This window comes from Leptolyngbya sp. AN10 (assembly GCF_050565645.1).
GTDB lineage: Bacteria > Cyanobacteriota > Cyanobacteriia > Leptolyngbyales > Leptolyngbyaceae > Leptolyngbya.
This window is the reverse complement of sequence record NZ_JBNXVP010000002.1, coordinates 342,642-399,581: the sequence shown is the minus strand read 5'-3', so window position 1 is coordinate 399,581 and position 56,940 is coordinate 342,642. Positions and strand designations below refer to the sequence as shown.

Sequence of the window (56,940 nt, the reverse complement as noted above, 5' to 3'; positions counted from 1 at the left end):
AAGTGATTCAATTCGCTGCCTGTATTGGAAATCGCTTTGATCTCAGAACACTATCGATCGTATTGCAATCTTCAACGCTTGAGACAACCGCGCAAGCCCTATCGATCGCAGTTCAACAAGGCTTAATTGTCCCACTTTCTGCTCTAGAAATTGTTCAAAGCGATACGACAGATCCTATTTTAGTCAGCGATCGCTATAAGTTTCTGCACGATCGAGTACAACAAGCCGCTTATGCACTGATTGACGATCGCGACAAACAAGCCGTACATCTCCAAATTGGAAAGCTTCTTTACGCCAATGCAGCCTACAACGAATCGAGTGAGCAACTCTTTGAACTGGTAGGACATCTAAATCTGGGACAAGCACTGATTACCCAAGCTGATGAAAAGACTCAGTTAGCGCATTTGAATGTGCAAGCAGCGATCAAAGCAAAACAAGCAGCAGCCTACTCCGTCGCTCAAGAATGCTTGATCAATGCTCAGAACAATCTTGCAGAAGCAGCTTGGTCAGAGCACTATGAATTGATGTTTGCCCTACATCGAGAGCAGGCAGAAATTGAGTATTTACTGAGTAATTTCGAGCAGTCTGAACGCTTGATCGAAACTACCTTGAAACAAGCAAAATCTGCCCTTGAGAAAGCAGAAATTTACCAACTGCTGATCGTTCTCTACACAATGCAAGGAAAATATCAACCTGCGATCGAGACTGGACGAACGGCGCTTTCATTTTTCGACATTGATATCCCTCGAACAGATTTACACAAAGCCTTTGAAAACGAACTAGCGATCGCGAAAACACAACTCGCCCAGCAAAAGATTCCAGCATTATTGGATCAACCAGAAATGGTGATTCCAGAGAAAAGAGCCGCTGCGAAATTGCTCACAACATTAGGATCGCCGACTTACTTTTCTAATCAGGATCTCTGGCTAATTTGTGTGATGAAGTTAGTCAATCTTTCTTTGAAACATGGGGTGCTTTCAGAATCTACCTATGGTTACTCTGAGTATGGATTGATTCTAGGATCAATGCTGGGTGACTATCAGGCAGGCTATGAGTTCGGACAACTCAGCCTAAAAATCAGTGAAAGATTTAACAATCAAGCGGAAAAATGCAAAGGCTGCTTGGTCGTGGGTGGTTCAGTGAATCACTGGATTAGACCCCTCAAAGAAGATGCTGAAATTTTCATGGAAGGGTATCAGGCTGGCTTAGAGTCCGGTGAGCTTCAGTTTGCGGGCTACAATATTGCCCATCAAGTGATTAATTTATTCTACCAAGGAGCCGACTTAGATTCCCTGCAAGACAAGCTTCTCGACTATCTAGAGTTTACGGAACAAACACAAAATCAGCTTGCAAAAGATATGCTGCTTGCCTGTCAGCTAATCTTTCACAGTTTACAAGACTGTGATGTTAGACAATGCAAGTTTGAAACGAAAAACCTAAGCGAGACTGAATATTTGACAGCGTGTGAGAAACGATCGAGTTTTGCTGCGATCGGCTTCTTCAAGATTTTCAAAGCTCAAATTTTGTATCTGTATGGTTGTTTTGAGGATGCTCATCAGTCTATCGAGGAAGTAAGGCAACTTCTTAACTATCTTCCAGGCTGTATCTCGCTTGCTGAATTTAATTTCTACGACTCGTTGATTTTAGCTTCACTGTACCCAACTGCCAGTGAGTCTCAAAAAATCGAATACTGGCAGCAGATCACAACGAACCAACAGCAGATGAAGATTTGGGCAGAGACCTGTCCAGAGAACTTTCGGCATCAATATCTATTAGTCGAAGCAGAAATGGCTCGATTGCAAAATGATTCAATGACCGCGATCGACCTTTATGATGAAGCGATCGCACTTGCAAAAACAAACGGATTCGTGCAAGATGCGGCATTAGCAAATGAGCTATCTGCGAAGTTTTGGATTGCTAGAGGAAAAGAGAAGCTTGCCCAAATTTACTGGAGTGATGCTTATCATCTCTATCAATCTTGGGCAGCCTCTACTAAACTTGCAGATCTAGAACAGCGCTACCCTCATCTTCTAAGGTTAGGGCAGCCGATCGTTGAACCATCCCAAATCGCGGACGAAACTTTATCCATCACTCATATTTCTTCAACCAGCACTGGCAGCACCCAGATTCTCGACCTCAGTACCATTCTGAAAGCATCTCAAGCAATCTCCCAGGAAATTCAACTCGATCGACTGCTTGAAAGCTTGCTAAAAGTGATACTGGAAAGCGCTGGAGCAGAGCAAGGAGCTATCCTTTTGCCAGAAGATGACTATTGGAACATCGCAGTTCAAGGAAATAGCGATCGCACAGATATTACACTCCAGCCGCTTACCGACGCAATGCTATCCCTATCGATTGTTCAGTATGCGGCTCGCACCCAACAGAGGCTAGTGATTCATGATGCCACCAAAGAGCCAATCTGTGCGGCTGATCCCTACGTATTGGCACATCAACCGAGATCAATTCTCTGTTTTCCGATTTCTCACAAGAGCAAACTATCGGGGATTATTTACCTAGAAAATCGGCAAACAACGGAAGCGTTTAACCGCGATCGCTTAAAAGTTTTGTCTCTTCTTTCCACGCAGATTGCGATTTCTCTCGAAAATGCTACGCTCTACCAAACCTTACAAGCTTCCGAAGCTCGTGAACGCGATCGTGCTGAACAATTAGAACAATCTCTCCAGGATCTTCAAAATACCCAAGCGCAACTGATTCAAACTGAGAAAATTTCGAGCTTAGGTCAACTTGTAGCAGGTGTAGCCCATGAAGTTAACAATCCTGTCGGCTTTATCGCAGGAAATCTCAATCATACAAAGCAGGGAGTTGAAGATTTAATTGGGTTAATTCAGTTATATCGTCAATTTCATCCTCAACCTGGAAAAGAGATTGAGAATGAAATTGACGCGATCGATTTGGATTTTTTAATCACAGATCTGCCTCAAATGATTAGCTCGATGAAGTTGGGAACAGATCGAATTAAGGAGATCATGCAATCATTGAGAACTTACTCCCGTGTGGATGGCAGCGAGAAACAACTTGCAAATCTGCACAAAGGGATTGATTCGACCCTCATGATTCTCTCGCATCGCTTGAAAGCAACTCCCGAACATCCAGCAATTCAAGTGATCAAAGAATATGGTGATCTACCCGAAGTTCCTTGCTTTGCAGGTCAACTGAATCAGGTGTTTATGAATTTAATTGCGAATGCGATCGATGCTTTAGAAGAAGCAAATCGAGGCAAGAGTTACGCAGCATTGGAAGCGAAACCCAATTGCATTACTATCCGAACCAGCGTTGAAAACAATTCTGCGGTTGTTCGGATCAAAGACAATGGCGCGGGTATGCCACCTGAAGTTCAACAGCGAATCTTTGAAGCCTTTTTTACCACAAAACCGGAGGGCAAAGGCACAGGGCTAGGTCTTCCCATTTGCTACCAGATTGTTGAAAAACATGGAGGACAATTAAGCTTGATATCAGCGATCGGTGAAGGTACAGAATTTATTATTAAAATTCCAGCAGATTGTTGATGCTTGCCATCTTTCCTCAGTTCAAACTCCTGCACCCAGATCAAAGCATAGCCCGCGCCAAACTTGCCTTGTCTTTCCTTTGCGTGTCAACTTCGGTTTGAGAACTTCGACCCCCTTCTCGAAGGTTTCACGTCTCACTCCGCACTTGCGTTTGAACGATTTTGGTCGCAGGTGTTGAATCGCAAGCTTCGCTGCACGTAGTGTTCGTACATTTAACTCGCCTCCTGAGCAGGATCTATCCCTTCTTTCGGGGTTTGGGACACCGCTCAGGATTCATACAGGAGGTCTAGTGGACTTCGTTCTATTAGCCCCGAATTGATTCCGGGACGGGTGAGTGCAAGAAACGATACGTTTCAAATGCTGTCTAAGGCTCTCGCATCACATAACCGACTCCGCGAATCGTATGAACTAAACGATTTGGATTGATTGCCTCTAATTTCAGCCGTAGCGCCCGTACATAGACTTCAATAATGTTCGACTCACCCATAAAGTCATAACCCCAAACCTTTTCAAGAATTTGGTCGCGAGTGAACACTTGACGAGGATGGCTCAACAGTAGCTCTAGCAAATCGAATTCTTTTGCGGTTAATCCAATCAAGTGCGTGCCTCGATGCACTTCATGTGTGAGACGATTTAAGCTCAAGTCTTCAAACTCTAAAATATCTGGTTCTTCAGGATGAATGCGGCGCAGACGTGCTTTGACTCTTGCTAATAGTTCTTCGATGCTGAAGGGTTTCGTCACATAGTCATCTGCTCCTGCATTTAGACCTGTCACGCGATCGGGTACTTCATCTCTTGCAGTCAACATAATAATTGGTGCTTGAACACCTGTTTTCCGCAACCGCAAACACAAATCTAAGCCAGAGATCCCCGGAAGCATCCAGTCTAGGATCAATAAATCCGGTTGAGCATCACGGGCGATCGATAGACCCTCTATGCCGTTAGAACTAACAGTAACCTGATATCCTTCTAAGCTGAGTTCTGTTTTGACAAACTCAGCCAATCTGGGGTCATCTTCAACTAAAAGAATGCGGTCAGTCATAGTGCTGGTTTCCAGAGCGGCAAAGTTATTGTAAACGTACTGCCCTCTCCGGGTTTAGAGCGGAGTGTAATTCGTCCATTCATACCTTCGATCAAGCTTTTGGCGATCGCTAATCCCAATCCAGTGCCGTCTCTAGAACGAGTCATCGCTTCATCTACTCGGTAAAATCGTTCAAAAATGCGATGTTGATGCGATAAGGGAATGCCAATCCCGCGATCGCACACATGAATCATGGCACACTGTCCTGTTTTCTCTAGCACTAACTCAATAGGTTGATCTGAGCTAGAGTACTTGATCGCATTATCGACTAGATTAATCAGAACTTGCTGGAGACGGTCTTGATCGGCGCAGGTGATAACATCCTCATCGGTGGATAGTACTGTGATGGGGCGATTGCTCACCTTTTGGCTCATTGCTGTTACTTCTATCACCAAGGTGTTTAGCATAACCGGATTTAGCCGAAAGTGTAAGTTACCACTATCTGCCCGCGCTAGATCTAGCAAATCTTGCAGCATTCGGATGGTGCGATCGGTTTCTGCGGTAGCAGTTTCTAGGGCTTGTCGCTGATAGTCGCTAAGGTTTGTACTTCGTCGCAGTAGGCTTTGAAGATAGCCCAGAACAACGGTTAAAGGGGTACGTAATTCGTGGGAAACATTGCCGACAAACTGGCGCTGTTGTTCCCAAGCACCAGAAAGCCGAAACAACATCTCATTAAAGGCTTGTGCGAGTCCTAACACTTCATCTGGTGCGCGATGGAGTTGCAGTTTGGCTCCAGTCAAATTATCTGCCAAGTCATCCGCAGAAATAGCACTTGCAAGCTGGCTCATCTGTTCAAGAGGCTGCATTGCTTTGTGAATTCGTTTAGAAATTGCTGCAATCAATCCCCCGATCGCTAATAAACTCACAATCAATAACTGCCAGAGTCCAGCGTTTAACTTTTGCTGATCTTCCGTAATATCTTGCGCCAGATAGAGCTTGCCATAGGCTTTACCGTTGATCGCGAGTGGACTGCCACAGAGAACGATATCTCGATCGCCAAAGCGAACAACTTGCGGCTTTTCGGGCACTTGAGCGAGGGTTTCTACACTTTGGATCTCAGGAGAGGTCTGACTGATTCCAGCAGATTGTGCAAGCAGTTTGCCGTCTGGATTTTTCACCCATACTGCTAATCCAGGTTTTGACACTTTGAGGATGGTGCGATCGAGTCCAGTTTCGATCGCACCCATTTCACTGTAAAGCTGAATCTGGTCAGGAAAGCGCGTTGCAATATACTCTAGTGTTTGCTTGTGAGCCGCTACTAAATTTTGCTCCATCTGCCAAGCTGACCAAACTGCGACACTACCAAGCCCCAAAATTGAGAGGGCGACTAATTCCGAGGTCAAGCGAAACTGAAGCGAGGAGGTGGAAATTCGCTTGCCTGTGAACGAGGTGATCGCTCGAATGAGTCGGCTCAGTTTCATAGTGGCATCAAGAGTGGGGAGAGCATTAGAAGTTTTTGGCAGTGCCTTGAATGGGGTCAAATTCAAACCGTCGATCGTAGTTCGTTTCACCATAGAGATTAAAGCTAATCGTGGGTTCATTGTCGATCGCTTCAATGTGATGAATGGTTTCTGGCATCAAGCAGAGAATGTCCCCCGGCACGAGTATTTGTTCTTCTACAGGTTTAATGCGATCGAGCAGTTCTGGAGTGGGAGAACGCTGCCAGAATGTGTTTTTTTCTTGTCCGCTCAGTAACGCGACCAATCCCCAACTCGCATGATTATGCACAGGTGAAGTGATACCAGGTGACCAAGCAACTAACTGAACAGTCAGCGGAAAAAATGGCTCATCATATAACATCGATACCGCCCAACCTGTCTCAGGATCAGGCTCAAGTAAGGGTAATTGCAACCAGGAAGAACTCATCAATAACTGGCGCACTAACGGACAGATCGCTTGCAGGCGTAGCTGATCATCAGTGATACGATTTAACACATCTTCCAACTCAGTGAGAAAGCGGTAGAGTCGGTAAGGCTGAATTAATTCTTCAGCTTGATCAACCTGCCAAGCTTGGCACTGTCCTTCATCGGTTACAAACCAGTTTTGTCCTGTCATCGTTGATTTTCGCTATCAGGTCAGAGAATCGATCGTTATGCTCCTTACTTTACAAGAAAGATACAGGATAAATGTGATGCTTAGATAATACTAAGATGAGTTTTTGCTGAAAAACCGGAAACGCTCTTTGGTGACTGCTTTTCATCAAAAAATCCTGGAATTTTATCTAGTCTCCATCTCGCTTTCATCTGAGACTCATTTTTCTAAAGTTTAATCCAAATGTCAGCAGCGGGAAAATCTGAATTCCTGTCCTGCTGAAAAGGTTGGAGCGTTAAGCTCTACCTTTCTGCTTTTGCCCATATTTTTGCTCACAGTCTGGTCTAGAATCTTGAGGTTGAATAATATGCGTAAACAGTTGGCATCTTGGGTTATTTTGAGCGTCAGTAGTTTAGCGATCGCAGGTTCACTTATCACTGCAAACTCCGCTAGAACATCTGCTGCTCCGGTTCAGATCGCCCAAGCGAATCAGGGTAGAACAGTTGGGGGACCTTTGGCAAAGCAACTGCAAGGCAAGCCCGTTGTCGTTGATATCTATGCCAGTTGGTGTCCTGCTTGCAAGAATGTTGCACCCACATTGTCTCAACTGAAACAGGAGTATGGCGGAAGAGTTCACTTTGTGGTGCTAGATGTAAGCGATCGAGCCAAAGCCACCCAAGCAGAAAACCGAGCGAGAGAACTAGGGCTGGGGCAGTTTTTCTCAGCGAATAAATCGCAGACGGGCATGGTTGCCATCATCGATCCAGCAACGGGGAGCATTCTGACGCAGCAACGTAATAATGCAAACAAGTCTGCTTACACGTCTGTGTTAAATGCCGCGCTGTCCCGTCGATAAGGAAGTCTCGGCGTTGAACTCCCTGAAGAGGGAATCGCGCCAAAATCTACAGTTTTTTGAGGAGAAATTGCCATGAAGATTCAATACTTTTCTACACTTGCAGTTGTTTCGCTACTAAGTTTAGGGGCAGTAGTCGGTTGTTCAAGTCCTGATGCAGCAAAGACATCTGCTAACACTAGCACGAGTACTGAAGTGAAAACGAACCCATGTGCAAGCAAGGCGAACCCCTGTGCAAGCAAAGCGAATCCATGTGCAAGCAAAGCGAATCCATGTGCAAGCAAGGCGAATCCATGTGCTTCTAAAGCAAACCCTTGTGCAAGCAAGACGAAATCAGTCGGCGCACCTCTCACACAAGAGCTACAGGGAAAACCCGTTATCGTTGATATTTATGCTAGTTGGTGCCCTGCTTGCAAAAACATTGCACCTACGGTGTCCCAACTGAAAAAGAACTATGAAGGGAAAGTCAACTTTGTGGTGCTGGATGTGAGTGATCAGACGACATCTGCTGAAGCCGAAGCAAAAGCAAAACAGCTTGGACTCGGTGAATTTCTAGCAGCAAACAAAGCTCAAACTGGCATGATTACCATCATTGATCCTGCTACGGGCAAAATCCTCGCACAACATCGTAACAATGCAAATCTAGCAGATTACACGGCTGTTCTTGATCCGGCTCTCACTCAGTAAATTTGGTATGAGGAAATGCTTAATTTGCCACTCCTAAATGCAAGGAAATATTTATGACTCGAATTCCTCGATCGACAACAGAGCCGAGTCCGCCGCGACGCTCTAAAGCACAAAAGAAATGGCTCATTTACAGCAGTTTGGGATTGCTTGCTCTGATTCTAGTGCTGACATTCGGATCAACCATCAGTCATCCGATCGAACAGATTATCTCGATCGTCGAAAATCGTTATCAACAGTGGTTTGATCAACAAGATACTGCGAATCCCGTCGTATTGTTGCCTTTAGCCTTCGTTGGAGGAGTTCTTGCAAGCGTCTCACCGTGTATTTTGGCACTATTGCCAGTTAACCTCAGCTACATCGGCACTCTCAACATTAAATCCCGTTGGGATGCGGTTGTAAAAGCAGGCTCGTTTGTTCTAGGAGCCATCACGATTCTCAGTTTATTTGGTTTAGTCTCCTCCTTTGCTGGAGCCGTCATGGTGGAGTATCGAGGCTATATCAATGTCATTGTCGGGCTAATTATGGCAATAATGGGGCTATGGTTAGTCGGAGTGATCAAACTGCCTTTGCCACAGACGGAGATGAAAATCCCGATCGCAGGTCCGTATGGAGTTGGGCTGACATTTGCCTTGGTCAGTTCTCCCTGTGCCAGTCCGGTGCTATTTGCAGTACTGGCGGCAGCAGCAGCTACAGGTTCTCAAGTTCTAGGCACATTAACAATGGTGAGTTATGCACTAGGGTATACTATTCTGATTTTTCTAGCGAGCTTGTTTACTGGATTTGCAAAGCAAAGTAAGCAATTGCTAAAACATTCTGAAGGAATTATCCGCTTCGGCAGCGTAGCGCTGATGATAACTGGAGCCTATTATCTGTTCATGGGCGCTCGATGGTTTTTAGGAGGCTAGGGAGAAACGATCGACAATCTAAGCTCTTGTTGTCTGCTGCATCAGGAAACGCGCTGTCATTGCTGTAGCGGTCGTTGTCATGATTTTTGACGAAGGGCTTAACGAAGCCTGTCAATGGTCGCTCCGTTACTTAAACTGGAACTAAAACCGAGAGAAACTCGATCAATTCAAGTCAATTTTTACTAAGTAGATGGGTGAGATCAATGCGTAAGATGCGTTTCGACTCCGCTCAACGCGCAACACCCGATTCTTCGAGGGTTGAGCGGAGTCGAAACCCAAACCCAACGAGTGGTTTAATTTGGCTCTCCTACTTACCCGCCCGATTCGACTCCGCCACAAGCCCTTTCAGTAGACCTCCTGTACGAATGCCTGGGCGAATAGAATTCGCGGCTAAACAAACGAAGTCCGCCCCATGCGGACTAAGAAAAAAGGCTGTGAGTGCGCGGGGCGGCACACTTTGTCTGTATCGCTCCGAATTCCATTCGGTGAGCATTTTCGATTCGTGCAGAAGGTCTAGTGACTACAGAACTGCCGAAGCCGTCTTTTTAGCGATCTGCTGAGAATGAAAGCGATCGCTAAAAAGACGGTCTCGGATGATGTCTAGAACTCTCCTGCTCAAGCTGCCATTCTTTAAAGGGGCGTTTTAAAGGTATTGAGAAACATGTCGCTGCGGTTGCATCCGCCCGTGATTGCAAATCACAGTCTATCAGTGCGAAACTCGTTGAAACGGGGTGAAAGCCGCTTCATGACGATGCTTTAGTCCGTTTCTAACGGACTTTGTTTTGTTAGACCGTGGTTTCTAATCACGGGCGGGTGAATGCCATAAACGATACTTTTCAAACACCCTCTAAAAGTAAATTCTCAAGGCGATTTAGCTCCGTCCGCTTTGCCACAGTATTGCTCGAACTGCTCAACTACTTCAGCGATTTGGTACGGCAGCGATTGTAGAGCCGTGTAATTGCTATCAGCTGCTTCACTCGGCTCTGTTGTACTGACGTAATTGGCTAAATTGTCATGACCCGATTTGATGTCTTCTAGTAGTTGTTGCTGAAGCGCTTGAAGTTTGACATCCTGATACTGCTCACTATTCAACCGCTGCATCTCATTCCTAAGAATTTTCAGCGTATTGAGCATAATTTTTCGTCGAGTTGTTTCATCAGGCTCGAATGTGGAGAAATTTTGGTTGAATTGAATGAGTCCCGCTTCAAATCGTTGGCATTGAGTTTGTTTTGTCTCGATCGATTGAGCATTGATTGCCCTGATATTGCTAACAGAAGTTATTGCAGCAACCAAAGCAAGAAAGTGATAAAGGATCTTCATGGTGGAATAGAATGTGTCTTACTGAAACTTTAGCAGTTGACTTCAGAGCTTTAGTTTACTAGAAGCCGAATTCTGAACTGGTACGTTTGAGAAAAAACGATTTCGTAAAATTGCAACTGTTCGCGATCGCAAAACTCTATACCCAGTTGAAAAATTCTGAAATTCCCTCGAATTAGCTTAAACACTAGGTTTCAACGGTTTATGATCGGGCTTCTCTCTTCGATTCCATTCATCGCAGTTCCCGCAATGACTCAAACTGCTTGTCAAATTTTCTATCCTCCAGGACTCTCCGATCGGTTGACTCGTTTGCCGATTTCATCAGAGTTTGAATAGCAGATTCGAGCAATCTGGCAAGCTGAAATCGCGATCGAGTTTCTTCGCGCCAATCGTCCGGATCGTCTTGACCAAATTAACTCCACGAGAGCGGCAGATTGCAGAATTAGTGGCTCAAGGGTTGACCAATGCTGAGATCGGCGCTCAACTCTGGATCACTCAAAATACTGTGAAGCAAACCCTGAAACGGATGTTTTGCAAGTTGAATGTTTCTGCTCGTGCGGAATTGGTGGCAAAGCTTTTTCGCGCTTGAGGCTCGATCGACAGTAGATTTTTCAGTGATTCAATCTGGAAAAGTTGAGGTATCGTGTGAAACACACGATTGCATAAATAAGGATACCTGCAATGTCTCAAGAGGTTGTTGGTTGGCTGAATGAAGTTAAAGACTTACAGCAGCAAGTCAAGGCGGCGAAAGCTGCGGAACAATCGGCACACGCCAGTATAGATAATTGGCGGAAACGCTATGAAATTGAAGCTCAACAGCGTCGGACAGAAACTTTGGCGTTGCAGAAAACGATCGCTGAATTGCAAGCAGAAGTCGATCGATTAAAAAATCCGCCAACCGTGACTGAAATCGATAGCGAAATTGCTCAGTTTCAAACGGTAGCGGAATTGCGATCGAAATTAGCTGAAGTCTGGAGCGATCGTAATCAACTTGCTGAAGATTTCAAGGCGGAACAATTCAGTCATGCTCAAACTCGCAAGAATCTCACAACGGCTTTGGGTGACACCGTGGATATGCTCTCAAAGTTGAAGCAGACTTAATTCAACTGTCGTCCGCGCCATGTCCAGCCCCAACCCGTTACGGTTTTGACGATCGAGGTTAATACGATCGCACAAACTAACAATCCGCCAACTCCGATCGCCCACCAATATTGAGTTGAAATTAGCGTATAAGGTTCGCTTCTGAGGCGGATGACATAGTGTTGGAAAAGTGCGATCGCGCTCAATCCAAAAGTTAATCCAGTCGCGATCGTGAAACCAGAGAGCGCCAATTGTGAAAGTGCGATCGCCATTCCAATAAAGGGCATGGAAAAAATGAGGAACGTCACAAACACACAATAGAACGCAGCTTGATAGTTTCGATTCGAGCCTTCAAACCAATTCTTTGTCCAACCTTCCCAGAGTGCAGAAAACGATCGATACATCTGCACTTCAGCCAATCCGCGACCTAACCCATACCAGAGTCGAAAGCTTTGCTGTTTGATTCGGCGACCTAATTCAACATCTTCGACTACGTAATCATGAACAGCGGCATGACCTCCGATCGCATCATACGCACTGCGGCGGAATAGCATAAATGGACCCGCTGCAAATGCGGTTTCTGACATCGGATCATTTACAGGCGCGAAATCGAATCCAACTGCTAATAGAAATACGACGATCGGTTGCACGAGCCATTCCGACCAATGCCGACAGAGAATGACGACTGCCAATGAGAGTAGATCAATCTTTTCTTGTTGAGCAAATGCGATCGTTCTTTCAATGCTCTGGGGTTTCAGTCGCACATCCGCATCGATAAACAGCAAAAACTCGCTCTCAACCTGTTTCGCAGCTTGGGTACACGCCCAATTCTTTCCCACCCAAACTTCTCCTGCGGGACGTTCTCCAGCCGACATCAATTTCAATCGGGCATCCTGGCGCGAATCTTGGAGAAGTTCTACGATTTGCTTTGTTGCATCGGTAGATTGATCATCGACGACCCAAACTTGGAGTTGATCAACTCCGATCGCTGTACTTTCTAAAACCGATGTGACACAGGCTTCAATATTTGCGGCTTCGTTGTATGCCGGAATAATCACAGCAACTTTGGGAAAATCAGCGATCGGCGATTCAGAAATCACAGGTGCAGCTTTCAGAGCACGATCGAGTTTTCCAGAGAAAATCGTGATTGCCACGATCGAAACAATCACTATCAACGAAACGAAAATCATGCCGAACCTACAACGCTTTTATCCCAGCGTATAAGATCCGTTGTATTTTTGAGAGAGAAGAATACCACGATCCGCATTGTCAACGACCCAGCACTAAAGTGACTGGGCTTCCAGCCTAGAGACTTTAGTTTCAGTTGACCAGACTCAGCCTTTGGGCTACGTTTTCTCAGTCACGATACCGATAAATGCGTCGCTAGTTTGTCGCTCTATCGCTTGTGGTTAAACATCTTTATTTGGGTTAAGGACGTGCTGCAAGCCGAACAAGCTGAGAAAACCTTGTCGAAGCGAACATTACCCCGTAAGGGCGTTTCGTCGCGATGCGTACAGGGCGAACGATTTGAAACGGTAATTGTCCCGTTGAAAGTGCAATACAAAAGCACCCCGAATCAAGTCACTCCAAGGCGATCGCGACACACCAAAAACACTGACGGATGTAGGCGGTTTTAACCGCCTACTGTTTGTTCCTCTCAGCACTGAAGTGACTGAGTTTCCCAAACTACCACTGTTTTTTATGAAAAAGCTCCTCCTAACCGTCTGCCGGGGCTGGCTCCTTGCTTTAGTTCTCTCTCTATCGCTTTGGGCTACTCCCGCGCTTGCCACCAGTTTGTATGAAGTTCCACCAGTCTCCGATGCGCGAGTGGTTGATTTGGGCGATATCATCAGCCGATTTAACGAAAGCAAACTGAATGAAACCCTGAATGATCTGGCAACGAAAACAGGTCAAGAAGTTCACTTTGTCACGATACGGCGACTTGATTATGATGAAACGGTTCAATCCTTTGCGGATAAGCTGTTTTCACAATGGTTTCCAGATGCGGAAGAACGGGCAAATCAAACGCTGGTTGTTCTAGATAGCATCACGAATAATTCTGCGATCGTCACGGGCGAAAAAGTGAAATCACTCATGTCGGATGAGATAGCCACCAGTGTCGCTCAGGAAACGATGCAGGTTCCCTTGCAAAAAGGCGATCGCTATAATCAAGCGTTTTTGGATGTCAGCGATCGATTAGTGGCTGTCTTATCGGGTGAGCCTGATCCGGGTCCGCCCGTGGTTGTCGATAACATCAAAACCGAAGGAACCTTTGCCTCGCGAGAAGAAACCGCGAAAAGTAATGCCATTCCTTGGGTGATTGGCTTATTGATTGCTGCGACTGTGATCCCGATGGCGACCTACTACTGGTATGTTCGCTAGAAATCAACGAGTCTCTGACTTTTAGGGCAGTACTCGTATCCAAAGACACACCTTAAGACAGAACAGAAGTTTTACCCGTGGCAGATGGGTGCATCAGGCGGATTGATTTAGGGTTGTATTACTCACAAGGATTTAGGTAACGCAAATCACGAAGTTACCAAGGTTCGATTAATACATCCCCTTTAGAAGCTATGTACGCACCCATTTGGACGGGAAGAGTCTATCCGTTAGGCGCAGCCTGGGACGGAAAAGGAACCAACTTTTCGATCTTTTCTGAACACGCAACTGGAGTCGAAGTTTGTCTATTCGACAAGCAAGGTTCGGAACTACGATTGCCATTGTACGAAGGCGAGAACTATCTTTGGCATGGTTACGTTCCAGGAATCGCACCAGGACAGCGGTATGGGTTTCGAGTACATGGAGAATGGAACCCAGAGCGCGGACATCGATTCAATCCGAATAAGCTCTTGATTGATCCGTATGCAAAAGCGATCGAGGGCAATGTCCAACACGGTGAAGCAATCTTTAGCTATCGTTGGGATGATCCCGCTGGAGATTTAGGTTTTTCTGATTTAGATAGCGCCTCCCTGATGCCAAAGTGCATTGTTGTGGATCAATCGTTTGATTGGGAAGGCGATCAGCTTTTGAGAACTCCCTGGAACGAAACGGTAATCTATGAGATGCACGTGAAGGGATTTACTCAGAAGCATCCGAACATTCCAGAAGAGGTACGAGGAACCTATGCGGGAGTTGCACATCCAGCCGCGATCGCACATCTTCAATCACTTGGAATTACAGCAGTCGAATTGATGCCTGTTCACCACTTCCTCGCACATCCTGGACACTTAGAAAGTAAAGGCTTAACGAACTATTGGGGTTACGATTCGATCAACTATCTCTCACCCTATTCGGGATATAGTTCTGATAAGACTCCGGGCGCACAAGTGCGAGAGTTCAAAGAAATGGTCAAAGCTCTGCACAAAGCTGGAATCGAAGTTATCTTAGACGTGGTTTACAATCACACTGGTGAAGGAAATCATGCAGGTCCAATGCTCTCACTGCGAGGCATTGATAACAAAACGTACTATCGCTTAGTAGAAGGGAATGAGCGGTACTACATGGATTTTACTGGATGTGGTAACTCGCTTAATGTGCAAAGCCCCCAAGTGTTAAAGCTCATCATGGATAGCTTGCGCTACTGGGTTACAGAAATGCACGTGGATGGCTTCCGGTTTGATCTGGCTTCTGCACTTGCACGAGACTTGTATGAAGTAGATAACTTAGCCTCGTTCTTCGATATCATTCACCAAGATCCGATTCTGGCAGATGTAAAACTGATTGCAGAACCTTGGGATATTGGGGATGGTGGCTATCAGGTTGGAAACTTCCCGGTGCTGTGGTCAGAGTGGAATGGTCGCTATCGAGATGAAATGCGCGACTTCTGGCGCGGACAAGATGGCAAACTGGGCGAGTTTGCGTATCGGTTTACTGGAAGCTCTGATCTCTATCAGTTGAATGGTAGAAGACCTCACGCCAGCATCAACTTCCTCACCGCGCATGATGGTTTCACACTGCGAGATTTGGTGAGCTACAACGAGAAACACAATCAGGCGAACGGAGAAGACAATCGCGATGGCGAAAGTCATAATCGATCGTGGAATTGTGGCAACGAAGGCGAAACAGATGATGCTGAAGTGCTAAGACTGAGAGAACGTCAACAGCGCAATATGTTGTCCACTTTGATGCTGTCTCAAGGCATTCCAATGATTGTGATGGGCGATGAAATGGGTCGCACTCAGTCGGGCAATAACAATGCTTACTGTCAGGACAATGAGCTTTCTTGGTTGGATTGGGAATTGTGCGATCGCAATGAAGACCTGCTCAATTTCACTCGCGAACTGATTCATTTCCGCCACGAACATCCCGTTTTCCGTCGTCAACGCTGGTTCCAAGGACAAGCGATTCATGGCTCTAGTGTGAGTGATATTGCTTGGTTTAATCTGGATGGCAACGATATGACCTGTGATCAATGGTGTAACGGGTACTCGAAAGCGATTTCGGTGTTCTTAAACGGAAATGAATTGCCCGATCGAGGTCCCAAAGGTGGACGGATTCGGGACAACAGTTTCCTATTACTGTTCAATGCTCACTGGGATATGCTCGAATTTGTGTTGCCTGCTCGATTACGTCAGCGCAAATGGTCGGCGATTGTTAATACGAAAGAGCCGAGATTTGTTACCGAGAAGATCACGTTTTCAGGAACGAAGAATGTTCCGGTAATGGGTCGATCGCTCGTTGTATTGCAATCAGGGATCTAAGTTGATGTGTAGGGGGTGCTTTCATCTGGAGTAACCCCTACTCTGAGTGCTTCACAGTGGAATGAAGGTAATTTGATCAACGTGATCTCCTTCCAAGGAAGCACTTGCAAGAATCGCTAGAGAGTCAAGAATTAGTCCCATACTGGCATTCCGACGAAATACGAAAATACCTGGAACATGGCGACCCTCTGATAAGTGATCTGCTAGATGAACAGGCATCGATCGACGATTGTTCGTGACCAAAATGTAATCATTCTCTTCGCACCAACACAAGATTTCAGGATCTTTTGTTCCATAGGGAGGTGCGTTTTCATCTCCCACTTTCAGAACTTCTAAATCGGGTTGACGTGCTAATAGCTGAATCCGGTATTCATTTGCCAAGTTCTCATCGAATAGGTATCTAATTTTCACTGCGAAACCTGTTCCACTGAACGTTGTTGCTCAATGATTTGGCGCAATCGTAAAATCTGTGGAGATGGATTTGTATCTTGCTCTATTGCTGCACGATCTGTCTGTTCTATCCAATCCGTAACGTACTGCCCAACCGTCTTTGGATCGTGTAAGTAGTACAAAATCGTGGCGTAAACTTGTTCCAGGGTCACGCTTTCAAATTGTTCAGAGATTGCTTCGGGAGCTTCGGACAAATAGAGATAGGGGTACAGAATATGCTCGATTCCAACTCGTGTTCCTTTTAGTCGAATGTCGATCGAACTTAGAAACTCAAAATAATCTTCAAGCAACATCGCAATTTCCTTAATTTAGGATTAGTTTGATCATAATTGCTCAAGGAAGCGTTAGAATCTCGTGTCCATCTTCAGTGACAGCGATCGTATGTTCAAACTGTGCAGAGAGTTTCTTATCTTTCGTGATCACAGTCCAGCGATCGCTTAAAAACTTCAGGTCATACGTGCCTTCATTCAGCATTGGCTCGATCGTAAATACCATTCCCGGACGCAATTTCACACCCGTTCCCCGTTTACCAAAGTGCGGGATTTGCGGCTCTGTGTGAAAGACTCGTCCGACTCCATGCCCAACCATGTCGCGCACCACAGAGAATCCATTGGACTCTGCATATTCTTGAATCGCTGCACCAATATCACCGACTCTTGCACCCGGTTTCACTTCAGCAATTCCGCGCATCATCGCTTCTTTGGTGACTTCGACTAACTTTCGAGCCGCTTCGGATGGATTACCGACGAGAAACATCCGAGAGGTATCCCCGTGATAACCTTCGAGAATGGGAGTGACATCAATATTGAGAATGTCGCCGTCTTTAAGAATCTGTTTGGGGCTAGGAATGCCATGACAAACAACTTCATTAATGCTGGTACAAATTGAACCGGGATACGGTGGATGATTTGGAGGAGCATATCCTAATGTTGCGCTGATTGCTCCGTGGGCTTTCATCCAGCGATCGGCTTCGTCATTCAATTCTTGAGTACTGATTCCCGGTTTGACCAACGGTTCGAGGTAGTCTAATAACTGTGCGGCAAGCTTTCCAACGGTTCGCATTTTGTCGAGTTCTCGTGCAGAGAGCAGAACAATTCCGCGATGTTGATTAGCTGGTTTGGAGACGGATAACAGATTTTGCAGATTCATAACATTTCTTGCTGGCACAGCATAGCCTAGCATAACACACGCTATGTTAAGCTATGACAAACTTCAACGATCGAACTTCACCTATGGGCGGCAAAACAGATTTAGAGCGCGTCGTAGCTTACGTACCTCCGGAATGGAAAAAAGAACTCGAAGCCTGGGCAGAAATAGATGAACGATCGGTGTCTTGGTTGGTGGCGAAACTGATTGAGAAAGCCTTACAAGAGCGGCAGAAGCAATCGACTGCTAACCCTTCAGAGTCGCTGCCCCAAAAGTTGCATTAAATCGCCGACACCAAATTGCAGCCGATTTATAGTCATTCAAATTGACATCGGCTGGAATTTCGTAGGTTTGTGCGCCGTTAAATTGCTTGAATTGAGTGTAAATACCATTTGCCATTTTGATTAATAATCTGAACGCCACCTTTCGTGGAATGTTCGCCAGCGACAAAGCTTCCGGTCGCAATCACATCTGAACTGGAAGCTACGATCGGGCTTGCGGTTGTTGAGTTGGACTGAGAAGGAGTGCTAGAACATCCAAACATCAAGAGGGCTAACACACCAGAAATGGCATAGAGTTGTTTCATGATTTAGAAGATGTTTGAGAAGTGTAAAAAGCGGCTTTGCTTCGCTGGGAGTCCGCCCGGAAATGAATCTCCGGGCTAATGGAGGAAACCCCGCTGAAGCGGGCTAAGAGCGTAATACGGAGTTCTTAGCCCAGTTTAGTGGGCTTCCCCCGATTAGCCCGGAGATTCATTTCCGGGCGGGTGAATGCGGTGAACGATTGCTTTTCAAACACCCTCTTATGCTCCTATGTTCGATCGAACAGTAGATGCTTCTATTTAATAAGAACGAATATCGGAAATGGCGCTGGAATATAAAGATGAAGAAACATTCGAGTGGGTTACGATGCTGAAGATTTTGAATCGACCAGTCGCGATCGCAATTCTCAGCGCTTTATTCATGGCGTTTGCCACTGCACCCATTAGTTTTTGGTGGCTGGCTTGGTTTGCATTGGCTCCATTGTGGGTGATTACGGTTAGAACTAAATCGTCGAAAACTGCAATCTTCTGGGGCATTGTTTATCACGGATTTGCACTGCGCTGGATTACTGGGCTACATCCGTTGATGTGGTTGGGAGTGTCTTGGATTGCAAGTGTGTCGATCGTGGCGTTTGCTTGGAGCTTTATTACGCTCTTGGGTGCGTTCTATACCTGGATTTGGGCGTGGGGATTGGTGAAGCTTCCGAACAATGCGATCGTGCGAGTGATTGTGGGAACGGCGCTATGGTCTGGGCTGGAATTAGTGCGGCAGTGGGGTGCATTGGACTGGACAACGCTGGCTTATACGCAAAGTCCGAGTAATTTGATCATTCTGCATCTGGGGCGGATTTCTGGAACGTTGACCGTGACTGCTGCGATCGTCGCTGTGAATGGGTTGATTGCAGAAGCTTGGATGGCTCGGAGTAAGCGATTGATTGGAAGCGCGATCGCAACTTTCATCATTCTGCATTTGATTGGATTTGGACTGTATCAAACTGCGATCGTGCAAGCTCCTGAAGCGAAATTAACCGCAGGAATTATTCAAGGGAATGTTCCAACGCGGCAGAAGTTATTTTCGGAAGGATTGCGGCAGGCGTTTAACGGATATTCTTCAGGATATCGATCGCTGGCAAATCAAGGAGTCGATTTTGTGGTCACTCCGGAGGGTGCATTACCTGTTTTGTGGCAGGGCGAGAATTTACGAAATTTGGTCACTCAGGCGATACAAGAGAAGCAAGTCCTTGCATTAATTGGAACTTTTGTACCGGAAGGAACGCGATACACTCAGAGCTTAATTGCAGTTGCACCGGATGGAAATACGATCGCTCGGTACAACAAAATTAAATTAGTTCCACTGGGTGAATATTTGCCGTTTGAGAAGATTCTTGGCGGTTTGATTGGGCGTTTATCCCCGATCGAGTCTCTTATGGTTCCGGGCAAGTTCAATCAACAATTTGAAACTCCACTTGGAAGAATTGCGATCGGGATTTGTTTCGATTCTGCATTCTCAGAAGTGTTTCGGCAACAAGTCGCGAACAATGCACAGTTTTTAATTACTGCCTCAAATTTAGATCCTTACAGTACGGTTTTGATGGCGCAACATGAGGCACACGATATTATTAGATCGATGGAAACCGATCGTTGGGCAGTTCGAGTGACGAATACCGGATATTCAGGAATTGTTGACCCACATGGTCGAGTGAAATGGCGATCGCTAAATAATCAATATCAAATTCATGCTGATACAATCTATCGCCAACAAACCCAAACTTTATATGTGAAATGGGGCGATTGGCTTACCCCGACTTTATTAGGAATGAGCGCCATTTTGCTGTTCTTCGTAAGTCGCAACCAGCGATAGATCTTGAGGATGAGTACTCGGTTTTAATTCGATCAAATCTTGAATATTATTGAGCATTGTTTCGCAAATTGCATCGAGCGGTAAATCGTTCGGATCACGTCCAAAAGGATTCTCGATTTCGATCCCGATCGCTTCAATTCCAAACAAGGTAAAACTAATCAAAACAACGACTGGAGCAGTCCACCATCCGAGATTTCCGACCATTTGAAACGGGAGAGAAAGACAATATAGAAGTAATAACTGCTTGAGATGAATTGCATAAGCGATCGGCATTGGAGTTTTCAAAATTCGCTCACATGCGCCAAGACAATCAACTAAACCATTTAATAGATTCTGCATCTCGGTAAGCTGGTGAATTCTAATGCGATCGCGTTGATATTGATACTGCAAATAATCACCGATCCAGAATGCTACTCTTAAAGGCGGATTTTGAACTCCCTTTAATCGAACAAAGTGCTCTGGTAGGATTAACTTTTCAATTCCAGCTTCTAATTGCTCTCCTCGCAAATGAGCTTTCATTGCCACAGAAAACGCAACTAATAAATGCAATGCTTCGACTTTATCGGCTCGATCTTGCTCGGTTCTTTCCGAAACTGCCACCCAAATTTGTCGAGCTAAATTGCGCGTATCGTTGACTAATTTTCCCCAAGCTTTCCGACCTTCCCAAAAGCGATCGTATGCCGTATTCGTCCGAAACACAAGCAGCAAACCCAAAACAATGTTTGGAATTAAACTTGCTAATGCGGGCATCGAAACCGGAAAGCCTTCGACAAAAAAGACGGTAATCAGCAAACCGAACGCACCGCAAAAAATCGATCGCGGTAAAACCTTCGGCACAACTGAGCCTTTAACTTGTAGTGCAATTTGCAGCCAGCGTTTCTTCTCAAAACTCATGGAACACGATCGTCTCACAACCGCTTCATGATATTGCACTCATTGACAAATGTTAAGAATCTTGTGGTTTGTTCTCTATAGAAACTCGTAACGCGATTGCAACATAATAGGATCAAATGATTCGTGAGGTACGTTATGCCCGTCAAGAAAGGCGCAATGGTTCGTGTAATCCGCGAAAAACTCGAAAACAGCTTAGAAGCCAAAGCCAGTGATCCTCGCTTCCCCAGCTATATTTTTGAATCTGAAGGCGAAGTCGTGGATATCAGAGGCGATTACGCTTTCGTTAAATTCGGCAAAGTTCCCACTCCGAATATCTGGCTGAGACAAGATCAACTCGAATCTTTTAAGTAATCAGTAGATTGTGCTTTGTGCCGTGGCGATTTCAATCGCCGGGTTTAAAGCAAAACTTTGAAGAATCTCAACTAAGCCGTCAGTCGATCGAGCCAAGCGCGTTAGACTGAAACGATCGCACTGGCGGCAAAGTTATGAATTCTCCGACTTGTACTCAGTTTCGTGTCTCAATCATCGGAGCCGGAAATGTCGGGAGTGCATTAGCCCAAAGAGTTGCAGAAAAGAATTTAGCAGATGTTGTTCTGCTCGATGTTGCTCAAGGTCGTCCTCAAGGATTAGCGCTCGATCTGATGGAAGCGCGGGGAGTTGAACGGCACGATCGACAAATTATTGGTACGAACGATTACAGCGAAACAGCCGGATCAGATGTGATTGTGATTACCGCAGGCATTCCCCGCAAACCCGGAATGAGCCGGGATGATCTGCTTAGAATCAATGCCAAAATTGTGCGGGAAACGGTGAAAAGCGCGATCGCTCATTCGCCCCAAGCAGTCCTGATTGTGATTACAAATCCGCTGGATGTGATGACTCATCTCGCTTGGCAAGTCAGCGAACTTCCCCCGAATCGAGTGATGGGAATGGCAGGAGTACTCGACTCTGCTCGATTTCAGACTTTCATTGCAATGGAATTAAACTTGTCGATCGCAGATATTAATGCGACCGTTTTAGGGGGACATGGCGATTTGATGGTTCCTTTGCCCCGATATTCCACCGTCAACGGTATTCCAATCACTGAATTGTTATCTGAAACTGCGATCGAGCGATTGATCGAACGAACTCGTAACGGAGGCGCAGAGATTGTTGAACTGATGCAAACTGGAAGTGCCTTCTATGCACCCGCATCATCGGCTTGTTTGATGATTGAAGCAATTTTGCATAGTAAATCTCGATTGATGTCGATCGCGGCTTATCTCAAAGGCGAATACGGCTTGAATGATGTCTTCATCGGTGTGCCCTGTCGCTTGGGATGTCGGGGAATTGAGGCTGTTTTGGAACTCGACCTAACAGAAACAGAGCGGACTGCGCTTCATGCTTCAGCAAAATCTGTGAGGGAAAATGTTGAGCGTGCAAATCAACTTTTAGCGGCTACAGTATAAGCAAATCTTAAAACTCCCCCGTAGAAAGAGATAGTCTGCTTAAAATGCAGGCAAACTGTCTGCATAGAGTTTTGTATCTGTGTTGCCAAGGAACTGACCATGATTCGACGCTGGCTGGGTGGATTAGTGGGTTTGATGTGTCTTGCACCTGTTGGGTATACCGTTTCGATCGTGGCGGCGACTCCAGAAGAAATGATCCGTCGCCCGTTCACCTGTCCCGGTCAAACCAAAGGTGAAGCCAAAGAGTTTCAGGTGTTGACTGTGCGAAAGTGGGCAGAGGGCATGGTCGCACTCTACCGGGGGAATTGTTTAGACGATCGCTCGATCGCTCAAGCCAAAAATCCGAAAGTACAACCAATGCTGAGTTACCGAGTCGTGAAGCGGAACGGCATGGAATGGAACTTACTCGGATCAGGTAGCTATTTCACAAAGCAAACGAAGACCTCAGAAAAGTCGAAGAAACTGATCGAGTACGGAGTCGGTCGATCGAATGTCAAAGACAAGCGGCAGTACACCGTCTTTTATGGTGAAGTCTTAGAATCATCCGTGGCAGCCGTTGAAGTGACTTTTAACAATGGGAAAGTGTTGCGCGATCGAGGAGTCGATGGAATGCTCTTGCTGGTCGCTCCTGGTGCGACTGGAATCTGCGATGTCAGAGCATTAGGGGTAGATAATCAGATTTTGCAGCGGGATGAACTGATTCCGATTAACACGGCAGCAGTAAATAATACCTGTCAGCCGATTTCGGGGCAATTGTAAGCATTCAGTTTTTTCTATCGATAAGATTTGATTGATAAGTATAACCGTCTAATAAAAATGGGCTGCCCTGAAATTAGAACAACCCACTCCTTAGAATGCGGAACCCGGGACTTGAACCCGGAAGTCCTTGCGAACACTAGAACCTGAATCTAGCGCGTCTACCAATTCCGCCAGTCCCGCTTGTTGCGAACGTCTAAGCGCCGCGATCTCTGATTGTGACGTACCGAGTTGAGAATGTCAATCTTTTTGTTGATGTTGTTTCTGCGGTTGACCCCTTGTACCGGATTGCTGTTTACTTCAATGCTGGACAATTGCCAACTTTCCGGTAGAATCTAAACCAAATTTGAAGTAATTGTAAACATGCCGACTCAGGAGGACAGACCCATTACTCTCGCTCCCAGCTTGTCAAATTCTCAATCTTCACCCGAAGATCGCCACCCTGTCCTTCATATTTGGGGAAAGCAACCCCTAAGTGGGCATGTCACAATTAGTGGCGCAAAAAACTCCGCACTCGTACTGATGGCGGGTTCTCTTTTATGCTCAGGGACTTGTCGCTTACGTAATGTTCCTTCGCTGCTCGATATCACCCGGATTGGTGAAATTCTCTCGGCGTTGGGAGTCAAAGTTTCTCATAGCCAAGGCATTCTCGATTTGGATGCGTCAGAGATTACGCAGTCGAAAGCGCCTTACGATCTGGTGAGCCAGTTAAGAGCCAGTTTCTTTGTCGCAGGTCCATTACTAGCGCGGCTTGGAGTCGCTCAGGTTCCATTGCCCGGTGGATGCTCGATCGGCGATCGACCTGTGGATTTGCACGTCAAAGGTCTGCAAGCGCTCGGTGCTGAAGTCATCATCGAACATGGAGTAGTAAATGCTCATGTTCGCGGCAATCGGAAACGGTTGACTGGAGCTAGAATTTATCTCGATTTTCCTAGCGTTGGAGCGACGGAAAACATCATGATGGCGGCAACCCTGGCAGAAGGGGAAACGATCATCGAAAACGCAGCCCAAGAACCGGAAGTGGTCGATTTAGCAAACTTCTGTCGAGCAATGGGCGCACAGATTCGCGGTGCAGGAACCAATCGGATTGTGATCAATGGCGTTCCGAAGCTGCATGAAGTCGATTATTCGGTCGTACCCGATCGCATTGAGGCAGGAACGTTTCTGTTAGCAGGGGCGATTACGCGATCGGAGATTAGCCTATCTCCGGTTGTGCCGGATCATCTGAGTGCTGCGATCGCGAAGTTGCACGAAATTGGCGTGAAAGTTGCGATCGATGCTCCCGATACGGTTCGAGTTCTGCCTGCTGGATCATTCCGGGGAACTGACATCGAAACTTTGCCATTTCCAGGATTTCCAACCGATTTGCAAGCGCCGTTTATGTCGCTGTTGACCTTGGCGGAAGGCGATAGTGTGATTACAGAAACGCTGTTTGAGAATCGTCTTCAGCACGTGGCAGAACTGAATCGGATGGGCGCAGATATTCGCTTGAAGGGCAATATCGCGATCGTTCGGGGTGTCCCACAGTTGTCGGGTGCGCCTGTTCAGGGAACGGATTTACGCGCATCGGCAGCGCTCGTGATTGCGGGCTTGGCAGCGAACGGGATGACCACAGTTCGGGGATTGAATCATCTCGATCGAGGGTATGACAACATTGAAGCGAAGCTGCGCGGATTGGGTGCGAAGATTGAACGCGCTCATGAGGTTGTAACTCCAACGGCTCCGATTGAATCGAAAGTGGTTGGGTAGATTCGTATTAGGAAGAACTCGCTGGCGATCGCTGGCGAGTTTTTTCGTAGACTGAATAACAATAATTGTCATTCGCTGTTAATAAAATGAGAATAGCAAGCAACAGGAGAGCAAATATGAATGTGTCTTTAACCCCAGAACTAGAGCAATATGTTCAGGAGAAAGTAGCAAGCGGTCTCTATTACTCTGCGAGTGAAGTGATTCGTGAAGGGTTGCGGCTTTTAAAAGAGCGGGAGCAGCTTCAACAGATTCGATTACAGGAATTACGTCAAGAGATTCAGGCAGGATTAGACAGCGGAGAAGCGACACCACTTGATATGCAGGCAGTCAAAGCAAAAGCGCGGCAGCGTCGCCAACAGAGGCAAGCGGAATAATGGCGATTGTGGTAAAGCGTCCGCTTGCTGAGCAAGATCTTCTAGAGATTTGGAATTACATTGCAGAAGATAGCCCAGATCGAGCCGATGAGTTTCTCGATCAAGTTGAGGCAAAGCTTGAAGCTTTGGCACGTTATCCAGGCATGGGAAGAAAGCGCGAGGAAATCATGCCTGAATTGCAAAGCTTTCCAGTCGGTAACGATGTCATTTTCTATCGAGCGATCGACGGTGGAATCGAAGTGATTCGGGTGCTTCGTGGATCAAGAGATGTTGAGTCAATCCTTGGACAAGATTAATCTTCTTCCACTCGATAGCCAAATTCCGCTAGTCTGACTCGCGATTGTCTCCATTTCGGCATCACTTTCACGAACAATTCTAGATAGACTTGACCTTCGATCAGTTTTTGGATCTGTTCACGAGCAGCAGTGCCGATCGATTTAATCATTCCGCCACCTTTACCGAGTAGAATCGCTTTCTGTGAAGGTCGCTCGACGTTAATGGCAGCAAATACTCGTGTTAGTTTCGGTTCTTCAACGACTTTTTCAATCTCGATCGCGACCGAATGCGGCACTTCTTCGCGAGTGAGTAACAGGATTTGCTCTCGAATCAATTCGCCCATGATGAATCGTTCTGGCTGATCCGTGACGAGATCAGGCGGATAGTAATAGGGACCTGGTTCTAGATTTTCGATAATCGATCGCTGTAATTCTTCCATGCCATCGCCTTGAAGCGCAGAGAATTTCGCGATCGTCCATCCGCGTTCTGTGGCTAATTCTCGATAGCGATCGTCAAATTGTGCTTCAGTCTGTTGATCGGCTTTGTTCAATCCTAGAATTACGGGTGTTTGAGTTTCGGTGAGCAGATCTGCAATATATCGATCGCCTCCACCTAGCTCAGTTGAACAATCGACCACGAAGAGAACGACATCGACCGAATTGATAGAACCTTGAGCATTTTTAACTAAGACTTTTCCTAGTTGATGATGCGGTTTGTGGATGCCGGGAGTATCGACGAAAATGATTTGCGCGTCTGAAGTCGTGAGGATGCCGCGTAATCGATTGCGCGTGGTTTGAGCGACTGGAGAAGTAATGGCGATCTTTTGACCCACCAGGAAATTCATGATCGTGGATTTGCCAACATTCGGGCGACCGATAATGCCGACAAAGCCCGATCGAAAATCATCGGGTGCAGTGGGGATCGGGGTATAAATGTCTGTTTCTTCTGACATTCCTAAATCTATTTTGTAATCCTAAATGCTATTTGGCGAAACGTGATACACCACACAACTTATTCAGTGTAGGGGATTATGGGTGAAGTCAAACGAATTGGAATTTTAACCAGTGTAGCTCTGATTGCAGAAGGTTCGATCGAATGATGGGATGGCACGATCGACAAGTGATTGATGTACCAATTCCGGTGCGATTCAGCGCTATTGTGTGGTTGATCCAGAAAGTACACTGGTAAAAACTGCTCATGGATTGGGAATCTACTCAGGAGATTGAATGACGGTTATTTTGACGAATGATGATGGCATTGATGCACCGGGAATTCGGGCATTGTTGCAGGCAGTGAATGGAACCGGAATTTTGGTTGCGCCAAGTGATCATTATTCCGGTTGCGGTCATCAAGTCACGACGATGCAACCAATTCGAGTCGAGAAACGCAACGATCGAGAATATGCGATCGGCGGAACTCCAGCAGATTGTAGTCGGATTGCGCTGAACTATCTTTTTCCTGATACTAAACTTGTACTATCAGGCATTAACGCAGGTGGAAATATGGGCGTTGATGTTTATATTTCTGGAACGGTTGCAGCGATTCGAGAAGCAGCATTTCATCGGGTTCCAGGGATTGCAATTTCACAGTATAAAAAAGGTCGAATTCCAGTCGATTGGAATCGATCGACGAAGTTAGCCGCGAAAGTATTGAAAGAATTAATCGATCGACCATTAGAAGTAGGACATTACTGGAATGTGAATCTTCCGTATGTTGAACCGGATGCGCCTGATCCGGAGATGATTTTTTGTGAGCCTTGTACGCAACCGTTACCGAGTGATTTTCGCATTGAAGGGAATGAATTTTATTATTGCGGGAACTATGGCGCGAGAAAACGCGATCGAGGTTCTGATGTAGATGTTTGTTTATCCGGTCAGATTGCGATTACGCAGTTGAAAATTTGACGCTGCGCCTGGGATAAATGAAACCCCAAACGCAGCACAGTATCAAATATCCTCTAAGAACGGCTAACCGTTAAAGTCGATCGACGAGGACGCAACGATCGACCAAAACTGCCTGCAATAAACGCAAACGATCGGAACAAATCATCGATCGAATCCCGCCGCTGAGCATACCACTCTTGCACATCGGAGTAGATCACCAAATTGAGCGCATCTTTCTGAGCACGAGACAAATCAACGAATTGAATTAACGCGATCGAGCGACCTTCTTGTTCCGAAACCACCCGAACGACATGAGCACGTACAGAAGCTCGCGCATCCGAATCTCCAACTAGATCAAGCTCAATCTCATCCGAAAGAGTCACCTCTTGATCGAGCAAAAGTCGAGCACCTGAATCGCTAACATCCAGCGTCACGCCTTGAATCGATCGACCAAAACAATGCACTGTTGCTCTCAGATTTCGAGCTAGTCGATGAGCAAACCGCCGCTGAGGTTGTTCAAATCCGACTAACAATGCAGCACTAATCAGCGTGAAATTAAACACACTCCAGAATAAGTTCACCAACACCGCTTCCGTTTTCTCAGGACTGAACACTAGCCAGAAGGGAACAGCAACGATCGAGGCTGCCACAAAGATGCCAATGATTAACAGAACCAAGGTCGATCGCCAATCGAAGGTTCGTCGATCGACAATTAAACCTTTGCTCGTGACATTGAACTTCCCAAGCTTCGGACTAATCAAAGCTAAGAGCGTGACGATCGCAGTATGGAATGACATGGCAAACTCGTACACCTCATTCCAGAACGAGAACCGGACGTGCTTGTAAGCGATATAGTTCGCAAATGCTGCTAACAAAAAGTGAGGGAGCGCATACGCTAAGGTTTCAAGTCCCAAACCTCGAACTGGATTGAGTCCAAAGATCAAGAACAAGACTGGAGCGAGTGCATACATCAATCTTGGGAAGCCGAAGAAGAAATGAGAGGTTGCACTGAAGTAACAAATTCGCTGTGGAATTGTCAGATCTAAACCAGGATTGAACAATGGATTTTCGCGCCGCAAAATTTGAGCCATTCCACGCGCCCAGCGAGTTTGTTGTCCTACATAAGCTGAGAACTTTTCTGGAGCGAGTCCCGCCACCATGATTTTGTCATAGTAAACGGTTTCATAACCGCTCGAATGCAGGCGTAGAGAGGTATGACAGTCTTCGGTAACTGTTTCGGTTGCAATCCCACCAATATCTAAAAGATGCGATCGACGAACGACTGCTGCTGATCCACAGAAGAAAGCTGCGTTCCAAAAGTCATTGCCTTTCTGCAACACTTTATAGAACAGTTCATTTCCGACTGGGACTTTGCCTGCTGTGACTAAGTTTCGCTCAAATGGATCGGGATTGTAGAACCAGTGCGGTGTTTGAACTAGAGCTACTTTCGGTTTGAGGAAAAAGCCAACCGTTTCCATTAAAAAGCTTTTCGCTGGAATGTGATCAGCATCCAGAATCAGGATCAAGTCGCCTGTAGTACGAGTCAAAGCTGCATTAATATTGCCTGCTTTAGCGTGATCATTGTTCTCACGAGTTAGCAAACTACAACCAAGCTGAGCACACATTTGTTGGAGTTGTTCGCGGCGTTCTCGTAAGGCTTCTGAGGAACCATCATCGAGAATGTAGACCTTCTTTTTATCCTCCGGATAGTCGATCGCCATTGCCGCGATCGCTGTTTTTCGCACAATCTCGATATCCTCGCTATAGGTTGGGATATAGACATCAACACTAAACCAATCTGACGGTGGAATGTTCTCCATACTAATCGACTGACGTTCTTTCAGCTTGAGTGTCTGAAAGAAGGACAACACCAAAGTCATGATTGCGTATAGTTCAGCGAGGAACAGGAGAATACTCGCGGTTGCATCGAGCCATCCATTGTTCAAGTTCAGCGTATAGTTCACGCGGTAGAACAAATAGCGGAACGTGGTCATCAAACTGAGCCAGATCATGAACAGATGCAAGTATTCGCTTGTTCGTCCGGTGGCATGTTTTCGTTCCACGACTGAAATTGCCCAACCGATCGCAATCAGCGATACGGCGACAATTCCTTGCTGCCAAACGGTTAGCGGCGTAATAATCAGCGGTACAGAAAAGAACAGCAGCACCGTAATGATGAAAAATAGCTGCGTTCTACCGCTCCAGTTCAAAACACGATCGAAGAAATTTGGGATCAGATCAGCCAATACAGAGAGTAAGCGCTGACCTTTGGTGGGGGATTGGTTCATGATCTAGCCTGCAACGCGCTTAAGGAACAATTGAGCGACACCATAGAGCAATAGTGCTGCGACAATGATACCGAGGGGAACAAAGAACCATTGCTCCTCAAGGAAGCGACGGGCTTTGCTCAGCGGACTAACGTTCTCGATCCGACGACGTTCTGCTTGGTCTAAGAACTGAAGCTGATACGCATTAGCATCAAAGGTAGAAGCACTTTGAGGATTTGAATTGATTAGTACTGTGTCATTCTTCAACTGATAGAACCAGTTATCTTTAGCGAGAATGTCTTGAACTTGTTGGAGTCCTTTTTCGGTTTGCCCACTCAGCGCGATTAGAACACGATCGCTATTCCAAGGCGACATGACGCTTTTGATCACGCCGCTAGAGTCTGGGAGCGTCTGAATCCGGTCTTGTCCAAGTCCACGCCCGAACACATCCATTAGCTGAAATCCACCTGTCTCGAAAGCTTGTTGAACTGGAAAGCGATCGCGGGTTCCGATCGCAACAATGTTTCGGTCTTTCTTAGTTCCTTCAGGTAATGATCCGGTTTTGAACACATCAACTTTCACTGATTTTGCATCGGTTAAACGTCCCATGCGTTCACTGAACTTGAGTAATGTCATCAAATCGGTTTCAGAAGGAGAATCGGGAACAACGATCGCGGTTTTCGATAAATCCTGCGGTGAAGCTAACGGAAATCCAGTCGTTAACAGTTTCAGATCGGGTAGCTCAACCGAATTTTCACGTCTGAGGTTGAAGCTTGTATCGCCGTGAACTGTTCCCCAAAGCTGCTGATCGTTCGTATAGCCGCATTGTGCAGCCTCTTTCGGATACATATCAAATGCAACATCAATGACTGAATTTGATTTGATCAAGTTTGGGGGCAGATCAACCGTCAGCGATTCGTTTTGTCCACCTTTATCAGAATCGAGCTTTTTGCTCCCAATTCCGACTCCATCAATCAGCACAGAGACATTCGAGGTACGCGGATCAACTTGAGCACTGTAGCTATATTTCAGATTCATCGTGCTACCGCGCAAAAAGCGATCGTCGGGTAACGCTCGGAAATGTACTTGCACCGGAGCCGCTGATGTTCCTTTGACGGTTTTATCTTTGAATGGTTTGTTGTCCAATCCGGTCAACGCAGAGAGTTGGAAACTATCTTTGTTCGGTAGGTAATGTGACCATTCACGCGGAGCAGGTGAAGGCGTATCTGACAGATCAGAAACAATCACCGCAGTTCCAGCCCCAATCTGACTATTGGAAGGCTGGATCAAGAACTGTGCTGCTTTCGCAACTCCTTCTGCACCATTTCCAGAAACAACGACGACTGGAATTTCGCCATTATTCAAAGTCGCTAACATTGCAACGCCAACCGTGTCAGGCAGCGGTGCATTGTTGCCATCTACAAAGCGATCGCTAACCAATTTGTAAGGCAACTTCAGAGTTTTGAGCAATGGCTGTTCGCTTGGTGTTCCGACAATCACGATGCGATCGTTCCATTCCAACTTTTTCAGATCCTTGATCAACACCGTTTCCAAAGGTCGGAACTCTGCTAACCGTCCAAAATTTGTCTGGAATCGGCTCACGGCAGTTAACCAAGATTCACTCGTTTGACTTGGTAGAAGATAGCTAATGCGATTGGAATCTAAGCCGTATTCATCAAAGAATGGGAATGGATAGCGGCTGAAATCTAAATCGATCGGCTTCATCGCGTAGTCGAAGGCAATCTCTGAATCGGATAGCACCTCTGACCAAAGGGTTTGATCATCAGGATTTGAGCAAGTTGAAGAATTTTGCTGCTGAGCGACGATCGAGATTTGGTTCTCATCCTGCAATAGATTCAGCGGAATATCGAAAGTGACTTTACCAACTTGAGCATTCTTCAAGTTCAGCGGCGCACTTCCAATACTCGTGTCATTCACTCGAATGACTAAATTCGACTTCTCTGGAACCAATGCGGGGGAATGCTGATAGCGAATCGTTGCTTTGGCTGATTTGAGATTCCACAGACGCGGACGAGTAAAGCCAAACTGAGACTCCGTATATACGCCTTGCAGTCGAAAGCGATTCCCAATAATTGGACTGCGATTGAATTGCACAATGTATTGACTCAGCTTGCCCTTGGGTTCTGCTGCTTTTTCCGATGGTGTCGATTCTGTAGGCTTAGGTTGTTTAGTCGGTGTCGCTTGAGCGACCAATGTTTCAGAGGGAATCGACAAAGGACGATATTGTGCGATCGCAGTTGTTGTGGGCAGCTTAAACAACTGATTGACCGCTGAACGCTGAGAAGCCTGGGCGGAAACTTGCGGAACTGGCTTTTGAGTCAGAATGATTGCCAGTGCAGTAAAGAGTCCAATTCCTCCCAGAAGCAACAAGCGCGATCGCCAAGTTTGAGAAGAGGAACTTTGCCGGGATTGTCTAGATGACCGTTTGTTCATGTGAATTAGGTAGAGTGCGACAGATAAGGAACAACCATCGAAGCAGGCATCAAACCAAACCAAGCGAGATTTTGAGTGTAGTAAGCACTATCGTTTTCCCAAAACCCGTTCCGGTACTGGGGCGATAGTTTGCGCTCAAAAATCTCAGCCGCGATCGACGGATCGATCACGCGGAATGCTGCATATAACATTCCGTATTGGGAAGTTGCTTCGTAAGAGACGAGCGATCGACCATCCAAATCCAATTGGGCTGGAATCGAATTCTGCGATCGCCAAAGTTGCTTCAGATAGCCAAGATGCTCTTTGAGAAAGGCTTTGGCTCTCGGTTCACCGAACCATTCAGCATCGATCGCGACCCGCCACCAAACGCGAGTTGCATCGAAACCATAGCGGCTCACTAAGTCGTTTTTCTGAATCGGGGCATAGCTTCCAGTGTTGGGCTGAAACAAAACCCAATCACTCGGAAGATTCACTTTTGAGAGGTCAGTCGATTGATTCAGTACCTCATAGCTACTATCAATTAAGCTTTGCCATTGATGGCTTGTGTCAACCTGAGCAAATAACCGAAACGCTGCGGGAGCAAGATACGAAGGATTGAACTTAAGAGCATCGTTTTTTCGGAAAACCTCGATCGAACCTGGTAATAGATACCGTTGTTGATTGATCGAAAGGGTTCCATGCTCCCAAAGATCCTTGAGCTTGATCGTTGCTAAATTTAGATAGTCGGACTGTTGCCACTTTCGAGCCGCAATAATCAATGCTGTGATGGCATCAATATCGGCATCGGTGGCAAAGTTCTGATCCAGAATGGTCCATTGATTGCTACTATTGCGTCCCCATCTCCATGCCCAAAGATGATCAATCAATTGCTGATTGTTATCTTTGCGTTTGAGATTGTTCTCTGACCATTGCAGAATTCGATCGAAGGTTTGTCGATCGCTGACCAGTACTGCTCTCAACAGTCCGTAAGCTTGACCTTCGGAAATCGATCGATCGGTATCTTGTCGATCGATCACTCGTCCATCATCTTGGATAAATCGCTGACGATAAGCGCTCCAGCTTTCCTTTAACAGTTGAGTGTGTTTTGGAGGTTTGGCGGCTTCGGTGCAAGCAGTGAGCGTGAGGAAAAATGAAAGCGCGATCGACAATACGAGAATGAAGGCTCTGCCAAATCGTAGCCTTCGTAGCGATCGCTTCAATCGAGGTAGACGCATAGGAAACACAAGAAACAACACTGATTAATACCGCTCCCAAGCAGGCTGAAATCCTCGCTGTCGAAGCATATCCTCCTGGAGCTTCTGAATCCGCTGATCTAGCTCCCCATCGACTGCCCCCTGACTTTGCTGCTCAATTCTCAACCGCTCCAACTGATCCATTGCGGCAAACGATAGACCCTGAGCCGCTGACAATTCCGCGATCGACCGCCGCACTCCAACATTCTCTGGATTGAGTTCTAGTGCCTGGTCATACCGCCGAGAAGCGGATTCAAAATCTCGTTGCTCGAAGTCCACGCCGCCCAAACTGGTCAACGCATCTAAGTTCTCAGGCTGCAATTTGAGAATCGTTTGGTAAGCTTCCTCTGCTCGATCGAGGTTTCCAAGCGTCTGTTCCAATCTGCCGCGTAGCAATAACAAAGATGGATTATTTTCACCTGGAGAAGCTTGTCGCGCTTTTGCAATCAATTGATTGGCTTTCACTCTGGCTTCTCTTGGATCGCGATCGGCTAAGACTTGAATCAGCTTGACTTGGATTGGAACATTCGTTGGATCAGCTTCAATTAGTTCGGTGTATAAAGGTTCGCGTTTTTCTTTCGCAGGCAGCACACCGACTAAGGTGTAAAGCTCGTCTGGAGAATCAGCAGGGCGCGCTGCTAAAAAGCGATCGAGAACTGTATCTGCTTGTGATTCTGTGATTTTTCGAGCTTGATACGCGATCGCAGTTCTGCCTAACTGTAACTGTGGATCATCTGGACTCCGAGCCAGCAATTGATCATAAAGCGTTAAAGCTTCCCCGTAGCGAAATTGAGCAATCCGAATTCCTGCCAGTCCTCGAATTGCACCGTTTTGAACTTCGCTAGGTTCAGCAATCAAAGCCTCATAGCGTTGTGATGCTCCGATCAGATTGCCTTGAAGTCGATCGATCTCGGCTAACAACAATTCTGGAGAGCGATCGCGTTTTCCCGCCGCAGTCGATTGATATTGCTCGATCGCCACTTTTGCCGCATCTATCTCATTTCGTTCAATCAACAACTGCGCCAATCTGAACTGTAGAAATGGCTCATTAATGTCCGATCGAACTAATTCTTGATAGACCGGAAGAAACTCTGGATCAGGTTCCATCCGAACCAGAGAACGTGCGATCGCAAATCGTTGAGCCGAATCAGTGGGTAATGGCTGCAAAATTGGCTGTAATCGTTGTCGAACTTCTCGCCTTGACAAAGTTCCAAGCTGCTTTTCGAGTGCTAACTGTTGAACAATCAAAGGCTTATTGTTTGGCTCTTGCGTGACTAATTGACGATACAGTTGCAATGCTGTCTGTCGCTCTTGAGGAATGCCACTGAGAACATCTGCGGTTTCTCGAACCAGCGATGCGGGCGGATTCTGGGACTGATTCAGAACTTGCAAATACAGTTCAGCCGATTGAGCTAGAAACTCGGTTCGATTTGTTCGTTTACCCACTTCATTTAATGCACGAGCTAAGGGTAAACGAGCATCTGAACGATCGCGCAATGTGTCTAAAATCGCGATCGCTTGTGTGGGTTGCTGATTGTCCAAATAAGCTTGAGACAGTTCCGATCGCAGTTGAATACTATCAGGTTGAGCTTGTAGCACTCGAATCGCTTCGGTTGTATTACCCGTTTCGCGTAAAGCTCTGGCATAAGCGATCGCAGCATTGCCTTGAATCGGAGAACGAACCCGCGATCGATATTGCTCGAATAGTTCAACCGCCCGCTTTTCATCTCCTGCATAAGTAAACGTTTGAGCCGCATTCAACAAAGTCGCAGGCTCAGACCTGACTCGTAGGACTTGATTGTAGTCAGCCAACGATTCTGCAAATCGACCTTGATAGCCTAACAATAAAGCTCGTTGTTCTCGTGCTTCCACATCATTCGGCATTTGTGAAAGATAAGCCGTTAAAGCTTCAATTCCACGAGTTTGCCACTGAGGACGAAAGCCTCCTAACATTCCCACGGTTTTGAGTGCGAGAAGATTGTTTGGATCGCGGCTCAAAACTTGCTGATAAGTATTCCAAGCATTTTGATCTTGTCCCGCCCGACGATAGCTGATAGCAAGTCCCAATCTCGCCTCCACTGAATCGGGATAGCGCTTGACTGCACTTTGGAAAACTGCGATCGCATCATTCACCCAGCCTTTTCCTAGCAGAACATATCCTTGGCGAATCTCAGACGGAACGACATTCGATCTCGTAACTGCAACTTCTTGACTCAGCGCCAGTGTTGGAACAGAGCAAAACAATGCCCCCAAACTGAACGCGATCGTAATGTTTCTCATGATTTCGTGACGAGGGTAGATGACTCAATCAGGTGTCCTAAAGCGGGGCAAGAGATCAAATTCAGTCCTCAAGCGCACCCCAGCGATCGTTTCCGAAAAATCATTGCGCGACTGTACCGAAAATCCGAGTCTCAATCCCGAAGCTACGCGAAAGTCATAGAACACTTCAAATACGGTTGGATTCTCTCGATTGTCGCGTCGTCGCAAGCTCGAATTGGACAATCCTTGCCCGTAACCAATCCCTAATCGATCGTTCTGGGTGAACAAATCGAGAAACGTTAATCCAAAGCTGTAAGTATCTCCGCCTCGATTTAGCTCCTGATTGTTATAGCGCCCATAGCGCCCAAACAATCCCAGTCGAATGCTCGGAACAAAGTACTCTGCATTCACGCCATAAGCTTCTTCTCGATCGCCGCGCTGCAATCCAAAGTCATTGTTACCGCGATTAAACGAAAAAATTTCGTCAAATCCTGAGTTAGACCCTGCATCACGCGCTGTCGCATACGTGCCACGAACAATCAGATTACCGCCTCGGACTCCGATTTCACCTGCAAAGGCATCGAGCGAAAAATCACCTAATCCCCGCGCAGACGAGAACACAGCCGCTTTCGCCTCTAAGTTATCTCCCAAACTAAGATTGACCAATGCACCTGGACGCGATGTAATTCCAGTGGCACTCAGGGCAGGATTCGTCTGGAATACAGAACTAAAGAACTGAGAAGCACCATCTTTGGCGAAACTATTGCGATCGAAGTACGAAGTCAAATCCAATTGACCGACTACAAAGCGCAATCCTGGCAGTTCTCGCGGTGAGAGTGCCACATACAATTCATTGACATTAAAGCCCTCATCAGGACTATCGCTAAAGGCTCGACCCGTGACGACATCGACTGTTCCACCAACGATCGCATTCGGAGAAAGTGGATAGATTCCTGTTAGACGCGCCCGCGCTGAAGTTTCATCCCCCTGATACAAGTAAACCCCCTGAAACACAAGACTTGGCGGGGTTAGCGCACTTGTGCGGAGGGGATTTCGAGTCGGTGAACTATCAGGCAGTTGAGCAGATGTTTCTGGTTTACTGACAGGCGGAGAAGCAGTCGGAGTCGATTTCAGAGGAGCAATCGGAGGACTGTGCAATCGATCCGGCAAGGTGAAGCGAACTGTGGAAGATTGCAATGCGGGAAGGGGTGCTGCAACCGGAGTCGATACCTCCGGTGCAGGAAAACCTGTTCGAGCAGGTGCAGGTAGCGCAACTCCTTTGGAAACCTGTTGAATGATGGCATCTTCGCTCACTGATGAACCCAGATCAGGAGATGCAGCTTGAGTAATTTGAGCTTGAGCAATCTGCTGACTTTCCAGGGCTTGGAGAGGTGCAGATTCAGGTGAATGGTTGGTAGATGACTGAGCCTGAGATGGCGCTTGCAAGCCATTCACGCACAGTAGAGCGATCGAAGCGCAACACACTTCGATCAGCCATGACAATTTGCTCATGGCGTGACGAGTTAAGTCAGACATGCTGTACTAAAGCCGTTATGTTTAGGAAAAATCAGGAAGTTAGAGTGACGCAGTTCGGAACTTTCAGGACTCTCGAATGCACATTGCACGAGTTCTACTTCGGTAAGTTTAGACACAAACCGTGAAAAAGCCGTGAACTGTCTCTGAGTTACTTGCTATTCAGAGGAGATAGATCGATGGAACACAAGATTTTTAGCCTTAAATATATTTACATCAGAAATGTCGTTTTTTAACGTATTTTCGCGGACAATTTTTTACTTTTTTCCGCGAATCTGCGTAAAATGTGCTTAGTTTTACCTGTAGCACCACTGAGACTGCGAAAATTAGGCTGAAATCTCTAGGGATTTGACTTGACTCATCAGGGTACTTGTAATGAAAAATACGCGAAAGTCTTTTGGGGTTCGTTTTCTCCTGGGAGCTATCATGCTGTCTAGCATCACAGGCTGTGAATTGCAGGATCAGATCACACAGTTGATGCCTCAGCCCAAAATTGAAATGACGATGGAAGTTCGATCGACAAAATCAGGACAGTACACGTTGTCCGGTTATACGAACTTACCGGATCAAACCAATCTAACTGTACAAGCAGTGCGATCGCTACAAGTGAGTGCAACATCCGGTGTTCTGAACAGTCAACCAATCCGATCAGTGCTATCTCAGCGTCAAGTTCAAGTCAAAAATGGACAATGGCAAACTGAAATGAATCTGCATCAAGCACTTCCGGATGGTCGATCAATCGAAGCTTGGCAATCGAATACAGTTCAGGCAACAATGGTTCCGTCTGATCAAGTGCAGTTTGTTGCAACGACAGAACCTCAAAATCGTGCGATCGAGCTTCAACCGAATGCGACTGTTAAAACTCAGTTTGCGTCAGATGGTCGAGTCTTTCTGCGTGTGGAACACTCGATCGCGTTAGCTCCACCCGCGATCGGAGCAAGAGAGGCAGAGACAGTAACTCGATAGATATAGCAACCCTAAGCTAGTTGTGAAGTAGGGATGGTTGTAAAGAAGTAGGGAGTGGGGAGTGGGGTGTTGCTCCCGTTTTGATTTCCCTACTCCCTACTCCCTACCCCCCACTCTTTCTAATACCCACGACCCAAATAGAATCGCTATATATAAACAAAGTCCACCGTTGCGACCAGAATGGGGAATCTAGGGGGCACGATTTGCAAACTTAATCAATGTTGATCGAAGTCGGAGCCGCTCCGCTCGGTGGTGTATAGCTACTAATCGAAGCTTTGCGAAAATCAGCATACAGCTTATCGCGCCAGTTAAAGAACGGATCAAAAATGCTGACATCTGCAATTCCCGCAACACCTTGACCTTTCAGTGATTCAGGAATGTCCAAGTATCCGCCCGTAGGAAACTTCACATACATCGACAAGCCAGCCACCGCAAAATCTGCCAAAGTTGGACTATCACCGACTAGATAAGGCTGTTCCATCAAGGTATAAGACAAGGCAGTAAAGCTACGTTTCAATGCGTCGATCGCTTCTTTTACCGAATCCGGTCCCATGCCGACTCCAGTTCCTAACACACCCAAAAGATCGCTAGGAATTGCACTGACTAAGTTCTTCAAAATATCCGGTGTAGAAGAAGGCAGTACAGCAGTGCGGAAGTTCTGATTCTGTGAAATTGATCCAATTAGACCTTTACGGGCATTGATCCCTAACGATTCATCTGCCCATTGTTCAATCAATAGCACTTGTCCTTTCAGCTTCGGATCAGAAGGAATAATCGGCTTTTCTGGATACTTACGATCGAGATATTCCGCGATCGCAGTTGAATCCGCAATGATCTCACTCCCATCTTTCAAAACAGGAACTTTTCGCTGTCCTGATAGCTGAAAGAGTTCGATCTGTCCAATTCCGGGTGTTACTTCAATTTTGCGATACGGCAATCCTTTGTAATCCAGAATCAATCGCACTTTTTCAACATAATGCGACATCTCAAATTGATATAACTCAAGCATAAAATTCTCCTCAGAAAGTCACATAACCCATTTCTAACATAGAGCTAAAATCCTCGATCGAACACGTAGGGATATCCGTCTCTATGCCATCTGAGCTTGTCGCATTCTGCTTAAAAATGTATTTAATCGATCGCTATTTGGATTAGTCAAGACTTCCCGCGCATTCCCTTCTTCTACGACGACTCCTTTATCCAGGAACATCACCCGATTTGCCACATCTCGCGCAAATTGAATCTCATGAGTGACGACAACCATTGTCATGCCGCGTTCTGCTAATCGGTGCATCACAGAAAGCACTTCACCAACTAGCTCTGGATCTAAAGCACTCGTTGGCTCATCGAAGAGCATGGCTTGAGGTTCCATACAGAGGCTACGTGCGATCGCGACTCGTTGCCGTTGTCCTCCAGAGAGTTGCTCAGGATACATCTCGGCTTTATCTGCAAGTCCTACCTCTTGCAGATAGTATCGCGCTCGCTCTATGCTTTCTCGATGCGATAGTTTGAGAACTTGCTGAGGAGCTAATGTCAAGTTCTCTAGAACACTCAGATGCGGAAAAAGATTGAACTGTTGAAAGACCATACCGATTCTGGCACGAACCTGTTTTAGTTCGCGACTAGAAAGATTCGGACGAGAAATGTCCAACTCATTGATCACGATTTGTCCTCGATCGATGACTTCCAATCGATTCAAACAGCGCAATAAGGTACTTTTTCCACAGCCAGACGAACCAATGATTGAAAGGACTTCACCCGCAGCAACATAGCCGCTGATGCCTTGCAACACATTCAACGAACCGTAACTTTTTTCGACCTGGTTAAATTCAATCGCATTTTTCATGAAATCTAAAATATCCGCATTTTGCGATCGAGACATGCCACTCCAGACAGAGTTATCGAAAGTTAAACTCATTCATTAATTAGAAATTATTCAAAGTCATCCGTATGATTAAGCTGCGATCGATTTGTCTTGCTCTGTTTTGTACGCTACTGATTGTTCTAAGTCCGCTGCGAGTTCTCGGTCAATCCACTTTAACAGTGGCAGTTGAACCTGTGTACGCGCCATTTGAGTTTCGCAGTCCGACCGGAGAGATTCAAGGATTCGACATTGATATCATTCGCGAGATTGGGAAGGCTGCGGGATTTGGCGTGAGATTCCAAAACCTAACTTTTGATGGAATTATTCCAGCGTTGCAGGCGCAAACGGTTGATGCCGCAGTTGGAGCCATTACGATTACCCCGCAGCGATCGCAAGTCGTTGATTTTTCGCGTCCCTATTTCAAAGCGGGACTTGCGATCGCGACTCGTGCAGATGCTCAAACTATCAATTCACTGGATGATCTTCAGGGACAATCGATCGCGGTTCAAATTGGAACCACAGGCGCACAAGCCGCACAAAAGATTCCAAATGCTCAGATTCGTACTTTTGATGCCGCAGTGTTAGCACTTCAAGAATTGAGTAATGGCAATGTGGTTGCAGTCGTTCATGATGCACCAATTCTCCAATATGCGCTTACAACAGGCAACTTAAAAAACGTTCGAGTGAGCAGTCAGCTTTTGACAGCCGAGTATTACGGAATTCCAACGCCAAAAGGTTCACCGAACCTAGAGCGAATCAATCAAGGTTTAGGAACAATTTTAGGTAATGGAACGTATGCTCAAATTTATCGCAAATGGTTTAATGCTGAACCGCCCCAGCTTCCAGAAACCTTGCCAAACGAGACTCAAGCGGCTCGATCGAGTTGGCTTTCTGTGATTCAAGCTGCGCTACCTACTTTGCTTGCTGGCGCTTTGATCACCGTTCAACTCGCAGCGATCTCAGTCATTATTGGTTTAGTACTAGGATCACTGATTGGGCTTGCTCGATTGTCCAAAAACAAGCTTGTACGATTGCTTGCGGGTGCATACATTGATTTCTTTCGGGGAACACCGTTACTGGTTCAGCTTTTCATGGTCTACTTTGGTATTCCTGCGATCATTCAAGAGCTTGGGCTGGAATTTAGATTCGATCGCTTTGTTGCTGCGATCGTTGCTCTCAGTTTGAACAGTGCGGCGTATATTGCTGAGGTAGTTCGGGCTGGTATTTTATCGATCGAGGTTGGACAAACCGAAGCGGCTCAATCTCTCGGTTTAGATTCCCGTCAAACTTTACGTCACATTATCTTTCCGCAGGCGTTTCGTCGAATGTTGCCACCACTCGGCAATCAATTTATTACGCTGCTGAAAGATACGAGCTTAGTTGCAGTGATTGGCTTTGAGGAACTATTCAGACGTGGGCAATTGATTGTGGCGGCGAACTATCGACCGTTTGAATTGTATGCGCTTGTGGCTCTGATCTATTTAGCTTTGACACTGCTTTCTTCTCAAGGCTTTAGATACTTAGAGCGACGAATGAATCCTGCACAGAACAAACGAACCGCGAAAAAGAGCGATCGAGTATTAGTCCAGCAGTAAACGGCTACCAATACCGAAGCATACGATAATCAATGCCCTGGCGAATAGAATTCGGTGGGCGGCTTCGATTTGTGCAGGAGATCGATTCTGCAAGATAAATCTGTACACTGAAAAAGACGAGTGTTGGAGCCGAGACTATGGTGCGATTGCGAATTTGGCAATGGATTGTATTGGCACTCCCGATCGCGCTTGTGGTCGGCTTCCTTCTCGTTGCAGCAGGTCTACAAATTCACGCATGGGGAATTAACTGGATTTGGGCGATCGTGGCTTTGATCTTTCTCGGTTGGCGTTGGTTACTCGTTCAATGGACGCAGCCTGCTCTAAAGCAAGTTGAAGCGATCGTGGCTGAACTGTCCGAAGAAGCGACTGAGCTAACTGATTCACCCGCGACTGAAACCACTCGAAAGGTTGAGATTGAAGTACAAAAAATTCTCACTGAAGCACAGTCTGATCCGCCTTTGTGGGAAGATTGGAATACTTTTTGGCAAAGATGTCTGAGTTTGATTCGTGCGATCGCATCTGTTTACTATCCGCAAGCTCAAAAACCACTACTCAATATCTATGTTCCTCAAGCTTATACATTGTTGCGCGGAACAGTCGATGACTTAGATCAGTGGATGCGACAACTCTCGCCCGTATTGAATCAAGTTACGGTTGGGCAGGCGGTTCAAGCTTACGAAGTCTATCAGAAGATCGAACCTTCTGCACGAAAGATACTGAAAGCTTGGAGTTGGGCGCAATGGTTCTTAAATCCAGCAGTTGCAGTCACGAAAACAGTGACTCAGCGAAGTGGAAGTCAAGCAACACAGGAGCTATTAGGAAATCTCAGTCAGTTACTAAGAGAAGCGGCATTACGGAACTTAGCAAGACAAGCGATCTCACTTTACAGCGGTACAACTCCCCCTGCATTAAACGCGATCGCACCTGCGACACCAAAGTTCCAAACTTTACGAGAGATCATTGCAGAAGCGAATCCGACGGATGTTGTAGAACAAAAGCCTGTCAGTTTATTGTTAGTGGGTCGCACTGGAGCCGGAAAAAGTAGTGTGATCAATACTTTGTTTGTTGAAGCTCAGGCGCAGGTTGATGCACTTCCTTCTACTGATCGGATTCAGGACTATCACTGGGAAACGGAAACCGGGGAAACTTTAATGCTCTGGGATACTCCCGGATATGAGCAAGTTGGACAGCCGGAATACCGCGATCGAGTTCTTGAATATGCTTCTAACACTGATTTAGTTCTATTAATTAATCCCGCGAATGATCCAGCTTTACGAATGGATTTGGACTTTCTGAACGAACTAAAAGCGCTTACTTTACCCACGATCGCAGTGGTAACTCAAGTCGATCGATTACGTCCAATTCGCGAATGGAATCCTCCGTATAACTGGCAATTTGGCGATCGACCAAAAGAAGTCTCAATCCGAGAAGCAGTTGCCTATCGTCAAGAAGTTCTAGGAGATGTTTGCTCTTTAGTGTTGCCCTTGGTGACTGCTGGAGACAATCGACAAGCTTGGGGAGTAGATGCCTTATCAATGGCAATTCTAAACACCATTGATCCTGCGAAACAAGCTCGATTGGCACGATTTCTACGAGACATTGATGCGAGAACAATCACGGCTGCAAAGATTATCGATCGATATACGTTCCAAATGACCACAACGCAAGGACTGACTGCATTTCTCAAAAGTCCGATTCTGCGATTTATCTCTACGATCGCAACGGGTTCCCCTACGCTTGCCTTTCTTTTAGCTGAACAAATCCCGATCGAACAATTACCGATCGTCATTGGCAAACTACAAATGGCGTATGATCTTTACACACTATTGAAACCAAAAACACCATTAGATTTGAAATCGCTTTGGAGCTTAGTGATCGATAGTAGTTCAACGCCCGATCGAGTTGCTTGGGCATTTGGTCATGCACTCACAGAATATTGGACACAGAATTTGTCGATCGAACAACTTGAGAATCGCTATCATTACTACCTGAATCAGTAATTTGGTACAGCATACTCGTTCTAGTTTGTATGTTTTTAGCACGACCAAATCAATAACCTCTGTGGTCTCAAATCATCAAACCTTAATTTAGTTTTAAATCAGTTTTAACCTTTGAAACCACGAGTTTGTTTATTGTATTGGAGGGTTCAGTTTATCAGCCAGCCGATACTGTCGATCGCTGATCTAAACCGTTGTTCGTGGGTCAAATATGCGATCGTCTGGATCACCGTTGTTCTATCAAGCCTCTATTCTAGTGATCGATGATGAAACTGCAATTCTGGAATCGGTCGCGTCAGTTCTTACACAAGAAGGCTATCGAGTTCTCACTGCCAGCGATGGGCGGCAAGCTCTAGACATCATACAATCGGTGCAGCCTGAAGATCCGCCGATTGATTTGATCATTCTAGATTTGATGTTACCTCGCATGAGTGGATTAGATTTCTGCCGTGTGTTGCGACAGCAAGGAAATACAGTCCCGATCTTGATTTTGAGTGCGCGTGGAAGCGAAATGGACATTGTTGTTGGGCTTGAAGTGGGTGCAGATGACTATCTAACCAAGCCTTTTGGAGTAAGAGAACTCATTGCGCGGTGTCGGGCATTGTTGCGTCGCCGATCGCAAGAACTTCCCGAAACACCGCCAATTTTGCAATATCAAGATATCACTCTGTATTTGCAAGAATATCGCGTGATAGTTCGGGGCAAAGAAATCAATCTATCGCCCAAAGAGTTCTCGTTGCTCGAACTATTCATCAACAATCCCCGCCGCGTTTTTTCTCGCGAACAACTGTTAGAGCAAGTTTGGGGAATGAGCTATCTAGGCGATTCCAAAACCGTCGATGTACATATCCGGTGGTTACGAGAAAAGTTAGAGCTTGATCCCAGTTCGCCACAATACATCATTACCGTTCGAGGTTTTGGCTACAAATTCGGTTAGTTTGCCCGCTATCCCACCCGGAGATAAATCACCAGATTAATCGAGGGAACCCCGCTGAAGCGGGCTGGAACTGGTGTCTGAGGGGGCTTCAGCCCCGTTTCTCTCATTAGCCCGGTGATTTATCTCCGGGCGGACTCCATCGCAGCGACAGTTTCTCATCAACCCAAAATTCTGAACAAGCCCGACTAATTCAACCATGTTCCCATTTGCGGCGCAAGAAAGGTATTAATCAACCAACCGACCCACAATCCTTCCCAACCGACGATCGCTAAAACCCATTGAACCGTCGATCGACGAAATCCCGCTCGTTCCATCCGATATCTCGCGCCACCCGTTGCCCACAACCAAATTCCGGTTAATGTAAGCGCGATCGCACTTAACCGCAACGAATCCGCAGTCTGTCCCCGCACAAATCCCAGCGCCACCGCCCCAATTCCCGCCAGCACAAATGCGATTAATCCCGCCCGCCCCAACAGAACCGACGATCCAAACGTCACCAACATCGCGATCGCAGCCGCGCCAATCCAAAACCCGATCGACAATCGCGCGATCGACAATCCCAACCCAATCAGCACATACACAATCCACAGCAACACCAATCCAGACAGCGGAACTCGATCGAGTTCCTGTCTCGGAACCCGAAACGCCAGAATCCCTGTAATTACACCGCCCAAAATTGCGATCGTTGCATCTATCTGTGTTGGAACCATTCCTCTATTCCCCAAAACCCTTTCATAGGTTAACAAACTCGTTCTTGTGTTACCCTAGATAAGCTGTCAAAACTCACACATTCAGGATTTCGGGTGGCGAAAGCGATAAGCGATCGCTCTCTCCTGAATGGAAGTTAAACCCGAACTAGGAGAATACCCATGCCAGTTGTTTCATTGGCTCAATTGCTTGAGTCTGGAGTTCACTTCGGTCATCAGACCCGGAGATGGAACCCCAAAATGAGTCCCTACATCTACACCGCTCGCAATGGTGTGCACATCATCGACCTCGTGCAGACTGCACAGTTGATGGATGCTGCTTACAACTATGTGCGGACGGCTTCAGAACAAGGGAAAAAGTTCTTGTTCATCGGAACCAAGCGTCAAGCCGCAGGCATTATTGCTCAAGAAGCAAGCCGCTGTGGTGCATACTACGTGAACCAGCGTTGGTTGGGTGGAATGCTCACCAACTGGGCAACGATCAAATCTCGCGTCGAACGGCTTAAAGATCTCGAACGCCGTGAAGAGACAGGCGCACTTGACCTCTTACCGAAAAAAGAAGCTTCTGTTCTGCGTCGTGAACTGGAACGCCTGCAAAAATATCTGGGCGGCATCAAGAATATGCGGAAGCTCCCAGACGTGATCATCATGGTTGATCAACGTCGGGAATACAACGCGATTCAAGAATGTCTCAAGCTCAACATTCCGATCGTCGCTTTGCTCGATACCAACTGCGACCCGGATACCGTTGACGTGCCGATTCCCGCAAACGATGACGCGATTCGATCGATCAAACTGATCGTCGGTCGGTTAGCGGATGCGATTTACGAAGGTCGTCACGGTCAACTCGAAGCCGAAGAAGAATTCGACTACGAAGGCGCAGAAGAAGAGTACGAGTACGACGAAACGGAAGCCCCGGAAGAAGAAGAAAGCACAGAACAATAGGACAATATGGAGAAGATTTGTTTCTTCTCCATCCTTTTAACGATATTGGGAACTGAGGCACATGGCAGACATTTCAGCAAAAGCGGTGAAAGAACTGCGCGAAAAGACTGGCGCAGGGATGATGGATTGTAAGAAAGCGCTGACCGAAAACGGCGGCGATATGGAAAAGTCGATCGATTGGCTTCGCAAGAAGGGGATCGCGTCGGCTGGTAAGAAAGAAGGTAAAGTTACGGCTGAAGGTCTGGTCGATAGCTACATTCACATCGGCGGTCGGATCGGTGTATTGGTCGAAGTGAATTGCCAAACTGACTTTGTGGCAAGAAACGAAGCCTTCAAAGAACTGGTTCGCAATATTGCTAAACAGATTGCGGCTAGTGCGAATGTGGAATACGTCAAAGTGGCTGATATTCCGGCAGATATCGTCGAGCGTGAGAAAGCGATCGAGATGGGCAAAGATGATCTCGCGGGCAAGCCGGACAATATCAAGGAAAAAATCGTTCAAGGTCGGATTGATAAGCGCCTGAATGAGATGTGCTTGTTGCCGACTCCGTACATCAAAGACCCGAATATCACCGTCGAAGAATTGGTGAAGCAAAATGTGGCGCAGTTGGGTGAAAACATCCAGATTCGTCGCTTTGTGCGGTTTGTCTTGGGTGAAGGTATCGAGAAGGAAGAAACTGATTTTGCGGCAGAAGTAGCTGCACAAATGGGCGGCGCGAAGTAGTTCGCGATCGGATTCTTCACTCTGTATATTCGCGCTTCGTTTTTGAGGGATTTAGGGGGCATTAGCCGATTCAAACGAAGCGTGAATCACTTGAATATGTACAGTAGATTAGGCGAGGGGTTTTAAACTCTTCGCCTATTTTGTTTTAGAGGATGTTTGAAAAGTATAAAAAGCGGCTTTGCTGCGTTGCCAGTCCGCCCGGAAATGAATCTCCGGGCTAATGGAAGAAACCCCGCTGAAGCGGACTGGGAGCACAACCTGGAGTTCTTAGCCCAGTTTAGTGGGCTTCCCCTGATTAGCCCGGAGATTCATTTCCGGGCGGGTGAATGGGATGAACGATTGCTTTTCAAACATCCTCTAAGACTCAGCATTCGAGGCTTGAGAGCCAACGATCGGGCATTGAGACGAAACACTGAAGGAAGCAAGCCCGATCGATCAAGACTTAAGAGCCAACGATCGAGCATTGAGAGGAAACGCTGAAGGAATCAAGCCTGATCGATCGAGCGTTAAGACCCAGCATTTGAGGCTTGAGAGCCAACGATCGAGCATTGAGAGGAAACGCTAAAGGGAGCAAGCTTGATCGATCGAGCATTGAGACGGAACGATCGAGCTTTAAGCCGGATCATCCGAGGTTCGCGGCTCATCAAACCCCTTCTCAGTCTATTCCTTATCTTCAATTCGCAATCCCTTTGTAATCCGAGAGAGATCACTCTTCTCATCGACTGCAATTCGAGTCGGTGATCCGCTAATAATTCGCTCAAAATTGCGGAACGAATCCTTAATCTCAGGACCTTGAGCGCTGATTGTGTACTCTCGAATGCCCTTATCGTGCCAAGATCCACGCATCTTAAATACGTTTAAAGCTCGCGACATTTCGCCTCGGATTTCAACGTATTGCAGCATGATAATCGTGTCGGTAATTGTTGAAATGTGCGAATCCGTGATTGAATGCGACCCCATGAATTGATCGGTCGTATTCGTGAAGAATCCAGTGATTTCTTCCTGTTTTGCAAATCCAGTGACACCGATTACGAATTGACGGAAAGCATTGTTACTGACTCCACGTGCTAAAGCTGAGAGGGAATCGATCGCAATTCTTGACGGCTTAAATTCGCTGATTTCTGACTTAATAATCTGCAAGTGATCTTCAAGCCCTGCCGATTCGGGATAAGCACAGATAATTTTGAGCAATCCTTTCTGCTCCAAATCCTCGAAGTCGATCCCCCAAGAATAGGCGTTTCTCGACAACTGAGCGCGAGACTCTTCATAAGCAAATAGAATTGCTCGATCGCCTCTTTGACAAGCCTCTTGCAAGAACTTACTCACCAAGAGCGTTTTCCCGGTTCCAGTCGCGCCAGTTGCCAGAATGATCGAATCCTTGAAGAATCCGCCGCCGCACATTTCATCGAGCGTAGTCACACCAGAAGACACCCGAACATTTGACGATCGCTGAGTTAATCTCATTGCACCAAGCGGGAAGATATTAATGCCTTGATTCGTAATCGTAAACGGATACTCACCTTTCATGTGCGTTGTACCGCGTAATTTTAGAATCTCGATCGTTCTTCTGCGCCGTTCGCCTTCCAGAACGTTTCGCACGATCGCTACGTTGTCCGAAACGAATTCTTCTACCCCAAATCGGGCGACTGGACCATATTCCTCGACGCGCTCGGTGGTCATAATCGTCGTTGCACCGACTTGCTTTAACCGGGCAACTAAGCGGAAAATCTCACGACGAACTACCGAAGCCGCGTCATATTGTTGAAAAACAGCCGTGACAGAATCGATCGACACTCGTTTTGCTTTGTATTTCCGAATCGCGTATTGAATGCGTTCAATTAAAGCAGAAAGATCGAAACTTCCGACAACATCTTGACCCTCTGGATCAGGCGAAGCATCCAGAATAAAGAGTTTTCCCTCATCGACAAATTTCTGTAGATCCCAGCCGAAACTAAAAGCATTCTTAATAATATCGGCAGGCGATTCTTCAAAGGTGACAAACACCCCAGCTTCATCAAACTGAGTAATACCGTTATAAATAAATTGAACGGCAATGAGAGTTTTTCCGGTTCCAGAAGTCCCACTGACTAAAGTTGTCCGACCGATGGGTAAGCCACCATGACTAATATCGTCAAAGCCCTCAATCATCGTGCGGATCTTATGGACACCCGCTAGTTCGGATGGATTACGTTGTTCGGTTGGATTGCTCGAAGTCATAAGGTTAGGGTGTCAAACAAATGGAGCAAGCTCCTTATTATGAAAAAGGATTAAAACGGGATTGTTTCACTTATTTACCACAAAACCTGCAAACAAAGCGGCTTCTTGGATTTTTCAAACTGTTCTATTCTGACTCAGATTCTTCTTCGCGCAGTTCTTCATAAAGCAAATCGAGTCCAATCAGTACCTTTTCTCGATCGGACAAATCGCCAATGATTTTACGAACAGGAGGAGGCAGAATTTTAGCCAAAGTTGGAGTTGCGAGAATTTTATCTTCCTCAGCAAGTTGAGGATTCTTTAATACATCGATCACTTTCAGCGCATATACGCCTTGAAACTCCTTTTCCAGAATGTTGTTTAAGGTTTTTAGCGCCCGTACCGAGTTGGGCGTGTTGCCTGCCACATACAGCTTGAGGACGTATGTTTTCTTCAAAGCACTCATGTATTTCATCGATCGCTATTGTTTCATTAGGGTATCGCTCTAATTGCTGAGACAATCCGAATTCTAAGTTAAGATTCGCGGGGAATAGAGCGGCGGTACATCTCACACAGATGCGCGATCGTGTCAATCAACGTCAGGCGATAGTCAAGCAAAATTTCTTCACTGCGCCCTTCCAATTTTAGCTGTTTGGCAAATTCGTCCATCAATTCCATGTGGATCTCAACAATTTGTGAAACAGGCACATCGGCGAAAAAAGCAGCGTTAACGAAGTTATCAATTCGTTCGTTCAAATCTTGATCGTCTTGGAAATAGTTCAAGATGATCACACGATATTCGAGCCGTAATTGCTCTAAAAGCTCGGCTTGCTCTTGAGGTGGTAAGTTCCTCAAAAATGCTTTTGGACTGCGGTTGTAATAAATTCCTAGATAGCCTAAGCGCTCTTTAAGCTTATCGGTGAGTCGTCTTTGTTGCAGCATGAGAAAGTTTTGAGCCATTAAATCACGGGTAAAGTCAGGCGGCGTAATTGTATCGGGTAATTGACACACCGGAGACAGTTCGAGAAATTCTTCGATCGCTCGATCGATCCAGGTTTCGATGTGATCGAGTTCTTTAAAGGACACCCAGAGTTCAGCCGTGTGATACAGAAATCTCAGGTCAAGCTGTCGTTCTTGGGTATGAAGAATCACGATCGGCAGCAAAATGGCTTCGGTTCTCAGCCCATTCAGCACCGTTTCTAATTCCTTTCCATCCTGCAAAATCAAACAGTCAAGCTGCTGTTTCTGATGTTCGGTGAGTTGGAAAAAATCGGCTTCAGACTGCGCGATCGATATCGTGTAGCGATCGTCATTCACGAGCATTTCCTCGATCGAGCGAACCAGATCGGGAGATTGAACATACACCCCGATCGAGAGTTGGGGGCGAGCGATCGAAGAAACTGCGGCTGTCAAGGCAAAAACCTGAGTAATGAAGAGCTAAATCGTATTTTAAAGAGTCTGGGTTAGGTGTGTTTTGGCGTGTTCGTTGACCCGGTATTTCGCCCGGAGATTTATTTCCGGGCTAATGGAAGGAACCCCACTGAAGTGGGCTGAAATCGCGCTCTTAGGGTGCTTCAGCATCCTTTCTCCCATTAGCCCGGTCGGTTTAGCGCCGGGCGGACTGAATCGGAGCGACCTGCCAAAATCTACAGCACATTTGCCGTAACAGAAAAACAGAGTCTCGATCGTAGTTTTAAATGGTTTATCGCACCGTTAACTATGATTACATAAACTCCTTCTCTCTTTGCACAAATGATTTGATGTGCGATGATTTAAGCGCACTAGATATAAATACCTGCATAAGAGTGGTTACACTCGCCCTTATTAATTTCTATTTCAGTCTTGACTTTGTAACTCAGATAACCGTGATCCACCGTTGGCAACCCATTAAGATCAAGAGCAACGGTTGATGTGCGATATTTTTGCCGATCGTTAGGATAAAGCGATGGTGACATCCACAGCCTCGATTCGTGAATTCGTCGAGTCTGCCCCCGTTTGCTTACAGTCGGCAACTTTGGCTGAGGTAATCAACACGATGGGGCGACATCAAGCTGACCGTTTAGTGCTGGTCAATGAACGGCAGTTTCCCATCGGCATTCTTCACGCCCATTCTCTGTTAGCACACGCGCATTGTTTTGAAGAAACCGATTTAGAACCACTGATCCAACCGCTGCCTACGATCGAGGATTCGATCGATGTGTTTGAGATTGATTTCTCGAATCCGCTGCGATATTGGGCAGTAATCGATCGTGCGGCTCAATTTGTGGGATTGATCGATAGTTTTGCGCTGCGATCGTGGTCGGAATTGATTCAGGCGAATCTTCCAAAACCGATTAAACGATCTTCTGAATCCTTGTGGCATCGAGCCAAAATCGATAATTGTGCTGAATTAGAGCGCGTTCCTCGATTGAGACTTCAGGTTGCGGAACTGGGCTACGAAGCGAAGTCCGATCGCAAATCTGCACTGATTCAGTTTCTCGAACATTTGCCGTTACCGTTGATGCTGCAAACTCAGTCGGGAGAAGTGATTGCCCAAAATCGAGTTTGGACAGAACAGCTTGGAGATGTCGCGGATTCGGCGTGGCTGCAACGGGATGCGGCAACAGTTTTGGACTATACGAGTTCGATCGCGGCAAAATCTGGCACAGCAAATCTGTGTCAAATTGGCTCGACTCCTAACACTTGTATCTGCGTGTGTCCATTGAAAAACGGACAGGAACAAATTTTACAGTTTGCTAAGATTCCGCTTGGCGAACTGTTCTCAGATCAAACCTCGATCGAGTCGGATGCTGCGTTTCGGTTAGCAGCTTTCGATCGAGAAACAACGACACTCGATCGGGCGACAGAAGAAGGCATCTGGCTTGTACTGGCTCAAGATGTCACCGAACAGCGTCAACTCTCACGCGAATTGGCTGCGAAGAATGCAGATCTAATTCAACTGAATCGCTTAAAAGACGAATTCCTAGCCTGCATTAGCCATGAATTGAGAACGCCATTAACAGCAGTTCTCGGCTTATCCAGTCTGTTAAAAGATCAACTTTCTGGAACCTTAACCACTCGACAAGTTCGATATGCCGAACTCATTCACCGCAGCGGTCGGCATTTAATGTCGATCGTCAATGACATTCTCGATTTAACGCGGATTGAAACGGGACAAATCGAATTAACGCTACATTCGGTCAGTGTGAAATCACTTTGTGAAAGAGCGATCGAGCAAGCCCAACAGGTTTGTTTGGAAGAAGAAAAGCCAGAAACTAGAACGAATCTAGAAGCAACAACGGGCTTACCCAGTTGCGTTTTAGAAATCGAATCTGGACTGGAAGCTTTAGTCGCTGACGAATTGCGCCTGCGTCAAATGTTGGTGCATCTCCTATCGAATGCGTTCAAATTCACTGATCCATCGGGTCGAGTTGGCATAAAAGTAAGTCGCTGGGAAGGTTGGATTGCTTTTACGGTTTGGGATACCGGAATCGGCATTCCTTCTGAAAAACAACATCTCATTTTCCAAAAGTTCCAGCAGCTTGAAAATCCGATGACGCGCCGTTTTGAAGGAGCAGGATTGGGATTAGTGCTGACTCAGCGATTGGCAAGACTTCACGGCGGCGATATCTCCTTTATTTCTAGAGAAAATCAGGGCAGTGAATTCACGCTGCTCTTACCGCCCACGCATCCTCAGCCGACGAATAGCCTTGCTACGCTGCGAGTCAAAACCTCTGTCGATAATCGTCTGATTCTCGTAGTCGAAGCGGTGGTGAAATCGATCGAGCTTCTTTCTGAACAATTAGCCGAACTTGGATATCGCGTGGTGATTGCTCGATCGGGGACAGAAGCCGTTGAGAAAGCGCGTCGTCTCCAACCTTGTGCCGTTTTTCTCAATCCATTACTGCCCACGTTATCCGGTTGGGATGTGCTGACTCTGTTAAAAGCAGAACCCGAAACGCGAGAAATTCCCGTGATTGTAACGGGCACTCGTGGCGATCGAGATCAGGCACAGCGCAATCAAGCCGATGGATTTCTCGCGTTACCGATCGTTCAAAAATCGCTCCAACAAGTGCTCAATCAATTAACTCCCGATGAACAATCGGTGATGTCGATCGTTGAACCTTCTTCTCAAACTCTAGTCATTCTGCGCCTAAGTCCCACGCGATACGGCGAACTGAATCGGTTGGGTAATCCCGCTGCGGCTGATTTGAACACGTTATTACACAGTCACAACTACCGAGTTGTCGAAGCCGACGATTTAGATCAAGCTGAACTACTCGCCCAAGTTTGGAAGCCGAATATTGTGCTGCTTGATTCTGCGGTTCCTGATCCGATCGGGTATTTAAGACTCTTAGGTGACTGTAGTTTTCTCGCTTCCTTGCCGCTCATCACGCTTGATCCAGTTACCACTCAAGCTGCAAATCAAGTCACAGGACTATCTGTTTTTCCTTGTCTAGCGCCCGTCTCCGAAACCTCAGAAGCGCTACTACAAGTGATTCAAGTGGCAGCGGGATTTGCGTGGCGACCGTTCGTTTTAGCGATCGATTCCTTTAAACTTCGTTCTCCAGATGCGAATCGATCGGAGTGGCTCCAGGCTGCGATGCAATACCTTCAAACCGCTGGATTTCGCGGCATGATTGCTCGATCGTGGCAAGATGTCTTACAAAAACTCGACACTCAAAGCATTGATCTATTCCTGCTTCATGCCTCAGATTTAGATCGATCGAGTCTGGTACAGCTTGCCGCTCTGAAGCGATTCCGAGACAAAATTGCGATCGTCATTATCAATCATCAGCCAGAAAACACACCGCTACTCGAAACGATCGCTACGGTTGTTTTACCGCCAATGCCAATGGAACAATTACTCGATCGAGTGAATCAAATTTTGGCAGATTGACGATGGAAGACTGGATACAAGAAGGAATCGAAAAACTCGAAGCCGAATATGGCAGTGTTCCGCCGCCCTGGATCGTTTTTCCGGACGAACACCCCTATAGTCTCTGTTGGCGAATGGGTGACGGTGAAATGCACATCGAAATCTGGTCGGTCTGGTGGGAGCAGCAGAACTACCCCGAAGCTGAACGAATTGATTATTTTCGTCGCTGGATGCCGCCTGCTCGATGGCTCGAATGGACGATCGATGCCATTTGGGAAGACGATGAGAGTGATTTCGATGAGAACGCTGCCTTTTCTCGGATCGAAGCATTGGGATTTGGAAGTAAAGCGGAGTTCGATCGAGACTTCGACGATCCGAAATGGTACGACTCTGAAGATTAATCGAAGTCTCGCGGCAGAACAGGTTCTTTAATCGGCTAGTTTGATGAATTTTGGCGTTTCGTTCATCCGCAATTCCGCCCGGAAATAAATCTCCGGGCTAATCGAGGGAACCCCTCTGAAGAGGGCTGAAACTGCGTTCTTAGGGGGCTTCAGCCTCCTTTCTCCCATTAGCCCGGACGGTTTAGCGCCGGGCGGACAACACCGCAGCGACAAGTTCTTCGCAGCTTATTTCTGAGAAAGTTGCTTATCATCAATCCTCTACTGCGCTAAAAACTCCAAATACGAACTGCTAATCTCTTTCACTGCCAACTCATAGAATTGTTTTCCATGTTCGGGAGTGGCAAGAGCAGGATTTGAACCCATGCGACCATCAGGATAGCGATCGCGAAAATCGATCGCGCCATAAATTCGATGCCCTTTCGCCGCAGGTTCAGTTAACGGCACAGTTTTGATCGCTTCAGGATAAACATATTGCGTTAATGCAACCTCGCTCGGTGTCGCATGTGATCCTTCTTCATCGCCATACAGTTCTCTTGCCAATTTATAAACAGAGCCACACATGTACCAATTGCTCACCACACATTGAACCGTGTGCGAAATGCCCAAATCTGATAGATGATCATACGTTTCTGAAAATGCCGCTTTCAAAGTCGCTACATTTCCACCATGTCCATTAATAAAGAAGAATTTCCGAAATCCCGCCTTCGCTAAACTCGTGACATAATCGCGAATCATCAGAATCATCGTACTCGGTCGCAAACTCATACTGCCCGGAAACGCTGTATGATGCAGTGCCATTCCAATATTAATAGTGGGAGCGACTAAAGCATCTGTAGACTCTCCAACCCCTTTCGCGATCGCTTCGGCACAAATCGCATCCGTTCCAATCAATCCAGTCGGACCATGCTGCTCGGTTGACCCGATCGGTAAAATAATTCCGGTCGATCGTGCTAAATATGCCTCTACTTCTTGCCAGGTCGATAAGTGCAATAACATAAAGTTTAAGTTGAGGTGGACTTTCTATTTTAGAATTTCGCATTCCGAATCGCGTTATCATTTTCAATATTGCTGTTGCTTAGAAAGTCGGTTTAGTGGGCGCTGTGGACTTAAAACAAATATTCAAAACTCCAAATCCAATTATTGGTGTCGTTCATCTCCTGCCCCTGCCGACTTCCCCGCGCTGGGGCGGTAGTTTGAAGGCGGTTGTCGATCGTGCGGAACAAGAAGCAACGGCACTTGCAGCAGGCGGCGTGGATGCCATTATTGTGGAAAATTTCTTTGATGCGCCCTTTCCCAAAGATCACGTTGATCCGGCAGTCGTGAGCGCGATGACAGTGATTATTCAACGGTTGCAGCAAATGGTGACATTGCCGATCGGGATTAATGTGCTGCGAAATGATGCTCAAAGTGCATTAGCGATCGCAACTTGTGTTCAGGCGCAATTCATCCGTGTCAATGTCTGGACGGGCATTATGGCGACTGATCAAGGTTTGATCGAGGGACGCGCTCATGAATTAATGCGCTACCGTCGGGAACTGGGCAGCGATGTGAAAATTTTTGCGGATGTATTAGTTAAACACGCACGACCACTGGGATCGGTGAACTTGACCACGGCGGTACAAGATACGATCGAGCGTGGGTTAGCCGATGCGGTGATTCTGTCTGGTTGGGCAACGGGCGATCCGCCTAACTTGGAAGATTTAGAATTGGCGCGGGATGCGGCTCAAGGAACACCCGTCTTTGTAGGCAGTGGAGCCGATTGGGAAAATGTGCCTCAGATGATGCAGGTTGCAGATGGGGTGATTGTTTCAAGTTCGTTGAAGCGGCAAGGGAAACGAGAAAACTCGATCGATCCAATTCGTGTGAGTCGATTTGTGGAAGCTGCGAGACGAGGCGTTCCGATGCCGAAAAATGATAAAGTTTCGCCTTCGGTGAAGGTGCACAACTTCTAAGAGAGTGTTTGAGAAGTAATCGTTCATCGCATTCACCTGCCCGGAGATTCATTTCCGGGCGGACTCGCAACGCAGCAAAGCCGCTTTTTATACTTTTCAAACACCCTCTTAGAGATTTTCGAGAAAGATTCGATTTCACCTAAATCAATTTCACGATCGCGAATCCCGTTCCTAACAAAAATAACAATCCCAACAGTCCCGCCAAAGGTTTTCGATCGATTCCCGTAAACCATTCCGGGGCTGTCTCTTCGTATTGCAAAATTTCTGCGGCATCTAAACTTGCAATCATCCAAATCCAGCCTGCATGAAGTCCCCAAGCGAGTCCAATACTATTTTGATTCTGAACAAATGCCAAACATAACACTACGCCCATCAGCGTTAATCCGGGCAGTTGTGGAATATTGTCTTTACCTTCCCAAATCAGATGAAGCAAGGCGAAAACTACGCTGGAAACGATCGCGCTTGTCCAAAAATCGGCTCCCAACTGTCCAAAGAAG

At 46.5% G+C, this 56,940-nt stretch carries 53 protein-coding genes, 1 tRNA gene and 1 pseudogene (2 of these 55 running past the window's edge); 27 read left to right on the top strand and 28 right to left on the bottom strand.

The window, feature by feature from the left end:
* Positions 1–3,527 carry the 3' portion of a trifunctional serine/threonine-protein kinase/ATP-binding protein/sensor histidine kinase gene (locus ACQ4M5_RS04745; protein ID WP_430674455.1) on the top strand. 1,840 nt of this gene lie to the left of the window's left edge, so the window shows 3,527 of its 5,367 coding nt (coding positions 1,841–5,367); the start codon falls outside the window, past its left edge; the stop codon is at positions 3,525–3,527.
* A 364-nt stretch (positions 3,528–3,891) separates the two neighbouring features.
* On the opposite strand, the gene ACQ4M5_RS04740 is transcribed toward ACQ4M5_RS04745, so the two are convergent.
* The 3 genes from ACQ4M5_RS04740 to ACQ4M5_RS04730 are packed head-to-tail and all read right to left on the bottom strand — an operon-like array spanning position 3,892 to position 6,663.
* On the bottom strand, positions 3,892–4,569 hold the full coding sequence (locus tag ACQ4M5_RS04740; protein ID WP_430674454.1) for a response regulator transcription factor: 678 nt from the start codon (positions 4,567–4,569) through the stop codon (positions 3,892–3,894).
* Entirely contained in the window at positions 4,566–6,122 is a 1,557-nt protein-coding gene (locus ACQ4M5_RS04735) for an ATP-binding protein (RefSeq protein WP_430674453.1), read from the bottom strand. The genes ACQ4M5_RS04740 and ACQ4M5_RS04735 overlap by 4 nt, the downstream gene beginning before the upstream one ends.
* Positions 6,055–6,663, bottom strand: coding sequence for a cupin (locus ACQ4M5_RS04730; protein ID WP_430674452.1), 609 nt, complete (start codon positions 6,661–6,663; stop codon positions 6,055–6,057). Before ACQ4M5_RS04730 ends, ACQ4M5_RS04735 begins: the two co-directional genes overlap by 68 nt.
* Before the next feature lie 343 nt (positions 6,664–7,006).
* Between ACQ4M5_RS04730 and ACQ4M5_RS04725 the strand changes: the two genes are divergently transcribed.
* Positions 7,007–7,495: a thioredoxin domain-containing protein gene (locus ACQ4M5_RS04725; RefSeq protein ID WP_430674451.1), complete on the top strand. Its 489-nt coding sequence runs from the start codon at positions 7,007–7,009 to the stop codon at positions 7,493–7,495.
* Between the two features lie 80 nt (positions 7,496–7,575).
* Here the strand turns inward: ACQ4M5_RS04725 and ACQ4M5_RS04720 are convergent, their stop codons facing one another.
* Complete coding sequence (locus tag ACQ4M5_RS04720) at positions 7,576–7,845, bottom strand: hypothetical protein (RefSeq protein ID WP_430674468.1); 270 nt, start codon at positions 7,843–7,845, stop codon at positions 7,576–7,578.
* Positions 7,846–7,858: 13 nt separating this feature from the next.
* Between ACQ4M5_RS04720 and ACQ4M5_RS04715 the strand changes: the two are divergent.
* Both ACQ4M5_RS04715 and ACQ4M5_RS04710 read left to right on the top strand, forming a co-directional pair.
* Positions 7,859–8,179 (top strand): annotated as a pseudogene (locus tag ACQ4M5_RS04715) (TlpA family protein disulfide reductase); the annotation flags it as partial.
* A 53-nt stretch (positions 8,180–8,232) separates the two neighbouring features.
* Complete coding sequence (locus tag ACQ4M5_RS04710; protein ID WP_430674450.1) at positions 8,233–9,084, top strand: cytochrome c biogenesis CcdA family protein; 852 nt, start codon at positions 8,233–8,235, stop codon at positions 9,082–9,084.
* Positions 9,085–9,945: 861 nt separating this feature from the next.
* Here ACQ4M5_RS04710 and ACQ4M5_RS04705 read toward each other — a convergent pair.
* Complete coding sequence (locus ACQ4M5_RS04705; protein ID WP_430674449.1) at positions 9,946–10,404, bottom strand: hypothetical protein; 459 nt, start codon at positions 10,402–10,404, stop codon at positions 9,946–9,948.
* 201 nt (positions 10,405–10,605) lie between these two features.
* On the opposite strand from ACQ4M5_RS04705, the gene ACQ4M5_RS04700 reads away from it, so the two are divergent.
* The 3 genes from ACQ4M5_RS04700 to ACQ4M5_RS04690 all read left to right on the top strand — a co-directional run bounded on the left by ACQ4M5_RS04700 (position 10,606) and on the right by ACQ4M5_RS04690 (position 11,502).
* On the top strand, positions 10,606–10,737 hold the full coding sequence (locus ACQ4M5_RS04700; RefSeq protein WP_430674448.1) for a hypothetical protein: 132 nt from the start codon (positions 10,606–10,608) through the stop codon (positions 10,735–10,737).
* The gene (locus tag ACQ4M5_RS04695; protein ID WP_430674447.1) at positions 10,730–10,990 is read left to right on the top strand and encodes a response regulator transcription factor; all 261 of its coding nucleotides are present in this window, start codon (positions 10,730–10,732) and stop codon (positions 10,988–10,990) included. Before ACQ4M5_RS04700 ends, ACQ4M5_RS04695 begins: the two co-directional genes overlap by 8 nt.
* A gap of 92 nt (positions 10,991–11,082) precedes the next feature.
* Positions 11,083–11,502 carry a hypothetical protein gene (locus tag ACQ4M5_RS04690; protein WP_430674446.1) on the top strand — a complete coding sequence of 140 codons (420 nt, stop codon included), beginning with the start codon at positions 11,083–11,085 and terminating at the stop codon, positions 11,500–11,502.
* On the opposite strand, the gene ACQ4M5_RS04685 is transcribed toward ACQ4M5_RS04690, so the two are convergent.
* Entirely contained in the window at positions 11,499–12,671 is a 1,173-nt protein-coding gene (locus tag ACQ4M5_RS04685) for a glycosyltransferase (protein WP_430674445.1), read from the bottom strand. The genes ACQ4M5_RS04690 and ACQ4M5_RS04685 overlap by 4 nt on opposite strands.
* A 511-nt stretch (positions 12,672–13,182) precedes the next feature.
* Between ACQ4M5_RS04685 and psb32 the strand changes: the two genes are divergently transcribed.
* Together psb32 and glgX are read left to right on the top strand one after the other, a co-directional pair.
* On the top strand, positions 13,183–13,863 hold the full coding sequence (gene psb32 / locus ACQ4M5_RS04680; protein ID WP_430674444.1) for a photosystem II repair protein Psb32: 681 nt from the start codon (positions 13,183–13,185) through the stop codon (positions 13,861–13,863).
* Positions 13,864–14,054: 191 nt separating this feature from the next.
* Positions 14,055–16,181, top strand: coding sequence for a glycogen debranching protein GlgX (gene glgX, locus ACQ4M5_RS04675; protein ID WP_430674443.1), 2,127 nt, complete (start codon positions 14,055–14,057; stop codon positions 16,179–16,181).
* Positions 16,182–16,232: 51 nt separating this feature from the next.
* Here glgX and ACQ4M5_RS04670 read toward each other — a convergent pair whose 3' ends face one another.
* From ACQ4M5_RS04670 to map, 3 genes are read right to left on the bottom strand one after another with little or no spacing between them, the layout of a single operon-like run.
* Complete coding sequence (locus ACQ4M5_RS04670; RefSeq protein ID WP_430674442.1) at positions 16,233–16,592, bottom strand: DUF5615 family PIN-like protein; 360 nt, start codon at positions 16,590–16,592, stop codon at positions 16,233–16,235.
* The gene (locus ACQ4M5_RS04665; RefSeq protein WP_430674441.1) at positions 16,589–16,924 is read right to left on the bottom strand and encodes a DUF433 domain-containing protein; all 336 of its coding nucleotides are present in this window, start codon (positions 16,922–16,924) and stop codon (positions 16,589–16,591) included. The genes ACQ4M5_RS04670 and ACQ4M5_RS04665 overlap by 4 nt, the downstream gene beginning before the upstream one ends.
* Positions 16,925–16,964: 40 nt before the next feature.
* Entirely contained in the window at positions 16,965–17,780 is an 816-nt protein-coding gene (map, locus tag ACQ4M5_RS04660) for a type I methionyl aminopeptidase (protein WP_430674440.1), read from the bottom strand.
* 53 nt (positions 17,781–17,833) lie between these two features.
* Between map and ACQ4M5_RS04655 the strand changes: the two genes are divergently transcribed.
* A complete protein-coding gene (locus ACQ4M5_RS04655) occupies positions 17,834–18,061 on the top strand; it encodes a ribbon-helix-helix domain-containing protein (RefSeq protein WP_430674439.1) in 228 nt (75 codons plus the stop codon).
* Here ACQ4M5_RS04655 and ACQ4M5_RS04650 read toward each other — a convergent pair.
* Positions 18,024–18,176: a DM13 domain-containing protein gene (locus tag ACQ4M5_RS04650; RefSeq protein WP_430674438.1), complete on the bottom strand. Its 153-nt coding sequence runs from the start codon at positions 18,174–18,176 to the stop codon at positions 18,024–18,026. The genes ACQ4M5_RS04655 and ACQ4M5_RS04650 overlap by 38 nt on opposite strands.
* Complete coding sequence (locus ACQ4M5_RS04645) at positions 18,139–18,363, bottom strand: hypothetical protein (protein WP_430674437.1); 225 nt, start codon at positions 18,361–18,363, stop codon at positions 18,139–18,141. The genes ACQ4M5_RS04650 and ACQ4M5_RS04645 overlap by 38 nt, the downstream gene beginning before the upstream one ends.
* 277 nt (positions 18,364–18,640) lie before the next feature.
* On the opposite strand from ACQ4M5_RS04645, the gene lnt reads away from it, so the two are divergent.
* The gene (gene lnt, locus ACQ4M5_RS04640; RefSeq protein ID WP_430674436.1) at positions 18,641–20,179 is read left to right on the top strand and encodes an apolipoprotein N-acyltransferase; all 1,539 of its coding nucleotides are present in this window, start codon (positions 18,641–18,643) and stop codon (positions 20,177–20,179) included.
* Here lnt and ACQ4M5_RS04635 read toward each other — a convergent pair.
* The gene (locus ACQ4M5_RS04635) at positions 20,129–21,073 is read right to left on the bottom strand and encodes a bestrophin family protein (protein WP_430674435.1); all 945 of its coding nucleotides are present in this window, start codon (positions 21,071–21,073) and stop codon (positions 20,129–20,131) included. The two genes, lnt and ACQ4M5_RS04635, sit on opposite strands and share 51 nt — an antisense overlap.
* 135 nt (positions 21,074–21,208) lie before the next feature.
* On the opposite strand from ACQ4M5_RS04635, the gene ACQ4M5_RS04630 reads away from it, so the two are divergent.
* The 3 genes from ACQ4M5_RS04630 (at position 21,209) to ACQ4M5_RS04620 (ending at position 23,280) form a co-directional block, all read left to right on the top strand.
* Positions 21,209–21,424, top strand: coding sequence for an NAD(P)H-quinone oxidoreductase subunit O (locus tag ACQ4M5_RS04630; protein ID WP_430674433.1), 216 nt, complete (start codon positions 21,209–21,211; stop codon positions 21,422–21,424).
* Positions 21,425–21,558: 134 nt separating this feature from the next.
* A complete protein-coding gene (gene mdh, locus ACQ4M5_RS04625; RefSeq protein ID WP_430674432.1) occupies positions 21,559–22,521 on the top strand; it encodes a malate dehydrogenase in 963 nt (320 codons plus the stop codon).
* A gap of 99 nt (positions 22,522–22,620) precedes the next feature.
* Positions 22,621–23,280 carry a hypothetical protein gene (locus tag ACQ4M5_RS04620; protein ID WP_430674431.1) on the top strand — a complete coding sequence of 220 codons (660 nt, stop codon included), beginning with the start codon at positions 22,621–22,623 and terminating at the stop codon, positions 23,278–23,280.
* Between the two features lie 96 nt (positions 23,281–23,376).
* Here the strand turns inward: ACQ4M5_RS04620 and ACQ4M5_RS04615 are convergent.
* Positions 23,377–23,460: transfer RNA gene (locus tag ACQ4M5_RS04615), tRNA-Leu, on the bottom strand.
* 180 nt (positions 23,461–23,640) lie between these two features.
* On the opposite strand from ACQ4M5_RS04615, the gene murA reads away from it, so the two are divergent.
* The 3 genes from murA (at position 23,641) to ACQ4M5_RS04600 (ending at position 25,696) form a co-directional block, all read left to right on the top strand.
* Positions 23,641–25,026, top strand: a complete 1,386-nt coding sequence (gene murA / locus ACQ4M5_RS04610; RefSeq protein ID WP_430674430.1) for a UDP-N-acetylglucosamine 1-carboxyvinyltransferase — start codon at positions 23,641–23,643, stop codon at positions 25,024–25,026.
* A gap of 116 nt (positions 25,027–25,142) precedes the next feature.
* Complete coding sequence (locus ACQ4M5_RS04605; RefSeq protein ID WP_430674429.1) at positions 25,143–25,400, top strand: type II toxin-antitoxin system ParD family antitoxin; 258 nt, start codon at positions 25,143–25,145, stop codon at positions 25,398–25,400.
* The gene (locus ACQ4M5_RS04600) at positions 25,400–25,696 is read left to right on the top strand and encodes a type II toxin-antitoxin system RelE/ParE family toxin (protein WP_430674428.1); all 297 of its coding nucleotides are present in this window, start codon (positions 25,400–25,402) and stop codon (positions 25,694–25,696) included. Before ACQ4M5_RS04605 ends, ACQ4M5_RS04600 begins: the two co-directional genes overlap by 1 nt.
* Here ACQ4M5_RS04600 and era read toward each other — a convergent pair.
* Positions 25,693–26,628: a GTPase Era gene (gene era / locus ACQ4M5_RS04595; protein ID WP_430674427.1), complete on the bottom strand. Its 936-nt coding sequence runs from the start codon at positions 26,626–26,628 to the stop codon at positions 25,693–25,695. The two genes, ACQ4M5_RS04600 and era, sit on opposite strands and share 4 nt — an antisense overlap.
* A 274-nt stretch (positions 26,629–26,902) precedes the next feature.
* Here era and surE point away from each other — a divergent pair, with 274 nt between their 5' ends.
* Entirely contained in the window at positions 26,903–27,580 is a 678-nt protein-coding gene (gene surE / locus ACQ4M5_RS04590; RefSeq protein ID WP_430674425.1) for a 5'/3'-nucleotidase SurE, read from the top strand.
* A 53-nt stretch (positions 27,581–27,633) separates the two neighbouring features.
* Here the strand turns inward: surE and bcsA are convergent, their stop codons facing one another.
* The 5 genes from bcsA to ACQ4M5_RS04565 are packed head-to-tail and all read right to left on the bottom strand — an operon-like array spanning position 27,634 to position 37,307.
* On the bottom strand, positions 27,634–29,847 hold the full coding sequence (gene bcsA / locus ACQ4M5_RS04585) for a UDP-forming cellulose synthase catalytic subunit (protein WP_430674424.1): 2,214 nt from the start codon (positions 29,845–29,847) through the stop codon (positions 27,634–27,636).
* 3 nt (positions 29,848–29,850) lie between these two features.
* Positions 29,851–32,280 (bottom strand): cellulose biosynthesis cyclic di-GMP-binding regulatory protein BcsB, encoded by a 2,430-nt coding sequence (locus ACQ4M5_RS04580; protein ID WP_430674423.1) that lies wholly within the window; start codon positions 32,278–32,280, stop codon positions 29,851–29,853.
* A 5-nt stretch (positions 32,281–32,285) separates the two neighbouring features.
* Positions 32,286–33,494: a glycosyl hydrolase family 8 gene (locus ACQ4M5_RS04575; protein ID WP_430674422.1), complete on the bottom strand. Its 1,209-nt coding sequence runs from the start codon at positions 33,492–33,494 to the stop codon at positions 32,286–32,288.
* 24 nt (positions 33,495–33,518) lie between these two features.
* Positions 33,519–35,792 (bottom strand): tetratricopeptide repeat protein, encoded by a 2,274-nt coding sequence (locus ACQ4M5_RS04570; protein ID WP_430674421.1) that lies wholly within the window; start codon positions 35,790–35,792, stop codon positions 33,519–33,521.
* Positions 35,793–35,816: 24 nt separating this feature from the next.
* Positions 35,817–37,307: a carbohydrate porin gene (locus tag ACQ4M5_RS04565; protein WP_430674420.1), complete on the bottom strand. Its 1,491-nt coding sequence runs from the start codon at positions 37,305–37,307 to the stop codon at positions 35,817–35,819.
* Positions 37,308–37,730: 423 nt separating this feature from the next.
* Between ACQ4M5_RS04565 and ACQ4M5_RS04560 the strand changes: the two genes are divergently transcribed.
* The gene (locus ACQ4M5_RS04560) at positions 37,731–38,270 is read left to right on the top strand and encodes a hypothetical protein (RefSeq protein WP_430674419.1); all 540 of its coding nucleotides are present in this window, start codon (positions 37,731–37,733) and stop codon (positions 38,268–38,270) included.
* 211 nt (positions 38,271–38,481) lie between these two features.
* Here ACQ4M5_RS04560 and ACQ4M5_RS04555 read toward each other — a convergent pair whose 3' ends face one another.
* Together ACQ4M5_RS04555 and ACQ4M5_RS04550 are read right to left on the bottom strand one after the other, a co-directional pair.
* The gene (locus ACQ4M5_RS04555; RefSeq protein ID WP_430674418.1) at positions 38,482–39,279 is read right to left on the bottom strand and encodes a glutathione S-transferase family protein; all 798 of its coding nucleotides are present in this window, start codon (positions 39,277–39,279) and stop codon (positions 38,482–38,484) included.
* A gap of 81 nt (positions 39,280–39,360) precedes the next feature.
* Entirely contained in the window at positions 39,361–40,188 is an 828-nt protein-coding gene (locus ACQ4M5_RS04550) for an amino acid ABC transporter ATP-binding protein (protein WP_430674417.1), read from the bottom strand.
* A 32-nt stretch (positions 40,189–40,220) separates the two neighbouring features.
* On the opposite strand from ACQ4M5_RS04550, the gene ACQ4M5_RS04545 reads away from it, so the two are divergent.
* From ACQ4M5_RS04545 to ACQ4M5_RS04535, 3 genes are all read left to right on the top strand, one after another.
* Positions 40,221–41,729, top strand: coding sequence for an ABC transporter permease subunit (locus ACQ4M5_RS04545; protein WP_430674416.1), 1,509 nt, complete (start codon positions 40,221–40,223; stop codon positions 41,727–41,729).
* A 137-nt stretch (positions 41,730–41,866) separates the two neighbouring features.
* Positions 41,867–43,729: a GTPase family protein gene (locus tag ACQ4M5_RS04540; RefSeq protein ID WP_430674415.1), complete on the top strand. Its 1,863-nt coding sequence runs from the start codon at positions 41,867–41,869 to the stop codon at positions 43,727–43,729.
* A 208-nt stretch (positions 43,730–43,937) separates the two neighbouring features.
* Positions 43,938–44,663: a response regulator transcription factor gene (locus ACQ4M5_RS04535; protein ID WP_430674414.1), complete on the top strand. Its 726-nt coding sequence runs from the start codon at positions 43,938–43,940 to the stop codon at positions 44,661–44,663.
* A gap of 185 nt (positions 44,664–44,848) precedes the next feature.
* Here the strand turns inward: ACQ4M5_RS04535 and ACQ4M5_RS04530 are convergent, their stop codons facing one another.
* Positions 44,849–45,373 carry a hypothetical protein gene (locus ACQ4M5_RS04530; RefSeq protein ID WP_430674413.1) on the bottom strand — a complete coding sequence of 175 codons (525 nt, stop codon included), beginning with the start codon at positions 45,371–45,373 and terminating at the stop codon, positions 44,849–44,851.
* Between the two features lie 159 nt (positions 45,374–45,532).
* Here ACQ4M5_RS04530 and rpsB point away from each other — a divergent pair, with 159 nt between their 5' ends.
* A complete protein-coding gene (gene rpsB, locus ACQ4M5_RS04525; RefSeq protein ID WP_430674412.1) occupies positions 45,533–46,315 on the top strand; it encodes a 30S ribosomal protein S2 in 783 nt (260 codons plus the stop codon).
* Positions 46,316–46,376: 61 nt separating this feature from the next.
* Positions 46,377–47,039, top strand: coding sequence for a translation elongation factor Ts (gene tsf, locus ACQ4M5_RS04520; protein WP_068383799.1), 663 nt, complete (start codon positions 46,377–46,379; stop codon positions 47,037–47,039).
* 506 nt (positions 47,040–47,545) lie between these two features.
* Here the strand turns inward: tsf and ACQ4M5_RS04515 are convergent.
* The 4 genes from ACQ4M5_RS04515 to ACQ4M5_RS04500 form a co-directional block, all read right to left on the bottom strand.
* Positions 47,546–47,683 (bottom strand): hypothetical protein, encoded by a 138-nt coding sequence (locus ACQ4M5_RS04515; RefSeq protein ID WP_430674411.1) that lies wholly within the window; start codon positions 47,681–47,683, stop codon positions 47,546–47,548.
* A gap of 16 nt (positions 47,684–47,699) precedes the next feature.
* Positions 47,700–49,256 (bottom strand): circadian clock protein KaiC, encoded by a 1,557-nt coding sequence (gene kaiC / locus ACQ4M5_RS04510; RefSeq protein ID WP_430674410.1) that lies wholly within the window; start codon positions 49,254–49,256, stop codon positions 47,700–47,702.
* A gap of 124 nt (positions 49,257–49,380) precedes the next feature.
* Positions 49,381–49,698 (bottom strand): circadian clock protein KaiB, encoded by a 318-nt coding sequence (kaiB, locus tag ACQ4M5_RS04505; protein ID WP_068383805.1) that lies wholly within the window; start codon positions 49,696–49,698, stop codon positions 49,381–49,383.
* A 68-nt stretch (positions 49,699–49,766) separates the two neighbouring features.
* On the bottom strand, positions 49,767–50,645 hold the full coding sequence (locus tag ACQ4M5_RS04500; protein WP_430674409.1) for a circadian clock protein KaiA: 879 nt from the start codon (positions 50,643–50,645) through the stop codon (positions 49,767–49,769).
* 532 nt (positions 50,646–51,177) lie between these two features.
* Between ACQ4M5_RS04500 and ACQ4M5_RS04495 the strand changes: the two genes are divergently transcribed.
* Together ACQ4M5_RS04495 and ACQ4M5_RS04490 are read left to right on the top strand one after the other, a co-directional pair.
* Positions 51,178–54,111, top strand: coding sequence for an ATP-binding protein (locus ACQ4M5_RS04495; RefSeq protein WP_430674408.1), 2,934 nt, complete (start codon positions 51,178–51,180; stop codon positions 54,109–54,111).
* A gap of 2 nt (positions 54,112–54,113) precedes the next feature.
* Positions 54,114–54,491 (top strand): hypothetical protein, encoded by a 378-nt coding sequence (locus ACQ4M5_RS04490; RefSeq protein ID WP_430674407.1) that lies wholly within the window; start codon positions 54,114–54,116, stop codon positions 54,489–54,491.
* A gap of 258 nt (positions 54,492–54,749) precedes the next feature.
* Here ACQ4M5_RS04490 and ACQ4M5_RS04485 read toward each other — a convergent pair whose 3' ends face one another.
* On the bottom strand, positions 54,750–55,487 hold the full coding sequence (locus ACQ4M5_RS04485; RefSeq protein WP_430674406.1) for a creatininase family protein: 738 nt from the start codon (positions 55,485–55,487) through the stop codon (positions 54,750–54,752).
* A 104-nt stretch (positions 55,488–55,591) separates the two neighbouring features.
* Between ACQ4M5_RS04485 and btpA the strand changes: the two genes are divergently transcribed.
* On the top strand, positions 55,592–56,443 hold the full coding sequence (btpA, locus tag ACQ4M5_RS04480) for a photosystem I biogenesis protein BtpA (RefSeq protein WP_430674405.1): 852 nt from the start codon (positions 55,592–55,594) through the stop codon (positions 56,441–56,443).
* Positions 56,444–56,582: 139 nt separating this feature from the next.
* On the opposite strand, the gene ACQ4M5_RS04475 is transcribed toward btpA, so the two are convergent.
* Positions 56,583–56,940, bottom strand: partial view of a CPBP family intramembrane glutamic endopeptidase gene (locus tag ACQ4M5_RS04475; protein ID WP_430674404.1) — the end only. 500 nt of this gene lie beyond the right edge of the window; 358 of the gene's 858 nt are visible here — the last part of the coding sequence; the start codon falls outside the window, past its right edge; it ends in the stop codon at positions 56,583–56,585.

Excerpts from the sequence above, each read along its gene's own strand:
- ACQ4M5_RS04740 (WP_430674454.1), bottom strand. The coding sequence starts at position 4,569 with ATGACTGACCGCATTCTTTTAGTTGAAGATGACCCCAGATTGGCTGAG.
- ACQ4M5_RS04735 (WP_430674453.1), bottom strand. The coding sequence starts at position 6,122 with ATGGTGAAACGAACTACGATCGACGGTTTGAATTTGACCCCATTCAAG.
- ACQ4M5_RS04730 (WP_430674452.1), bottom strand. The coding sequence starts at position 6,663 with ATGACAGGACAAAACTGGTTTGTAACCGATGAAGGACAGTGCCAAGCT.
- ACQ4M5_RS04725 (WP_430674451.1), top strand. The coding sequence starts at position 7,007 with ATGCGTAAACAGTTGGCATCTTGGGTTATTTTGAGCGTCAGTAGTTTA.
- ACQ4M5_RS04710 (WP_430674450.1), top strand. The coding sequence starts at position 8,233 with ATGACTCGAATTCCTCGATCGACAACAGAGCCGAGTCCGCCGCGACGC.
- ACQ4M5_RS04705 (WP_430674449.1), bottom strand. The coding sequence starts at position 10,404 with ATGAAGATCCTTTATCACTTTCTTGCTTTGGTTGCTGCAATAACTTCT.
- ACQ4M5_RS04700 (WP_430674448.1), top strand. The coding sequence starts at position 10,606 with ATGATCGGGCTTCTCTCTTCGATTCCATTCATCGCAGTTCCCGCAATG.
- ACQ4M5_RS04690 (WP_430674446.1), top strand. The coding sequence starts at position 11,083 with ATGTCTCAAGAGGTTGTTGGTTGGCTGAATGAAGTTAAAGACTTACAG.
- ACQ4M5_RS04685 (WP_430674445.1), bottom strand. The coding sequence starts at position 12,671 with ATGATTTTCGTTTCGTTGATAGTGATTGTTTCGATCGTGGCAATCACG.
- psb32 (WP_430674444.1), top strand. The coding sequence starts at position 13,183 with ATGAAAAAGCTCCTCCTAACCGTCTGCCGGGGCTGGCTCCTTGCTTTA.
- glgX (WP_430674443.1), top strand. The coding sequence starts at position 14,055 with ATGTACGCACCCATTTGGACGGGAAGAGTCTATCCGTTAGGCGCAGCC.
- ACQ4M5_RS04665 (WP_430674441.1), bottom strand. The coding sequence starts at position 16,924 with ATGTTGCTTGAAGATTATTTTGAGTTTCTAAGTTCGATCGACATTCGA.
- map (WP_430674440.1), bottom strand. The coding sequence starts at position 17,780 with ATGAATCTGCAAAATCTGTTATCCGTCTCCAAACCAGCTAATCAACAT.
- ACQ4M5_RS04655 (WP_430674439.1), top strand. The coding sequence starts at position 17,834 with ATGACAAACTTCAACGATCGAACTTCACCTATGGGCGGCAAAACAGAT.
- ACQ4M5_RS04650 (WP_430674438.1), bottom strand. The coding sequence starts at position 18,176 with ATGGCAAATGGTATTTACACTCAATTCAAGCAATTTAACGGCGCACAA.
- ACQ4M5_RS04645 (WP_430674437.1), bottom strand. The coding sequence starts at position 18,363 with ATGAAACAACTCTATGCCATTTCTGGTGTGTTAGCCCTCTTGATGTTT.
- lnt (WP_430674436.1), top strand. The coding sequence starts at position 18,641 with ATGGCGCTGGAATATAAAGATGAAGAAACATTCGAGTGGGTTACGATG.
- ACQ4M5_RS04635 (WP_430674435.1), bottom strand. The coding sequence starts at position 21,073 with ATGAGTTTTGAGAAGAAACGCTGGCTGCAAATTGCACTACAAGTTAAA.
- ACQ4M5_RS04630 (WP_430674433.1), top strand. The coding sequence starts at position 21,209 with ATGCCCGTCAAGAAAGGCGCAATGGTTCGTGTAATCCGCGAAAAACTC.
- mdh (WP_430674432.1), top strand. The coding sequence starts at position 21,559 with ATGAATTCTCCGACTTGTACTCAGTTTCGTGTCTCAATCATCGGAGCC.
- ACQ4M5_RS04620 (WP_430674431.1), top strand. The coding sequence starts at position 22,621 with ATGATTCGACGCTGGCTGGGTGGATTAGTGGGTTTGATGTGTCTTGCA.
- murA (WP_430674430.1), top strand. The coding sequence starts at position 23,641 with ATGCCGACTCAGGAGGACAGACCCATTACTCTCGCTCCCAGCTTGTCA.
- ACQ4M5_RS04605 (WP_430674429.1), top strand. The coding sequence starts at position 25,143 with ATGAATGTGTCTTTAACCCCAGAACTAGAGCAATATGTTCAGGAGAAA.
- ACQ4M5_RS04600 (WP_430674428.1), top strand. The coding sequence starts at position 25,400 with ATGGCGATTGTGGTAAAGCGTCCGCTTGCTGAGCAAGATCTTCTAGAG.
- era (WP_430674427.1), bottom strand. The coding sequence starts at position 26,628 with ATGTCAGAAGAAACAGACATTTATACCCCGATCCCCACTGCACCCGAT.
- surE (WP_430674425.1), top strand. The coding sequence starts at position 26,903 with ATGACGGTTATTTTGACGAATGATGATGGCATTGATGCACCGGGAATT.
- bcsA (WP_430674424.1), bottom strand. The coding sequence starts at position 29,847 with ATGAACCAATCCCCCACCAAAGGTCAGCGCTTACTCTCTGTATTGGCT.
- ACQ4M5_RS04580 (WP_430674423.1), bottom strand. The coding sequence starts at position 32,280 with ATGAACAAACGGTCATCTAGACAATCCCGGCAAAGTTCCTCTTCTCAA.
- ACQ4M5_RS04575 (WP_430674422.1), bottom strand. The coding sequence starts at position 33,494 with ATGCGTCTACCTCGATTGAAGCGATCGCTACGAAGGCTACGATTTGGC.
- ACQ4M5_RS04570 (WP_430674421.1), bottom strand. The coding sequence starts at position 35,792 with ATGAGAAACATTACGATCGCGTTCAGTTTGGGGGCATTGTTTTGCTCT.
- ACQ4M5_RS04565 (WP_430674420.1), bottom strand. The coding sequence starts at position 37,307 with ATGTCTGACTTAACTCGTCACGCCATGAGCAAATTGTCATGGCTGATC.
- ACQ4M5_RS04560 (WP_430674419.1), top strand. The coding sequence starts at position 37,731 with ATGCTGTCTAGCATCACAGGCTGTGAATTGCAGGATCAGATCACACAG.
- ACQ4M5_RS04555 (WP_430674418.1), bottom strand. The coding sequence starts at position 39,279 with ATGCTTGAGTTATATCAATTTGAGATGTCGCATTATGTTGAAAAAGTG.
- ACQ4M5_RS04550 (WP_430674417.1), bottom strand. The coding sequence starts at position 40,188 with ATGAGTTTAACTTTCGATAACTCTGTCTGGAGTGGCATGTCTCGATCG.
- ACQ4M5_RS04545 (WP_430674416.1), top strand. The coding sequence starts at position 40,221 with ATGATTAAGCTGCGATCGATTTGTCTTGCTCTGTTTTGTACGCTACTG.
- ACQ4M5_RS04540 (WP_430674415.1), top strand. The coding sequence starts at position 41,867 with ATGGTGCGATTGCGAATTTGGCAATGGATTGTATTGGCACTCCCGATC.
- ACQ4M5_RS04535 (WP_430674414.1), top strand. The coding sequence starts at position 43,938 with ATGCGATCGTCTGGATCACCGTTGTTCTATCAAGCCTCTATTCTAGTG.
- ACQ4M5_RS04530 (WP_430674413.1), bottom strand. The coding sequence starts at position 45,373 with ATGGTTCCAACACAGATAGATGCAACGATCGCAATTTTGGGCGGTGTA.
- rpsB (WP_430674412.1), top strand. The coding sequence starts at position 45,533 with ATGCCAGTTGTTTCATTGGCTCAATTGCTTGAGTCTGGAGTTCACTTC.
- tsf (WP_068383799.1), top strand. The coding sequence starts at position 46,377 with ATGGCAGACATTTCAGCAAAAGCGGTGAAAGAACTGCGCGAAAAGACT.
- ACQ4M5_RS04515 (WP_430674411.1), bottom strand. The coding sequence starts at position 47,683 with ATGAGCCGCGAACCTCGGATGATCCGGCTTAAAGCTCGATCGTTCCGT.
- kaiC (WP_430674410.1), bottom strand. The coding sequence starts at position 49,256 with ATGACTTCGAGCAATCCAACCGAACAACGTAATCCATCCGAACTAGCG.
- kaiB (WP_068383805.1), bottom strand. The coding sequence starts at position 49,698 with ATGAGTGCTTTGAAGAAAACATACGTCCTCAAGCTGTATGTGGCAGGC.
- ACQ4M5_RS04495 (WP_430674408.1), top strand. The coding sequence starts at position 51,178 with ATGGTGACATCCACAGCCTCGATTCGTGAATTCGTCGAGTCTGCCCCC.
- ACQ4M5_RS04490 (WP_430674407.1), top strand. The coding sequence starts at position 54,114 with ATGGAAGACTGGATACAAGAAGGAATCGAAAAACTCGAAGCCGAATAT.
- ACQ4M5_RS04485 (WP_430674406.1), bottom strand. The coding sequence starts at position 55,487 with ATGTTATTGCACTTATCGACCTGGCAAGAAGTAGAGGCATATTTAGCA.